Here is a 47,548-nt window from a genome sequence, read left to right as displayed (position 1 = left end):
ACTGGCAAGCAGATCGTCTGCGCAGCGATGCGCAAGCTGCTGAACATCGCCTATGGCGTCTTGAAATCGGGCCAGCCATTTGACGCAAAACTGGCCCTTGCTCACTAGGAATCAAGACGGTATCTACCCAGCGGGAGGGTCCGTGCGGGCACGGTGCGCCGATCGTCGATCAATGTAGGGTGGACCCCGCTCCATCGGTCCACCGTTTCGGCGTTGAGGTTGGCTCCGATTCACCGGCGCTTGCGGTGCTTGTCGTGGGAGCGGCTTCAGCCGCGAAAGGCTTGCAGCCCGCTGGATAGTCCCAGGTGGCTGCGGCTCCATCGCGAATGAATTCGCTCCCACGGGGTGAGCAGAGGGGTTGGGATCGGCTCCGCTCGGTGGATAAGAAGAGCGTTATCCGCCCTACGTCCCGGGAGGCTCCGTGCCGGTAAAGGGCTTGTGGATAACCCCTTTTCCACAGGCAAAAAAAAGGATGGCGGGCGCCATCCTTGAAGGATGAAGGGGCTGGGCCCCTCCTGGTGAGTCGGGTGTCGCGTCAGGCCTTCAGGGGCACCAGGCGCGGGGCGATCATGTTTTCCGGGCGGAGGATGTCGGCGAGCATGGACTCGTCCAGCAGCTTCTCCTCGCGGACCAGTTCCAGCACGCCGCGGCCGCTGACCAGCGCTTCCTTGGCGATGCGGGTGGAGTTCTCGTAGCCGATGTAGGGGTTCAGCGCGGTGATCAGGCCGATGGAGTTCTCCATCAGCGCGCGGCAGTGGGCTTCGTTGGCGGTGATGCCGACGATGCAGTGCTCGCGCAGCATGTCCATGGCGCGTTGCAGCAGGCGGATCGAGTCGAAGATCTTGTAGGCGATCAGCGGCTCCATCACGTTCAGCTGCAGCTGGCCGCCCTCGGCCGCCAGGGTCAGGGCGAGGTCGTTGCCGATCACTTCGAAGGCGACCTGGTTGACCGCCTCCGGAATCACCGGGTTGACCTTGCCGGGCATGATCGAGCTGCCCGGCTGACGGGCCGGCAGGTTGATCTCGTTGATGCCGGTGCGCGGGCCGCTGGAGAGCAGGCGCAGGTCGTTGCAGATCTTCGACAGCTTGACCGCGGTGCGCTTGAGCATGCCGGAGAAGAGCACGAAGGCACCCATGTCCGAGGTGGCCTCGATCAGGTCGGCGGCGGGTTTCAGCGGCTGGCCGCTGATGGCGGCGAGGCGCTCGACGGCCAGGTGCTGGTAGCCCGGGTCGGCGTTGATGCCGGTGCCGATGGCGGTGCCGCCCAGGTTCACTTCGGTGAGCAGTTCCGGCGCCAGGCTGCGCAGGCGGCCGAGGTCTTCGCCCAGGGTGGTGGCGAAGGCGTGGAATTCCTGGCCCAGGGTCATGGGCACGGCGTCCTGCAGCTGGGTACGGCCCATCTTGAGGATGTGCGAGAACTCGACGCCCTTGGCGGCGATGGCCTGGATCAGGCTGTCGAGGCTGGCCAGCAGCGCGTCGTGGCCGAGCAGCAGGCCCAGGCGGATGGCGGTCGGGTAGGCGTCGTTGGTGGACTGCGCCATGTTCACGTCGTTGTTCGGGTGCAGGTACTTGTACTCGCCCTTCTGCTTGCCCATCGCCTCGAGGCCGATGTTGGCGATGACCTCGTTGGCGTTCATGTTGGTGGAGGTGCCGGCACCGCCCTGGATCATGTCCACCACGAACTGGTCGTGGAAGTCGCCACGGATCAGGCGGGCGCAGGCCTCGCTGATGGCGGCGTGCTTATCGGCATCGAGGTGGCCGAGCTGCTTGTTGGCATCGGCGGCGGCCTGCTTGACCATCGCCAGGGCGATCACCAGCTTCGGGTAGTGCGACAGGGGCACACCGGAGAGACGGAAGTTCTGCACGGCGCGCAGGGTCTGGATGCCGTAGTAGGCATCGGCGGGGACTTCGAGGGTGCCGAGCAGGTCTTTTTCGACGCGGAAGGATGCAGCGGAGGACATGATGTAATACATCTCGGGAAGGACACGGCCAGTGCCGCGATGCCCAATAGACTAAGCCTCCAGCCGTTCGTCGACCAATGCTGTTATCCGCTGGGTCATGCATAAACGGCATAATGCGGCCGTGACCCGCTTCGTTCGGGAAGCGTGTGCACCAAAATCGGGCAAGGGGATCGAGATGAACCTGGAAACCAAATGGCTGGAGGACTTCGTCGCCCTGGCCGCCACCCGCAGCTTTTCCCAGGCGGCGGAGAAGCGCTTCGTCACCCAGCCGGCTTTCAGCCGGCGCATCCGCAGTCTGGAGTCGGCCCTGGGGCTGACCCTGGTGAACCGCTCGCGCACGCCCATCGAACTGACCGAGTCGGGCCAGCTGTTCCTGGTCACGGCGCGCAGCATGGTCGAGCAGATGGGCGAGGTGGTGCGCCACCTGCACCACCTGGAAGGCCAGCAGGGCGAGGTGCTGCAGTTCGCCGCGGCCCACTCCCTGGCGCTGGGCTTCTTCCCGCAGTGGATCGCGCGGCTGCGGGGCGAGGGCCTGAACATCGCCAGCCGCCTGATCGCCACCAACGTCGGCGATGCCGTGCATTCCCTGCGCGAGGGCAGTTGCGACCTGATCCTGGCCTTCTACGATCCGGATGCCTCCCTGCAGATGGACCCGGAGATCTTCCCCTCCATGCACCTGGGCAGCACCGAGATGCTGCCGGTGAGCGCCGTGGATGCCCATGGCGAGCCGCTCTACAGCCTGGAGAACGGGCAGAGCGTGCCGTTGCTGGCCTACACCGCGGGGGCCTTCCTCGGGCGCTCGGTGAACCTGCTGCTGCGCCAGCGTGCGCTGCGTTCCACCACCGTCTACGAGACGGCCATGGCCGACAGCCTGAAGAGCATGGCCTTGCAGGGCATGGGCGTGGCCTGGGTGCCGCGCCTGAGTGCCCAGGCCGAGCTGGCGCGCGGGGAGCTGGTGGTGTGCGGGGGCAGCCAGTGGCATATCCCGCTGGAGATCCGCCTGTACCGCTGCGCCCTGGTGCGCAAGGCGTCGATCCGCCTGCTGTGGCGCAAGCTGGAAGGCGGGGCGGGCAGCGAGGGCGCGACCCCGGCCTGAGCCGGGGCCGCGGGGCGGTCACATCTGCAGGACGACGCGGCCTTCGATCTGGCCGGCGCGCATGCGGTCGAGGATGGCGTTGATGTTGTCCAGGCGGTCGGTGCTGAAGGTGGAATGCACCAGGCCTTCGCCGGCGAAGTCCAGCGCCTCCTGCAGGTCGGCACGGGTGCCGACGATGGAGCCGGTGATGCTGATGGCCTTGAGCACCACGTCGAAGATCGGTGTGGGGAAGTCGCCCGGCGGCAGGCCCACCAGCGCCACGGTGCCGCCGCGACGGGCCATGCCGATGGCCTGGCCGAAGGCGCTGTTGGACACGGCGGTGACCAGCACGCCGTGGGCGCCGCCGATGTCGCGCTGGATCACCTCGGCGGGGTTCTCGTTACGGGCATTGACCGTGAGGCTGGCGCCGAGCTTGCGGGCCAGCTCCAGCTTGGTGTCGTCGACGTCGATGGCCGCCACGTGCAGGCCCATGGCGCGGGCGTACTGCACGGCCACGTGACCGAGGCCGCCGATGCCGGAGATGGCCACCCACTGGCCGGGGCGCGCGCCGGTCACCTTGAGGCCTTTATAGACAGTGACGCCCGCGCAGAGGATCGGCGCGATCTCGGCGAAGCCGACGTTCTTCGGCAGCAGCCCGACGTAGTTCGGGTCGGCCAGCACGTATTCGGCGTAGCCGCCGTTCACCGAGTAGCCGGTGTTCTGCTGCCCCTCGCAGAGGGTTTCCCAGCCGGTCAGGCAGTGTTCGCAGCAGCCGCAGGCGGTGTACAGCCAGGGCACGCCGACGCGGTCGCCTTCCTTGACGCGGGTGACCCCGGCGCCCACCGCCGCGACGTAGCCGACGCCCTCGTGCCCGGGAATGAAGGGCAGGGCGGGTTTCACCGGCCAGTCGCCCTCGGCGGCGTGCAGGTCGGTGTGGCAGACGCCCGATGCCTCGATCTTCACGAGGATCTGGCCGGGGCCGGGCAGTGGCACTTTCACCTCTTCGATACGCAGCGGTTCGCCGAAGGCGTGGACGACGGCGGCTTTCATGGTCTGGCTCATGGCATGCACCTCCTGGAAACGGAGCCTGGAGTGTGCACCCGCAGGCCGGGCTGCCCCTTGCTCCAGGGCAATTTCCGGGCGCCTTGGCGAGCCGCTGGACGGACGGTAGGCAAGGGCGGGCTTTGCGTTATACTGCGCGGCCTTCGGCCGGCAGCGCACGCCGGCCCACATCGCAGACAAGCCACGCACTATGCGTGGCTTGTTGGTTTTTCGACCCTTGATGAGGCACGACGATGAGCGCACTGGTAGGCGTGATCATGGGCTCCAAGTCCGATTGGAGCACCCTCAGCCACACCGCCGAGATGCTGGACAAGCTGGGCATCCCCTATGAAGTGAAGGTGGTCTCCGCCCACCGCACCCCGGACCTGCTGTTCCAGTACGCCGATGAAGCCGAGGCCCGTGGCATCCAGGTGATCATCGCCGGTGCCGGCGGCGCCGCCCACCTGCCGGGCATGTGCGCGGCCAAGACCCACCTGCCGGTGCTCGGCGTGCCGGTGCAGTCGTCCATGCTCTCGGGGGTCGACTCGCTGCTCTCCATCGTGCAGATGCCGGCGGGCATCCCGGTCGCCACCCTGGCCATCGGCAAGGCCGGCGCGGTCAACGCCGCCCTGCTGGCCGCCAGCATCCTCGGCCACCAGCACCCGCAGTACCACGCGGCGCTGAAGGCCTTCCGCGACGAGCAGACCCGCTCGGTGCTCGACAACCCGGACCCGCGTGAGGCCTGACAGATGAAGATCGGCGTGATCGGTGGCGGCCAGCTCGGCCGCATGATGGCCCTGGCGGGCACCCCGCTGGGCATGGACTTCGCCTTCCTCGACCCGGCCCCCGACGCCTGCGCCCAGGCGCTCGGCGAGCACATCCGCGCTGACTACGGCGACCAGGACCACCTGCGCCAGCTGGCGGACGAAGTGGACCTGGTGACCTTCGAGTTCGAGAGCGTGCCGGCCGAGACCGTGGCCTTCCTCTCCCAGTTCGTGCCGGTCTATCCCTCGGCCAATGCCCTGCGCATCGCCCGTGACCGCTGGTTCGAGAAGTCGATGTTCAAGGACCTGGGCATCCCCACGCCCGCGTTCGCCGACATCCAGTCCCAGGCGGACCTGGACGCCGCCGTGGCCGCCATCGGCCTGCCGGCGGTGATGAAGACCCGCACCCTGGGCTACGACGGCAAGGGCCAGAAGGTCCTGCGCAGCCCGGCGGACGTGGCCGGTGCCTTCGCCGAGCTGGGCAGCGTGCCCTGCATCCTCGAAGGCTTCGTGCCCTTCACCGGCGAAGTGTCCCTGGTGGCGGTGCGCGCCCGCGACGGCGAGACGCGCTTCTACCCGCTGGTGCACAACACCCACGAGAACGGCATCCTGCGCCTGTCCATCGCCAGCACCGACCACCCGCTGCAGGCCCTGGCCGAGGACTACGTCGGCCGCGTGCTGCGCGAGCTGGACTACGTCGGCGTGCTGGCCTTCGAATTCTTCGAGGTGGACGGCGGCCTGAAGGCCAACGAGATCGCCCCGCGCGTGCACAACTCCGGCCACTGGACCATCGAAGGCGCCGAGTGCAGCCAGTTCGAGAACCACCTGCGCGCCGTCGCCGGCCTGCCGTTGGGTTCCACCGCCAAGGTGGGCGAGAGCGCCATGCTCAACTTCATCGGCGACGTGCCGCCGGTGGAGAAGGTGATCGCCGTCGGCGACTGCCACCTGCACCACTACGGCAAGGCCTTCAAGGCCGGGCGCAAGGTCGGCCACGCCACCCTGCGCAGCGCCGACCTGGCGACCCTGAAGGCGCGCATCGCCGAGGTCGAGGCGCTGATCGCCGGCTGAACCCCGGTCGCTGCTTCCAGTCTGAAAAAGGGCGTGTCCACGGACACGCCCTTTTTTCATTCAGGAGTAAATGCCATGGGGCTCATCGGAACCATCTTCATCGGCCTGATCGTCGGTCTGGTCGCGCGCTTCCTCAAACCCGGCGACGACAGCATGGGCTGGATCTGGACCATCCTCCTGGGGATCGGCGGTTCCGTCGCCGCCACTTATGGGGGCCAGGCCCTGGGCATCTATCACGCCGGCGAGGGTGCCGGCTTCATCGGTGCCGTGGTCGGTGCCGTCATCCTTCTGGTGATCTACGGCGCCATCAAGAAGAGCTGAGGGAGCTGGGAACGGGCCCGGCGAGGACTCCGTTGAAAAACGTGGACGAGGCAGGCGATGCAAGGCGAAAACGGCCGTAGCGGCAATGCAGTCAGTTTTTCAACGGGCTGTTAGTCTTGGCGCCTGTTTCTCTACCTGAGTCCTGCACGATGCGCCGCGCCCTGCTTCTCTCCCTGCTGCTGTGCAGCACCCTGGCCCATGCCCGGCTGGAGCTGCCGGAAACCGACTGGCTCGAGCTGATGCCACCCGAGGACCGCAAGGCCCTGGAGGAGATGCCCGAGATCAGCCACGACACCCCGGAGGCGGATGGCACCTTCGGCAACAAGGGTGGCCTCAAGCAGCAGGACAAGGACCTGCCGGCGGTGATGTATTCGGCGAAGACCGTGGCCAGGCTCAATGGCAGGAAGATCCGCATCGGTGGCTATCCGGTGCCCCTGGAGACCGACGCCAAGGGGCGCGGCACGCTGTTCTTCCTGGTGCCCTACCCGGGCGCCTGCATCCACGTTCCGCCGCCGCCGCCGAACCAGATCGTGCTGGTGCGCTACCCCAAGGGCGTCGCCCTCGACGATATCTACACCCCGCTCTGGGTCACCGGCACGCTCAAGGTGGAGTCGGTCAGCAACGACCTGGCCGACGCCGCCTATGCGCTGGATGCGGGCGAGGTGAGGGTCGTGCAGGACGAGGATATCCAGTGAGGCGGCGTTCGGGTGGCGCGCCCCGCCACTACCGGGTCGAGGCATCAAATGTGCCGCGTTCGGCTCCGCCTGGTGGAGGTAAAAAGCGACCTCCACCCTACACAACGGTCATGTCCGAGCCTGGGTAGGGGCGACTTTAGTCGCCAAGCGCTTCGCTCCACAGGCTGACGGCCATGCCATGGCTGGCGCCGGGTTGCAGCAGCAGGGCGTCGTCCAGTACACGGGCGGTTTCGATGCAGAGCATGCGCTGCCAGGCGTCGTCGGCGAACTGGGAGAGGCGGGCGGCCTTGTCGATCCAGGGGTTCCACACCACCGCCGAGGCGGAGTCGCTGGCTTCGATCAGCACCCGGCGCTGCCAGGCCTGGTCACGGATGGCCAGACGCGCCGGGGTGCCCAGGTAGATGCGGTCGGTCTCGCCGGTGAAGCCGACATCGCCTTGCTGGATGCGGCGCTCCCAGCCTTCCAGGGTCTCGATGTAGTCGCAGCCGTCCAGGCCTTCCACATGCACCTGGTGGATATCGCCGACGGCGAAGTAGCTGTGCAGCGCCTGGGTCAGGGCCAGGGGCGCGGTGCCGCGGTTGCGGGTTTCCAGCCTCAGGTGCAGGCGCTGGTCGAGGCGGATCTCCAGGCGCAGCTCGGCGTCGCCGTTCCAGCCGGGCAGGGGCGTGCGGCGGCTGTCCCAGGACAGCACCAGGCGCGCCGCGCCCTCCAGGGCCTCGACGCTTTCCAGTTCCCAGTCGAGGCTGCGCACGCCGCCGTGGGCCGGGGCCTCGCCGTCCGCCGGGTAGTGCGCCTGCACGTCCAGGGGGTTGCGCCGCAGGTCGCCGAACCAGGGCCAGCACACCGGCACGCCACCGCGCACCGACTGGCCGCGCTTGAACGCCGCCTGCTCGCTGAGCCAGATCAGTGGCTCTTCGCCGTTGCGCTGGTAGCTCAGCACCTGGGCGCCCTGCTGGGCCACCAGCAGCTCCGCATCGGCGGTGCGCAGGCGCCAGCACGCCAGTTCGTCCATCTCGATCCGCTCGATCTGCGGAACCTTGCTTTCGCTGTTCATCCGGGGGCTCCTGGGCCTGTGGCTGCTTGCCGTCTGCATTGGGCAGGGGCGGGCCGGCGGGGTTCCCCCGAAACCGGCGAATGCGTGAGCAATATCAGGAAGAAGGGGCGTTCGCGGCTGCGGCGCCCCTCGTGGCGGCTCAGCCGCGGCGCGGCGGAACGGGGCGGGTGCGACCGCTGCCGTCGATGGCGACGAAGACGAACACCGCTTCGGTGACCTTGCGCCATTCACTGGAGAGCGGGTCGTCGCTCCAGACCTCGACCAGCATCTGGATCGAGCTGCGGCCGATCTCCAGTGCCTGGGTATAGAAGGAGAGCTGGGCGCCCACGGCCACCGGGACGAGGAACGCCATGCGGTCGATGGCGACGGTGGCGACGCGGCCGCCGGCGACCTTGCTGGCCATGGCGGTGCCGGCGAGGTCCATCTGCGAGACCAGCCAGCCGCCGTAGATGTCGCCGAAACCGTTGGTTTCGCGCGGCAGCGCGGTGATCTGCAAGGCCAGGTCGCCCTGGGGAGTCAGGTTTTCTTCTTCTTCGATCTCGATCATGCCTGGGGTGCCTCTGCCCCTGTGCTGCTCTGGATGGCTTCAATGGACGGGGAAGGGCAAGGTGCCCTGCAAAGTTCCCCCTGCGCCCGCCGACCCACTGCATGTCGCCCGCGCGCAACAGCGCGCAGTATATAGCTCGCCGCGACGGGCGACGACCGCCGGGTTCCGCTTTTGACCACCCATACGTCAGAGATTGTGTGCGCCCGGCGGCTTTTTGCTATTTTGCGGACCGGCCCGCCGCCAACGCAGCGGCGGGGCATGCCCTGCCTGCACTGACAAGAGACCTTCCATGTCCACCGTTACCGCCTCCGAGGCCCCCGCGCGGCCGTTGACCCGCAGCGACTACAAGACCCTCTCCCTGTCCGCCCTGGGCGGTGCCCTCGAGTTCTACGATTTCATCATCTTCGTGTTCTTCGCGGCGGTGGTCGGCAAGCTGTTCTTCCCCGCCGAGATGCCCGAGTGGCTGCGCCAGTTGCAGACCTTCGGCATCTTCGCGGCCGGTTACCTGGCGCGGCCCCTGGGCGGCATCGTCATGGCGCACTTCGGCGACCTGCTGGGGCGCAAGCGCATGTTCACCCTGAGCATCTTCCTCATGGCGGTGCCGACGCTGATCATGGGCCTGCTGCCCACCTACGCGCAGATCGGCATCTGGGCGCCCCTTGCCCTGCTGTTGCTGCGGGTGATCCAGGGCGCCGCCATCGGTGGCGAGGTGCCCGGTGCCTGGGTGTTCGTCGCCGAGCACGTGCCGGAGCGGAATATCGGCTACGCCTGCGGCACCCTGACGTCGGGGCTGACCTTCGGCATCCTGCTGGGCTCGCTGATGGCGACCCTGATCAACAGCATCTATACCCCGGCCGAGGTGCAGGACTGGGCCTGGCGCATCCCCTTCCTGGTGGGCGGGGTGTTCGGCCTGTTCTCCGTGTACCTGCGCCGCTGGCTGCACGAGACCCCGGTGTTCGCCGAGCTGCAGCAGCGCAAGGCGCTGGCCGAGGAAGTGCCGCTCAAGGCGGTGCTGCGCGAGCACCGTGGCGCCATCGCCATCAGCATGCTGCTGACCTGGGTGCTGTCGGCGGGCATCGTGGTCGTCATCCTCATGACCCCCACCGTGCTGCAGACCGTGTACGGCTTCGCGGCCGCCACCGCGCTCAAGGCCAACAGCCTGGCGATCGTCTGCCTGACGGTCGGCTGCATCGCCTCCGGCGCCATCGCCGATCGCTTCGGCGCGGGCCGTACCTTCCTGGTGGGCGGGCTGTTGCTGGCGGCCAGTTCCTGGACCTTCTACACCAGCCTCAAGGCGCACCCGGACTGGCTGTTCCCGCTCTACGCGCTGACCGGGCTGTTCGTCGGCACCATCGGCGCGGTGCCCTATGTGATGGTCAAGGCCTTCCCGCCGGTAGTGCGCTTCTCCGGCCTGTCGTTCTCCTACAACCTGGCCTACGCCATCTTCGGTGGGCTGACGCCGATGATCGTCTCCCTGCTGATGAAGTGGGACCCGCTGGGGCCGGCCTACTACGTGGCGGCGCTGTGCGGGCTGGCGATGGTCATTGGTCTGTACCTGATCGGCAAGAAGCGCTGATCGGCTCCATCACAGTGGGGAGCTCCGCGGTGATGGGGTTCGCGGAGCTCTACCCATCCTACGGTGCCGTGGCCGGGGAACGGGGCTGCACACCGGGCCTCACTTGACGGTCGAGGTCACCCGCCAGACCTTGTTGCCCACGTCGTCGGTCACCAGCAGGGCGCCCTGGGCGTCGAGCATCACATCCACCGGGCGGCCCTGGGCGTTGCCGTCGGCATCGAGGAAGCCGGTGAGCACGTCCACCGGCTCGCCATTGGGCTTGCCGTCCTTGAAGGGCACGAAGATCACCTTGTAGCCGCTGTGCGGCTTGCGGTTCCACGAGCCGTGCTGGCCGACGAACAGGCCGTCCTGGAAGTCCGGCAAGGCGCTGCCACGGCCGAAGGCGATGCCGAGGGAGGCGGTGTGCGGGCCCAGGGCGTAGTCGGGCACCAGGGCCTTGGCGACCTTCTCCGGGTTGGCCGGCTGCACGCGCTCGTCGACGTGCTGGCCGTAGTAGCTCCAGGGCCAGCCGTAGAAGCCGCCGTCCTTGACCGAGGTGATGTAGTCGGGCACCAGGTCGCTGCCGATCTCGTCGCGTTCGTTCACCGCCGTCCACAGCGTGCCGGTCTCGGGCTCCCAGGCCAGGCCGTTGGGGTTGCGCAGGCCGCTGGCGAACAGGCGCTTGGTGCCGCTGGCGCGGTCCACTTCCCAGATCGCCGCGCGGCCTTCTTCCATCTCCAGGCCGTTCTCGCCGACGTTGCTGTTGGAGCCGACGGTGACGTACAGCTTGCTGCCGTCGCGGCTGGCGATGACGTTCTTGGTCCAGTGGTGGTTGATGCCCGCCGGCAGGTCGGTGACCTTCTGCGGCGTGGCCTCGATGCGCGTCTGGCCTTCCTGGTAGGGCACGCGCACCAGGGCGTCGGCGTTGGCGATGTAGAAGTCCCCGCCCACCAGGGCCATGCCGAAGGGGGAGTGGAGGTTTTCCAGGAAGGGCGTCTTCAGGTCGGCCACGCCGTCGCCGTCGTTGTCGCGCAGCAGGGTGATGCGGTCGGCGCTGGGGGTGCGGGCGCCGGCCTTCTCCATGACCTTGCCGGCGATCCAGCCCTTGAGGCTGAAGCCGCCATCGGATGCCGGGGCGTTGCTCTCGGCCACCAGCACATCGCCATTGGGCAGCAGGTAGAGCCAGCGCGGGTGGTCCAGGCCCTCGGCAAAGGCCTTCACCTGCGTGCCGGCAGTGGCGGTCGGCAGGCCGCCTTCGGGCCAGCCCTTGGCCGGGGCCACGTTCACCGTGGGCAGCAGGGTCTTGTTCGGCGGCGGCAGCCGGGGGTTGGCGCCGGTGCCGTCGCTGACCTCGAGGGTGGCCTTGTCGCCGCAGGCCGTGCAGGCGGCGAGGAGGGCCGCCAGGGGCATCAGTCGTAGGGGGTGCATGGTCGTTCTCCTGGGGGTGCGGGCTCATTCAAGCAGGTTTGGACCGTCATGATGGCCATTCATCCAATTGTCATATTCGGTTCATAGAGTGTTCATACGGCCTGCAGATACTGGCCACCGATTCATCCAACCCGATCCTTTGCTAGGAGCAAGGCATGAAACTGAAGCGTTTGATGGCGGCCCTGACTTTCGTCGCCGCCGGCGTAGCGACCGCCAGCGCGGTTGCCGCTGTCGACCCGTCCATCCCGTCCTACACCAAGACCACTGGCGTATCCGGCAACCTCTCCAGCGTCGGTTCGGACACCCTGGCCAACCTGATGACCCTGTGGGCCGAAGCCTACAAGCGTGAATACCCGAACGTGAACATCCAGATCCAGGCCGCCGGTTCCTCCACCGCGCCGCCGGCTCTGACCGAAGGCACCGCCAACCTGGGCCCGATGAGCCGCAAGATGAAGGACGTCGAGCTGCAGGCCTTCGAACAGAAGTACGGCTACAAGCCGACCGCCGTCCCGGTCGCCGTCGACGCCCTGGCGATCTTCGTGCACAAGGACAACCCCATCAAAGGCCTGACCATGCAGCAGGTCGACGCCATCTTCTCCGCCAACCGCCTGTGCGGTGGCAAGAGCAACATCAAGACCTGGGGCGAGCTGGGCGTGACCGGCGACCTGGCCGAGAAGCCGATCCAGCTGTTCGGCCGCAACTCGGTATCCGGCACCTACGGCTACTTCAAGGAAGAAGCCCTGTGCAAAGGCGACTTCAAGGCCAACGTCAACGAGCAGCCGGGTTCGGCTTCCGTCGTCCAGTCCATCAGCCAGTCCCTCAACGGCATCGGCTACTCGGGCATCGGCTACAAGACTTCCAGCGTGAAGACCGTCGCCCTGGCCAAGAAGGAAGGCGGCGAGTTCGTCGAAGACAACGAGCAGAACGCCCTGAACGGCAGCTACCCGCTGTCCCGCTTCCTCTACGTCTACGTCAACAAGGCCCCGAACAAGCCTCTGGCCCCGCTGGAAGCCGAGTTCGTGAAGCTGGTGCTGTCGCAACAAGGCCAGCAGGTCGTGGTGAAGGATGGCTACATCCCGCTGCCGGCCAAGGTCGCTGAAAAAGCACTGAAGGATCTGGGCCTGTAATCCAGGACAGATGAAGGGGGCGGCCGCTTCGCAGGCCGCCCCGCAAGGACGCGACGATGGCGGGAGACCCCCGCCATGGAGGCCCGCCCCCGGCACCATGCCCAGGGTGGGCCTCGTTGCGTCACCTCGCTGTAATCTTTCTGTCATACGAAGGCTTTAGGGTGTGCCCATGAATGATCTGGCCAGTTCCCCCATGACCTCGACGAATCCCCCCGAGCGCATCGACTTCAACACGCCGGCGCTGCAGCGCAAGCGTCGCATCCGTGCGCTGAAAGACAACCTGACCCGCTGGTACGTACTGGTGGGCGGCCTGGCCGTTCTCGCGGCCATCACCCTGATCTTCTTCTACCTCGCCTACGTGGTGCTGCCCCTGTTCCAGGGCGCCGAGCTGACCGCGAAGAAGGTGCAGAGCCCCGCGTGGCTCCAGCAGGACGCCGGCAAGCCGCTGCTGCTGACCATCGAGGAGCAGAACCAGGTCGGCATGCGCATTTCCGACAAGGGCGAGGCGGTGTTCTTCGCCACCAAGGACGGCGCCGAGCTCAAGCGCACCCCGCTGCCGCTGCCCGCCGGCGCGAGCGTGGTGTCCATCGGCCAGGACCAGCCCGGCAGCCCGCTGGTGGCCCTGGGCCTCTCCAATGGCCAGGTGTTGCTGTTCAAGCACAGCTACGCGGTGACCTACCCGGACAACAAGCGGGTGATCACCCCGCAGATCGACTTCCCCTACGGCGACAAGCCCCTGGTGCTGAACCAGGACGGCGGCGCGCTGGAACACGTGGCGGTCAACCACAACGACGAGACCCTGCTGCTGGCCGGTTCCACCGGCAACCAGCTGCACGTGCAGGAGCTGGTCAGCGAAGAAAACATGCTCACCGGCGAGACCAGCGTCGAGCAGAACGCCATCGACCTGCCGCAGATGACCGAGCCGATCAAGGCCATCTACGTCGACCCGCGCCAGCAGTGGCTGTACGTGGTCAATGGCCGTGCCCAGGTGGACGTCTTCAGCCTGCACGACAAGAGCCTCAACGGTCGCTACAAACTGTTCGAGGAAGGTGATCGCGAAGTGTCCTCCAGCAACCTGCTGCTGGGTGGCATCTCCCTGATGATCGGTGACTCCAAGGGCGACGTGAGCCAGTGGTTCATGGTCCGTGGCGCCGACGGCGAAGCCCGCCTGACCCACATCCGCAGCTTCCAGCTGGGCCAGGCGCCGGTGGTGCAGATCGCCCCCGAGGAGCGTCGCAAGGGCTTCCTCGCCCTGGATGCCAGCGGCAAGCTCGGCGTCTTCCACAGCACCGCCGAGCGCACCCTGCTGATCGAACAGGTCACCGACGGTGCCGGCCTGATGGCCTTCTCGCCGCGCGCCAATCGCGTGGTGATCGAGGAGGGCGGCCAGCTGCTGCCCTTCAGCCTGCGCAACCCGCACCCGGAAGTCTCCTGGAGCGCGCTGTGGGGCAAGGTCTGGTACGAAAGCTACGACGCACCCAAGTACGTCTGGCAATCCACCGCCGCCAACACCGACTTCGAGCCCAAGCTGAGCCTGGCGCCGCTGACCTTCGGCACCCTCAAGGCCGCCTTCTACGCCATGCTGCTGGCCGCCCCGCTGGCCATCGCCGCCGCCATCTACACCGCCTACTTCATGGCGCCGAGCATGCGCCGCAAGGTCAAGCCGGTGATCGAGCTGATGGAAGCGCTGCCGACGGTGATCCTCGGCTTCTTCGCCGGCCTGTTCCTGGCGCCCTACGTCGAGGGGCACCTGCCGGGCATCTTCAGCCTGCTGCTGCTCACGCCGATCGGCATCCTGCTCGCCGGCTTCCTCTGGAGCCGCCTGCCCGAGTCGATCCGCCTGCGCGTGCCGGACGGTTTCGAAGCGGCGATCCTGATCCCCGTGGTGCTGCTGGTGGGCTGGTTCGCCCTGGGCATGAGCCCGCTGCTGGAAGCCTGGTTCTTCGGGGGCGACATGCGCCTGTGGATCAGCAATGACCTGGGCATCACCTACGACCAGCGCAACGCCCTGATCGTCGGCCTGGCCATGGGCTTCGCGGTGATCCCGAACATCTTCTCCATCGCCGAGGACGCCATCTTCAGCGTGCCGCGCAGCCTCACCTACGGCTCCCTGGCCCTGGGTGCCACGCCCTGGCAGACGCTGACCCGCGTGGTCATCCTCACCGCCAGCCCGGGCATCTTCTCCGCGCTGATGATCGGCCTTGGCCGTGCGGTGGGCGAGACCATGATCGTGCTGATGGCCACCGGCAACACCCCGGTGATGGAAGTGAACATCTTCGAAGGCATGCGCACCCTGGCGGCCAACGTCGCGGTGGAGATGCCGGAATCCGAGGTGGGCGGCTCGCATTACCGCGTGCTGTTCCTCGCGGCCCTGGTGCTGCTGATGTTCACCTTCGTCATGAACACCCTGGCAGAGCTGATCCGTCAGCGCCTGCGCAAGAAATACGCCTCGCTTTAAGGTGGAGAATTCCGTGAAACAGGTTTCCCTCAAATACTGGTTCAAAAGCGGCGCGCCAGGTGTGTGGATGAGCGGTGGCGCGGTTTCCATCGCCGTCATCATGACCATCGGCCTGCTCTCGGTGATCGCCGTGCGTGGCCTCGGCCACTTCTGGCCGGCCGACCTGATCGAAGCCCAGTACAGCGTCCCGGGCCAGGCGCCCAAGGCGCTGATCGGCGAAGCGGTGCAGATCGAGGAAGTATCCCGCGCGCGCCTCAAGGGCGCCGGCCTGCCGGTGCCCGAGGAGGGCCCCGAGTTCATGACCCGCGAGCTGGTCAAGGTGGGCAACCGCGAAGTCTACGGCAGCGACTTCACCTGGGTGGTGGGCGAATGGCTGCAGGACCAGAAGAAACCCGCCGAGCTGGTCGCCATGGAGCGCCGCGAGTGGGGCAACTTCTACGGTCGCCTGGTGAGCGTGAAGGAAAACGGCCAGGTCGTCGCCGAAGGCGAGGCCGCCATGGCCGAGCTGCAGAAGCGCCTGAAGCGCGTCGACGACCTCTACGCCCAGCTCTACAAGCTGGAGAAGAAGGACATCGGTGCCATCAACCACGGCCTCGAGCGCCTGCGCCTGGACGGCCGCAAGCTGGAGCTGGACGGCAAGCTGGACGCCGCCGCGCAGGCCGACCTGGCCGCCGCGCGTGCCGAGCTGGAGGCCCGCTACAAGGGCCTCGAAGCGCAACTGGGCGGCCTGCACGAAGCCTTCAACCGCGACAGCGTGGTGGTCCGCGAGGCCGGTGGCCAGGAGCAGGAGATCTCCCTGGGCAAGGTGGTGCACGCCTACCAGCCCAACTCGATGGGCCTGTTCCAGAAGCTCGGCTTCTACTTCGCCAAGCTGTGGGAATTCCTCGCCGACGACCCGCGTGAGGCCAACACCGAGGGCGGCATCTTCCCGGCCATCTTCGGCACCGTGATGATGACCCTGATCATGGCCGTGATCGTCACCCCCTTCGGCGTGGTGGCGGCCATCTACCTGCGCGAATACGCCAAGCAGGGCCTGCTGACCCGCATCATCCGCATCGCCGTGAACAACCTGGCCGGTGTCCCGGCCATCGTCTACGGCGTGTTCGGCCTGGGCTTCTTCGTCTATGTGCTGGGCGGCTCCATCGACCGCCTGTTCTTCCCCGAGGCCGCCCCGGCGCCGACCTTCGGCACCCCGGGCCTGCTGTGGGCCTCGCTGACCCTGGCGATCCTCGCGGTGCCGGTGGTGATCGTCGCCACCGAGGAAGGCCTGGCGCGCATCCCCCGTGCGGTGCGCGAAGGCTCCCTGGCCCTCGGCGCGACCAAGGCCGAGACCCTGTGGAAGATCGTCCTGCCGATGGCCAGCCCGGCCATGATGACCGGCCTGATCCTCGCCGTGGCCCGCGCCGCCGGCGAAGTGGCGCCGCTGATGCTGGTGGGCGTGGTGAAGCTGGCCCCGAGCCTGCCGGTGGACGGCAACTACCCGTACCTGCACCTGGACCAGAAGATCATGCACCTGGGCTTCCACATCTACGACGTCGGCTTCCAGAGCCCCAACGTCGAGGCCGCCCGCCCGCTGGTGTACGCCACCGCGCTGTTGCTGGTGCTGGTGATCGCGCTGCTGAACCTCTCGGCCGTGGCCATCCGCAACCACCTGCGCGAGAAGTACAAGGCGCTGGATAACTGAGTCAGCCCCGAGCGGCGTGCAGCACGCCGCTCCGCTTGAAAACTTAAGCTTGTAGCCTGGCGCTACGAACGGAGTGAAACCATGCAACACGAAAGCCACAGCCACGGCGTCAACATCTCCGCCCTCGGCCGCAGCAAGCAGAGCCTGAGCCTGGCCGAGGAAACCGTTGCCCTCGAAGTGCCCGGCCTGAACCTGTTCTACGGCGAGAAGCAGGCGCTGTACGACGTGCAGATGAACATCCCGAAACAGCGCGTGACCGCCTTCATCGGCCCGTCCGGCTGCGGCAAGTCCACGCTGCTGCGCTGCTTCAACCGCATGAACGACCTGGTGGACGGCTGCCGCGTCGAGGGCGAGATCCGCCTCGACGGCAACAACATCTACCGCAAGGGCGAGGAAGTGGCCGAGCTGCGCCGCCGCGTCGGCATGGTGTTCCAGAAGCCCAACCCCTTCCCCAAGAGCATCTACGAGAACGTCGTCTACGGCCTGCGCATCCAGGGCATCAACAAGAAGCGCGTGCTCGACGAAGCCGTCGAGTGGGCCCTCAAGGGCGCGGCGTTGTGGGAGGAGGTCAAGGACCGCCTGCACGAATCCGCCCTCGGCCTCTCCGGCGGCCAGCAACAGCGCCTGGTCATCGCCCGCACCATCGCGGTCGAACCCGAAGTGCTGCTGCTCGACGAACCCTGCTCGGCGCTGGACCCGATCTCCACCCTCAAGGTGGAAGAGCTGATCTACGAGCTCAAGAGCAAGTACACCATCGTCATCGTCACCCACAACATGCAGCAGGCCGCGCGCGTCTCCGACTACACGGCGTTCATGTACATGGGCAAGCTGATCGAATTCGGCGATACCGATACCCTGTTCACCAACCCGGCCAAGAAGCAGACCGAGGACTACATCACCGGTCGTTATGGCTAGTCGCGTGGGACGCGACAGCTGCAAGCCGCAAGCTTCAAGCGGCAAGTCAGCTCAGGGACACGAATCAACCGACTTGAAGCTTGCAGCTTGAAGCTTGCGGCTTTCGCGGAGCGAAAACATGATCGACAAAGACAGCCTCACGCATCACATCTCCCAGCAGTTCAACGCCGAACTGGAGGAAGTGCGCAGCCACCTCCTGGCCATGGGCGGCCTGGTTGAGAAGCAGGTCAACGACGCCGTCACCGCGCTGATCGACGCCGACTCGGGCCTGGCCCAGCAGGTGCGCGAGATCGATGACGAGATCAACCAGATGGAGCGCAACATCGACGAGGAGTGCGTGCGCATCCTCGCCCGTCGCCAGCCGGCGGCTTCCGACCTGCGCCTGATCATCAGCGTGTCCAAGTCGGTGATCGACCTGGAGCGCATCGGCGACGAAGCCTCGAAGATCGCCCGCCGCGCCATCCAGCTCTGCGAAGAGGGCGTCTCGCCGCGCGGCTACGTCGAGGTCCGCCACATCGGTGACCAGGTGCGCCGCATGGTGCAGGAGTCGCTGGACGCCTTCGCCCGTTTCGACGCCGACCTGGCCCTGTCGGTCGCCCAGTACGACAAGACCATCGACCGCGAGTACAAGACCGCCCTGCGCGAGCTGGTCACCTACATGATGGAAGACCCGCGTGCCATCAGCCGCGTGCTCAACATCATCTGGGCCCTGCGTTCCCTGGAGCGCATCGGCGACCACGCGCGCAACATCGCCGAACTGGTGATCTACCTGGTGCGCGGCACCGACGTGCGCCACATGGGCCTGGCGCGCATGCAGGAAGAAGTGAAGGGCACCGCCAACAAGGCCGGCGACACCCCCGCCAACTGATCCGCCCCGCTTCAGGACGACGCCCGGCCATGCCGGGCGTTTTCGTTTGTGGCTCCACCCCTTTCTCTGCCTCCCACCGTAGGAGCGAGCTCTGCTCGCCAAGCGCTCGCCTGTGTGGGAGCGAATTCATTCGCGATGCTTTTCATCCGCGGGCGACATCCCGCGAGCCCCGCGAATCCCCTGCTGCCCAAGGCCCCGGCGCCACCTTTCACCCAAAAGGGTGCGCGATGTCGCATTCAGCTTGGCAAAGCGCTATCAGCCGAGGCTATGCTTACGCCCGTTCTCTGAGGAGTGGTCGATGAGCAAGGTGACAGTGCTGGTAGTGGACGATGCGTCCTTCATTCGCGACCTGGTGAAGAAGGGGCTGCGCGACCATTTCCCCGGCATCCAGATCGAAGAAGCGATCAACGGGCGCAAGGCCCAGCAGATGCTGACGCGCACGCCCGTCGACCTGATCCTGTGCGATTGGGAGATGCCGGAGATGTCCGGCCTCGAGCTGCTCACCTGGTGCCGCGCCCAGGACACGCTGAAGACCACGCCCTTCGTCATGGTGACCAGCCGCGGCGACAAGGAGAACGTGGTGCAGGCCATCCAGGCCGGGGTTTCCGACTACATCGGCAAGCCCTTTTCCAACGACCAGCTGGTGACCAAGGTGAAGAAGCAGCTGGCCCGCGCCGGCAAGATGGAGGCCCTGGCCGCCGGCGCACCGCCGAAGATGCTCAGCTCCGGCGGCTTCGCCAACGACTCCCTCGCCGCCCTCACCGGCGGCAAGGCCGAGGTGGTCAAGCCCGCCGCGGCGCCCAAGGCCGCCGCCAAGCCGGCTGCGTCCACCCCCTCGGCCAAGGCTGCCGGCCAGGCGCCGGGAGGCCGTGGGCAAGCCCAGCTGCGCCTGCCCAGTGGCGTGCTGTCCTGCGTCATCAAGACCATCAGCCTCAAGGATGCCCACCTGGTGGTGAAGCGCGGCGAGCCGCTGCCCCAGGTGCTGGAGAGCGCCGTGCTCGACCTGGAGCAGGGCGAGGGCGGCGAGGTGGCGCGCCTCAATGGCTACCTGCACGCCGTCTCGGCACTCGAACCCAAGCCCGACAGCGAGTGGCTGCAGCTGACCTTCCGCTTCGTCGACCGCGATCCGCAGAAGCTCGACTACCTGTCGCGCCTGATCGCCCGTGGCTCGGCACAGAAACACTTCGTACCCGGCGCCTGAGCCAACCCCGTCACAGCCCGACGGCCGGCGCCTCGCGCGGTGCCGGCGGCGCTGCTAGGCTTGCCAGCTCGAACACCCATAACCACTAGATCCATGCAGTCATGCTAGGGCGCATCCTCCTTATCTGCGGTTCGCTGGCGGCAGCCCTGCCGGCGAGCGCGCTGACCATCTACAAGTACACCGATGCCAACGGCGTGGTGACCTACACCGACAAGGCCGTCGCCGGTGCGCAGGTGTTCGTCTTCCGTGATCGCATGGTCGAGCGCCTGGACCTCTCGGTGAAGCTGGAGACCCAGAAGCACGATGCCGGCGAAACCCTGCTGGTGCGCAACGACCTCTACGCGCCGGTGGAAGTGGAGCTGAGCCTGAGCAACGTCAGCAACGCCGTGGGCGCGCCGGAAAAGCCCATCCGCTGGGTGCTGCCGCCGCGCAGCAAGATCCGCCTCGCCACCCTGGCCCCGGCCGACGCCAGCAAGGCCATGCGCTACAAGCCGCGCCTGCGCTACGCCCTGGGCGACCCGAGGCAGCAGCCCTCGCTGTATCGCTACCCGCTGCCCTGGGTGGGCGGCCCGTTCCGCCTGACCCAGGGCGCCAACGGCCAGTACAGCCACTTCACCCCCAAGGGCCGCTACGCCCAGGACGTGGCCATGCCCGAAGGCACGCCCATCGTCGCGGCGCGGCCCGGCATGGTGGTGAAGATCGAGAACCAGCAGAGCGGGCGGGGCAACAACCCCTCCGGCAACTTCGTGCGCATCCTTCACAACGACGGCACCATGGGCGTCTACCTGCACCTGATGCGCGGCTCGGTCAGGGTCCAGGAGGGCCAGCGCGTCGCCATCGGCGAGCAGATCGGCCGCTCCGGCAACACCGGCAACAGCACCGGCCCGCACCTGCACTTCGTCATCCAGCGCAACGTCGGCCTGGCGCTCGAATCCATCCCCTTCCAGTTCGCCCAGCCGGTGGACACCCTGCCCAACTTCGCCGTGGGCGGCGACGAATAGCCCCGGCTAGCGCGCGAAGTAGCACCCCGGTGTCACCCCGAAATGGCGGCGGAACATGGCGATGAAGGCGCTGACGTTCTCATAGCCCGTCTCCAGCGCCACCCGCGTCACCGCATCGCCCGCCGCCAGGCGCTCCAGGGCCCGCAACAGGCGGGCGCGCTGGCGCCACTGGCCGAAGGCGAAGCCCGTCTCCTCGACGAAGCGCCGGGCCAGGGTCCGCGATGAGACCCCCGCCCACAGCGCCCAGGCCGCCAGGCTGCGGTTGTCCGCCAGGTCATCGGCCAGCGCCTGGCAGACCCTCAACAGCCTCGGGTCCACCGGTAGCGGCAGGCCGAGGGGCTCCTCCGGCAAGGACTGCAGCTCGTCGAGTATCACCTCGGCGATGCGCAGCCTGCGCTCATCCAGCAGCCCTTCGTCCCAACTCGAGGCCCGCAGCACCGCCTCGCGCAGCAGCCCCGAGGTGGCGATGATCCGTGGCGCCTGCGGCAGCCCCCGGCAGGCTTCGGGCCTGACGTAGACGCTCCAGCCATCGAAGGGCCCGTGGGAGCGCAGGGCGTGTTCACAACCGGGCGGCACCCACACCGCGTGGGTGGCGGGCACCACCCAATGGCTGTGGGCCGCCGCCACCGACAGCAGGCCGCGCCCGGCGCCGAGCAACTGGCCACGGGCGTGGGAATGCAGGGTGGTCCGCCGCTCGCCGGGGCCGTGTTGCCACACCGCGACCAGCAGCGGGCCCCCGTCGGCCTGGGCTAGGGAGGGTGAAACCAGGGGCTGTGACATTGGCATTTTCACGTTATCGATCGGCACGGATAAGGCAGTTTAGCCAAGTCGCCTGGTCGCAGAATGAGCCCTCATCCACAGGAGGACATCCCCATGCGCGCCGAAGACCTGCTCCCCGATCATCTCGACCACTGCGACTTCAACGGCACCCGCGTGCGCAAGGGCACGGTGGGCGCCTTCCTGATCAACGCCCGGCGCTGGTGCGACCCGGCGGCAACGGCGGAGCAGCGCCACGCCGCCGAGCGCGAGCTGCTGGCGGTCCTGCCGGCGCTCCAGGCGCTGGGGCTGTTCGAGCTGCTGCAGGTGCGCGACCCGGCCCTGCGCGCTTTGTGCGGGCAGTCATGACCTCGACACGACGGGATTGCGCGGCGGCGCGGATCGGCCTAGGATCCGCGCCTTCTTCTCCCCTCAACCGACAGCAAAAGGAGGTCCATCATGCAAACACTGATCACCCTTTGCAGGTCGCGCCTGGCTTAAACGCTTCTTCCGTCCTTCTTCGCGACGGTTCCGCACTGCCCGACCCAGACCTGCCAAATCCAAGCATTTTTCGTTTCAACCCATTTGGATTGGACCATGGGCACTTGCATTCGCAATCTGGCCGACGGCATCACCCTGATCGCCGCGGACGACACCTGGATCGAAGGAAAAGCGATCCAGCAACTTGAAACCACCGCCCGCCTGCCGGGCATGCAACGGGTGGCCGGCATGCCGGACCTGCACCCGGGACGTGGCTACCCGGTGGGCGCCGCGTTCTTCTCCAGCGGCCGCTTCTACCCGGCGCTGGTGGGCAACGACATCGGCTGCGGCATGGCCTTCTGGCGCACCGACATCCCCGTCGCCAAGCTCCACCTCGACAAGCTGGAGAAGCGCCTGGGCTCCCTCGACGCACCGCTGGACGACAACTGGCAGGAGGCGATCGCCGCCTTCGGCCTGCCGCCCTGCGGACACGAGCGCTCCCTGGGCACCATCGGCGGCGGCAACCACTTCGCCGAGCTGCAGCAGCTCGACGAAGCCTATGACGAGGAGGCCCTGGCGGGCCTGGGCATCGACCGCAAGCACCTGCTCCTGTTGGTGCACAGCGGCTCGCGCGGCCTGGGCGAAGCCATCCTGCGTGAGCAGGTGGACCGCTTCAGCCACGCCGGCCTGGAAGCCGGTAGCCTGGAGGCCGAGCACTACCTGGCCCGCCACGACGGCGCTTTGCGCTTCGCCGAGGCCAACCGGCAACTGATCGCCCGACGCATGCTGGACCGCCTGCGCGCCGACGGCGAGCAACTGCTGGACGTGAACCACAACCTCGTCTCCGCCGCGACCATCGGCGGCGTCGACGGCTGGCTGCACCGCAAGGGCGCCACGCCGGCGGACCAGGGCGTGATGGTCATCCCCGGCTCCCGGGGCGACTACAGCTACCTGGTGGCACCGGTGGCCGACGAGCGCAGCCTGCTCTCGCTGGCCCACGGCGCCGGGCGCAAATGGATGCGCAGCGAGTGCAAGGACCGCCTCGCCAAGCGCTACAGCGTCGAGCAGCTGGAACGCACCGCCCTGGGCAGCCGGGTGATCTGCGCCGACCGCGCGCTGATCTACGAGGAAGCGCCGGAAGCCTACAAGGCCATCGACTCGGTGGTCGGCGCCCTGCGCGATGCCGGGCTGGTGCAGGTGCTGGCGCGGCTCAAGCCGGTGCTGACCTACAAGACGCGCGGAGGGTGCTGCTGATGATCCTCCTGCAACTCTCGGCGGCCCAGGGGCCGGACGAATGCGCCCTGGCGGTGGCCAAGGCGCTGCAGCGGCTGCTGGACGAAGCCACGCAGCGGCAGGTGCGCGTCCAGGTACTGGAGCGGGAGGAGGGTGCGCGTCGCGGCACGCTCGCTTCCGTGCTCCTGGCCCTGGAAGGCGCGCATTCGGACGCGCTGGCCGGGCGCTGGGAAGGCTCCCTGCAATGGACCTGCCCCAGCCCCTACCGGCCCAACCACGGGCGCAAGAACTGGTTCTTCGGCGGGGCGCGGTTCGCCGCGCCACCGGCCAGCCTGGAAGGCGAGATCCGCTTCGAAGCCCTGCGCGCCTCCGGCCCCGGCGGGCAACACGTCAACACCACCGACTCGGCGGTGCGCGCCACCCACCTGGCCAGCGGCATCAGCGTCAAGGTGCAGAGCGAGCGCAGCCAGCACGCCAACAAGCGCCTGGCCATCCTCCTCATCGGCCAGCGCCTGGCGCAGCGGGCCGAAGAGGCGGACGGCGCCCTGCGTGCGGAACGTCGCCTGTTCCACCACCGGGTGGAACGGGGCAACCCGGTGCGCTGCTTTCGAGGCGAACGCTTCGAACCGGTGTGAGCCGGCTTCTACCCACCCACAAAAAACGGGGCCATTCGGCCCCGTTCTCGTTTCAGCTGGCGGTCACGCCCGTGCTTATTCCCCCGGGATGTCCTTGCGCAGCTTGACCGGGTCTTCCTTGCGCCCGCGTGCGGTGCGCATGCGGATGTTCAGCGCTTCCACGGCCAGGGAGAAGGCCATGGCGAAGTAGACGTAGCCCTTGGGCACGTGGACTTCGAACGACTCGGCGATGAGCACGGTGCCGACCACCACCAGGAAGGACAGCGCCAGCATCTTCAGGCTCGGGTGCTTGTCGATGAAGTCGCTGATGGTGCCGGCGGCGGCCATCATCACCAGCACGGCGACGATGATCGCGGCGACCATCACCGGCACATGGGAAACCATGCCCACGGCGGTGATCACCGAGTCCAGGGAGAACACGATGTCGATGATGGCGATCTGGATGATGGTGCCGATGAAGTTGCGCGCGACGCCGCCGGCCTGCGGCTGCTCGGTTTCATCCTCGCCTTCGAGGCTGTGGTACATCTCGGTGCTGCTCTTCCATAGGAGGAACAGGCCGCCGAAGAACAGGATCAGGTCGCGTCCGGAGATGCCCTGGCCGAAGATATGGAACAGGTCGGCGGTGAGCCGCATGATCCAGGTGATCGACAGCAGCAGGAGGATGCGGGTGACCATCGCCAGCGCCAGGCCGAAGAAGCGGGTGCGCGCCTGCATGTGCGGCGGCATGCGGCCCACGAGGATGGCGATCATGATGATGTTGTCGATGCCCAGGACGATCTCCAGGGCGGTCAGGGTGAAGAAGGCGACCCAGATTTCCGGGCTGGTCAGCCATTCCATGATGCGGATTCCTCGTGTGTTTCAGCGGTCAGGGGGTTGGAGCACGACGAAGCCGGAACGTGCGCAGGCGCATTTCCGGCTTCGGCGAGGGCGCGTCGCCTGCGGTTCAGTGTGTACCGAACAGCGGGAACACGCCGAGTAACAGTGCGGCGAGCAGGATACACAGACAGATCATCACCGCCCACTTCAACGTGAAGCGCTGGTGGTCGCCGAATTCGATCTTCGCCAGGCCCACCAGCAGGTAGGTGGAAGGCACCAGCGGACTGAGCAGGTGCACCGGCTGGCCTACGATGGAGGCCCGCGCCATCTCCACCGGGCTGATGCCGTAATGGGCCGCCGCCTCGGCGAGCACCGGCAACACGCCGTAATAAAAAGCGTCGTTGGACATGAAGAAGGTGAAGGGCATGCTCACCAGCGCCGTGATCACCGCCATGTAGGGCCCGAGGGAGGGCGGGATCACCGCCAGCAGGCTCTTGGACATGGCTTCCACCATGCCGGTACCGGTGAGGATGCCGGTGAAGATGCCGGCGGCGAAGATCAGCCCCACCACCGCCAGCACGTTGCCGGCATGGGCCGCGACGCGCTCCTTCTGCTGCTGCAGGCAGGGGTAGTTGATGATCATGGCAATGCTGAAGGCGATCATGAACAGCACCGGCAGCGGCAGCAGGCCGGCGATCAGCGTCACCATCAACGCGGCCGTCAGCGCCGCGTTCACCCACAGGAGTTTCGGCCGGCGCGCTTCCGGGTACTGGGAGACGCTGATCTCGTCGTGGGCGGCCGGCTCGTCCGGCAGCTGCAGCACGCCGAGGCGCGCGCGCTCGCGCTTGCCGTAGGCCCAGGCCAGGCCGAACAGGGCCAGGGAGCCGGCGATCATGGCCGGGATCATCGGCACGAAGATGTCCGACGGGTCCACGTGCAGGGCGCTGGCGGCGCGGGCGGTGGGGCCGCCCCAGGGGGTCATGTTCATGATGCCGCCGGCGAGGATGATCAGCCCCGCCATGATCAGCGGGCTCATGCCCAGGCGGCTGTAGAGCGGCAGCAGGGCGGCCACGCAGATCATGTAGGTGGTGGCGCCGTCACCGTCGAGGGAGACGATCAGCGCCAGGGCGGCGGTGCCCACCGAGACCTTCAGCGGGTCGCCCTTGACCAGGCGCAGGATGGCGCGCACGGCGGGGTCGAACAGCCCGGAGTCGATCATCAGGGCGAAGTAGAGGATGGCGAACATCAGCATCACGCCGGTGGGCGCGAGCTTGCCGATGCCCTCCAGCATCATCGGGCCGATGCCGGCCGCGAAGCCGCCGAGCAGGGCGAAGGCGATGGGGACGATGATCAGCGCGATCAGTGCGGACAGGCGCTTGGTCATGATCAGGTACATGAAGGTCATGACCATGGCGAAGCCGAGGAAGGTCAGCATGGGAATCTCCGGACGAGGGCGAGGGCGAGGGCGGGGCTGGATCAGCGCGCGGGTCGGGTACGGAGAGGGGGCGGAACGAGGCCGTGAAGGCGGCAGGAGCGGAGCATGGCAATCACCCATCTTGTTGTTGTCGGGGTTGCCGGGCGTAGCGGATGCAGCGCCCGGCGGCCGGTCTTCGCCGGCGGTGGGGCGATGCTAAGGGGCGAAGCTTTCAGCCAGCTTTCGCGGCGAACGGGCGGTGAACGTGCCGCGAAATCCGGACGGGCGGTCAGCCCGGCCCAGCCTGCAGCAGCGCCAGCACGGCCACCAGCGTGGCGCCGGAAAGCAGCGTCTGCAGGGTGATGATGCCCGCCATCAGGTGGCCGTCGCCGCCCAGCTGGCGGGTCAGCACATAGGCGGTGGGTGCCGTCGGCAGGGCGAAGAACAGCACCAGGATGCTGCTCTCCATGGCCGGCAGCCCGAGCAGGTACGCCACGGCGAAGGCCAGGGCGGGCATGGCCAGCAGGCGCACCGCGCAGTTCCAGCCCAGGGCGGGCAGCTCGCCGCCCAGCTCGCGGGGCTGCAGCGCCGCACCGACGCAGAGCAGGCCCAGGGGCAGGCTGGCCACCGCCAGCAGGTTGAGCAGCCGGTCGATGCCGCCACCCAGGCCCAGGCCGGCGAGGTTGTAGGCGGCGCCGGCGAGGCAGGCGAGGATCAGCGGGTTCCTGGCGATCGGCAGCAGCAGGCCCCTGGCGCTGACGCCGCGCTCGGCGGTGAGCGACCACACCGACAGCAGGTTCACCGTCGGCACCATCAGCGCCAGCATCAGGGCGGCGATGGCCAGGCCCTCCTTGCCGAACAGGCTGCCGATGGCCGCCAGCCCCAGGTAGGTGTTGAAGCGCAGCACGCCCTGGGTGATGGCGCCGAAGCGTGCCGCCGGCCAGCCCATCACGCGGCGGGCCAGGAGCAGGGCGACCCAGCCGACGCCCAGACCCAGCAGCACCGCCAGGGCCAGGCGCGGCAGCGCGGGGTTGTCCAGCGGCGCCGTGGCCAGGCTGCTGAACAGCAGGGCGGGGAACAGGATGAAGTAGTTCAGGCGTTCGGCGGCGGGCCAGAAGGCATCGCCGGGGAAGCCCTTCAGGCGTAGCGCGTAGCCGCCGACGATCAGGGCGAAGAGGGGCCAGAGGGCTGCCAGCAGTGTGGTCACATCGGGTTCCGGTGGTCCGGTCGGGAGGCGGCCATCTTGTGCAACGCCGCGCACATGCGCAAGCCGACCATTGGCCGAGGCGCTCTCCAGCGTCTAGGTTTTCCCACTGCACAGGAGGACGTACCCATGACCCAGGTCCATATGGGCGGCTGCCATTGCGGGCGGCTGCGCTACCGCTTCGACGCCCCGCTCACCGATATCGCCCACTGCCACTGCTCGGACTGCCGGCGCACCAGCGGCGGCATCGTCACCACCTGGATCAGCGTGCCGCTGGCGTCCTTCACCTGGACCCGTGGCGAGCCGGCGCAGTACCACTCTTCCCCCGGCTGCTCGCGCTATTTCTGCGGTGGCTGCGGCTGCCTGCTCGGCCTCTTCACCCAGCAGGCCCCCGGCACCATGGACGTGACCATCGCCACCCTGGACGACGTGGCCGAGGCCCTGCCGGACCGGCACATCTGGGTGCGCAGCCGCCTGCCCTGGCTGCACCTGGACCCGGGCCTGCCGGAAGAGCAGGAAGAAACCCTGTAGCCGGCCCATGCCGCCCCTGTGGCTAAACAACGGGGTCACGGAACAATCGGGCCGAGCGGATACAAAGCCGCCCTGGACGCCTTGCGCTTGGGGGATGTCCCTCATCGCATTCACCATCGTGGTGATGGGTATCGCTTCGCTCAACCCATCCTACGGTGTGGTCATCCGTCACGGCAGCGCCTGCGCAGGGCGGGTGAAACCCACCAAGGTTCTGTGCACGAAACGCCGGGTTGCCCCCGACCTGCGGGGCTCACGCCACGTAGGGTGGGTAGAGCGGAGCGAAACCCACGCGGATGGTTCCCGGCGCTAGTCATTCCCTATCGGCTGCGCCTTGATCGTAGGGTGGGCTTCAGCCCACCGGTGGGGTTAGCCGTGGGGAAAACCGTCAGGGCAGCTCGAGCCCGCCGGCGTCCTTGTGCAGCTGGCGCAGGTGGGCACTGAGCTGGTCGAGGTTGAGTTGCACGGCGTCCAGTTCGGCGAGGATGCGCGGGTCGATCAGGTGGCGCACTTCGCGGTCGAGGTCGTCGGTGAGGCTGCGCAGCTTCTGCTGGCGGCTGTTGCTCTCGGCCTCCAGGCGCTGCCACTCGCTGGCCTGGGGCAGGCCGTAGCCGCCTTCGAGCATGTCCGCCGGGCGGCTGAGGAAGCCGCTGTTGGCGAGGATCTGCTCCAGGGTGCCGCCGGCCCGGGAGAATTCGGCATTGCCGAGCTTCTCGCGACTGTCGAGGTAACGGCGCTTGAGTTCGTCCTGGGCCAGCAGCATCTGCTTGCGCATGGCCGCCTGCTCCAGCAGCAGCAGGGCGGCGCTGGCGCGCAGGTCGGCGTCGGCGATCCAGGGGCGGCGTTGGTCGCCGGGCAGGTCGAGCCAGGTTTCCACGTCGGCTTGCGGCAGCTTCAGGCGCTCGCGGGCAATGCTGAACATGGCCTGGTAGCGGTCGCGGAAGGAGTCGAAGCGGTAGCCCAGGCGCAGGGCTTCCTTCGGGTCGCGCAGCGGTTCCGGGTCGGCCACGCCACGCCCTTCGAGCAGGGCCAGCAAACCGTTGGGCATGATGCTGTCGAGGTCGGCCAGGCGCGGGTCGGCGGTGCCGCTGCGCAACAGTTTGAGGGTTTCCACCGCGCAGTTGTTGGAGAGGAACCAGTAGTCGCCGTCGTAGCTCCAGTGCATCTCCGCGGCGCGCTCCACCAGTTGCTCCACCTGCTCGCGGTCGAGCTTGAGCGGCACCGAGGCGAGGCTGCGCATTTCCACCTTGGTGTATTCGTCGATCACCTGGGACAGCGGTAGCACGAAGAGGCGCGAGGGGTAGGCGCCGGTGAGGCCGTCCCAGCTGGAGAGCTGCACGTCGCCGACGAAGGCGCGGTAGGACAGCACCAGGTGCTGGTCGAGGTCGAGGCGGCAGTCGGGACCGCGTGGCCGGCCGGGGGCGCAGATGACCAGGCGCAGCATGCTGTGGCCCCAGCGGCTGACCCAGTTGTCGTTGGCTTCGGCGAACAGGTAGTCCACTTCATAGACCCGCTCGGGGTCGAGGCGCCCCAGGGGTTCGCGCCCGAAGTCGCGTCCGGCGTTGAGGTAGGCCAGCTCCCCGGCGCACTCGGCCTGCTGCGCGGGGGCCCAGCCGAAGTGCTGGCGCAGGTAGCGGTACAGCGCCGGGCGGCGGCAGGCGAAGGCGGGGTCGAGAAGGAAGTACTCCATGTTCACCGCGATGAATTCGCGCGGGTTGCTCAGCTCGTAGAGATCCGGGCTGCGCGCGACCTGGTGGTTCTCCGCCTCGCGGTCACCGCGCCGGCCGACCCGTTGCGGCCAGCCGGCGAGGTCGAGCAGGCGCGGGTCGTCGCTGAGGCTGAAGCGCCGCGCCACCTGCCCCCGGCATTCGCTGCGCTGCCCCACCAGGCCGGTGCTGCCGGCAGCCAGGCCACAGCGGAACTGCAGGCTGCGCTCGGCCGGGGTGCGCCAGCGGGCGCGGTCGTAGAGGTGGGTGAGTTCATGGAGGACGGTGGCCAGCAGTTCGCGGCGCACGGTGCCGTGGGGGCGGTGGGTCTTCTCGGTGGCGGCGCTGCCATCGGCCAGGGCCGGCAGCAGGGCGCGGTTGAGGTCGAGGGCGTCGATGCGGGTGGCGCGGCCGTAGGCGTTGTCGGGCAGGTCATCGGCCCAGGCGACCTCGACGCGGCGGTCGAGGCGCTGGACGAAGCTCGGTGGCAGGGCGGCGAGGGCTTCATCCAGCAACGCTTGGCTGGCCTGGCGCTGGGGCGCGCTCAGGCCGTCACTGTTCAGGTCCAATTGCAACTCGGCCCGAACTGTTGCGCTCGCCAGCAACCCCGCCAGGCAAACCCGGCGCAGGACAGTGGACAGGCGCACGGCCAAGACGGCGGTCAGAGCGCGAGGATGGCCTGGGCCAGGGTCTCGTCGCTGGCGTCGCGGGCCTCCGGCAGGCGCTCGCGCAGGGTGTTGAAGGCGGCTTCCAGCTGGACGCCGCGGATGTCGCCTGCGCTGGCGACGAAGCTGGCGGCGTCGTCGCGGGCTTCGCGGATCACCTTCATGTCGCGGATCGAGGTGGTGGTATCGGAGGTGAAGTCGATGCTGCGGCCGAAGGCGCGGACGATGATGTTGCTGGTGGCAACCAGGGTCTGTGCCTGGACGGCGCCGGCGACGAGGGTGAGGGCGGTGGCGGCGGCAATCAGCGTGCGACGCATTGGATCTCTCCGAAGGTGAAAACTGTACGGGTCATTGGACGGAAAACCCCAGGCGCAGTTCAAACCGAGCGAAGCGGCGCAGGGGGGCGCCGGGCCCGGGGCGCGGCGGGCGCCAAGGCTAGCGGAATGCGGGGTTCACGGCCAGGGCCGGCAGGCGCGGGGAGCGCCCGCCGGGAGGGGCGTCACAGGGCGAGGATGGCCTGGGCCAGTTGCAGGTCGCTGGCCTGCAGCTGCGGCTGGAGGCTGCGGATGTGCACGAGTGCGGCTTCCAGGCGTGCGCCACGGATGTCGCCTGCGCTTGCGACGAAGCTGGCGGCGTCGTCACGGGCGGCGAGGACGAGCTTGTCGTCGCGCAGGGAAGAGGTGACGTCCGAGGTGGCATCGAAGGTGGCGCCGAGGGCACCGACGACGGCATCGGTGGTGACCACGAAGCTGGTGGCCGAGGCGCTGGTGGCCAGGGCCAGCAGTGCGGCTGCGCCGAGCAGGCGGGAGAGGGGCATGGGGATAACTCCTGTGCGGGACGAAGGGCGCTGCACGCGCAGCGCCCCGTGGCGTAGAGCCTAGCGAAGCGGCGGGAGTCGTTCCAGTGGTGGCACGGGTGGCGGCAGCGCCTAGCGCCAGAAGGGCTTGTCCAGCTCCTGGCTGCGGTCGCACTCGCTGAGCCCGATATCCGCCAGTTGCTGCGCGTTCAGCTGTGCCAGTTGATGGCGGGTGCGCATGTTGCGCTGCCATTCGGCTACGCGGGCGAACAGGCGAATGGCCAGCGGGGTGCGCTGCCGGGGGGATTCGGCGGGGGCAGGGGAAACGAAGCTGCGTTCCATGGCGGTCTTCCTTCCCGCTCCAGGGCGGGTTCGGGTTATGGGAGACCATGTTCGCGCGCCGCAGCGCTTGGCGGCAGGGACAGCGGGGCGCAATTGTATTGGGTCAGTGGCTGCATGGCGGCAACTGTATCGGCCTTATTGCGCCGGGCTGTTCCGTTCGCGTTTCGAGGCCCCGAAAAAACGAAACCCGCCGGCGATACCTCTGCGGCGGGTTCTGTCAGGTGTTGCAGTGCGGCTGGCGCCGCTTCGGGCTTAGCGCCAGAAGGGCTTGTTCAGCTCCAGTTCGCGCTGCGCCTCGCTGATGCCGGCATCGGCCAGCAGGCGGGAGTCGAGCATCGCGAGCTGATGGCGGCTGGAGATGCGACGCTGCCACATCAGCAGGGTGGAGATGACGCGCAGCGGCCAGGAGGCCTTGGCGCTGGATTCGGAGGAGCTGAGGATCAGGTCGGAACTGAGGGTACGTTCCATGGTGGCGCTTCCTTCCCGCTTGTGGCGGGGCTAGAGGGGTTTGTCTGGTGCCTATTTTCTGTCCAGAACAAACGACCCAGTAGTCACAGCTGACTGAAATTGTACGGGTGGTACTGAGCAAGCTAACTAACTGTGCCTGCGAAATTTCGATCAGCTGTATTGGTGCCCCGTTGAAACCCTCGGCGAACGACGGGAAACCGGATTTTTCACTGCCGAAGCGAACTTCGGCAGGGATTGGCAGCAGTACAGTTGGCCTTTTACCGGGAGCTGTTTTTTGACCTGTTCGTCAGCAAAAAGTCCGCTGTACCGATTCAGCTGGCGAGCATGCGCCCGGTTTCTTCCAGGTTGATGTGCCAGTCCATGGCTTCGCGCAACAGATGGGGGGTGTGCCCGCCCTTGGCGCAGGCGCGCTCGAAGTAGTCGTCCAGTGCCGCACGGTAGTCCGGGTGCACGCAGTGGTCGATGATCGCCCGGGCGCGTTCGCGCGGGGCCAGGCCGCGCAGGTCGGCCAGGCCCTGTTCGGTGACGAGGATGTCGACGTCGTGCTCGGTGTGGTCCACGTGGCTGACCATGGGCACGACGCTGGAGATGGCGCCGCCCTTGGCGATGGATTTGGTGACGAAGATGGCCAGGTGGGCGTTGCGGGCGAAGTCCCCCGAGCCGCCGATGCCGTTCATCATCCTGGTGCCGCCGACGTGGGTGGAGTTGACGTTGCCGTAGATGTCGAACTCCAGGGCGGTGTTGATGCCGATGATGCCCAGGCGCCGCACCACTTCGGGGTGGTTGGATATCTCCTGCGGGCGCAGCACGAGCTTGTCCTTGTAGCGCTCGAGGTTGCCGAAGACATCGGCGTTGCGGCGCGCGGAGAGGGTGATGGAGCTGCCGGAGGCGAAGCGCAGCTTGCCGGCGTCGATCAGGTCGAAGGTGGAGTCCTGCAGCACCTCGGAGTACATGCTGAGGTCTTCGAAGGGCGAGTCGATCAGCCCGCACATCACGGCGTTGGCGATGCTGCCGATGCCGGCCTGCAGGGGCGCCAGGCTGTTGGACAGGCGCCCGGCCTCGACCTCGCGGGCGAAGAAGCCGATCAGGTGGTCGGCGATGGCCTGGGTCTCGGTATCGGGCGGCAGCACGGTGGAGAGCGAGTCCGGCTGTTCGGTGAAGACGATGGCGGCGATCTTCTCCGGGGGGATCGGGATGGCGGTGGTGCCGATGCGGTCGTCCACGCGGGTCAGCGGGATGGGCGTGCGGGTCGGCCGGTAGGTAGGGATGTAGACGTCGTGCAGGCCTTCGAGGTTGGTGTCGTGGGCCAGGTTGATCTCGACGATCACGCACTTGGCGAAGATGGCGAAGCTGGCGGAGTTGCCCACCGAGGTGGTGGGCACGATGTGGCCCTCCTCGGTGATGGCCACGGCTTCGATCACGGCGATGTCCGGCAGCTTGAGCTGGTGGTTGCGCAGCTGTTCGACGGTTTCCGACAGGTGCTGGTCGATGAACATGACGCTGCCATCGTTGATCGCCTTGCGCAGGGTGCTGTCCACCTGGAAGGGCATGCGCCGGGCCAGCACGCCGGCTTCGGTGAGTTGCTTGTCGAGGTCGTTGCCCAGGCTCGCCCCGGTCATCAGGGTGATCTGCAGCGGCTGCTGCTTGGCGCGCTCGGCCAGCGCGCGCGGCACGGCCTTGGCCTCGCCGGCGCGGGTGAAGCCGCTCATGCCGATGGTCATGCCGTCTTCGATGAGGGATGCGGCATCGGCCGCACTCATTACCTTGCCCAGCAGAGAGGGCAGGCGTACGCGATCAGGGTGCATGGGGGAACCTCGGGCAACGGGGGAGACGAGCCGCGCAGTCTAGGGGCTCTCCGGGCCGGCGCCTTCTATACCAAGGTCGAAGAGCGCGCGCATGAATGGAGGGTACGAAAGGAGGTAGGAGCGAATTCATTCGCGATTCGGCACGGCTTGGCGATGGGTTTCGCTTCGCTCTACCCATCCTACGGTGTGGTCTCTTGCTCCCTGGGGCTCATAAAAGAAAACCCCGGCGCGTGGCCGGGGTTTTCGGTGGTGCGGGGCAGGGGTCAGTCGACCGCCTTGACCATGTCTTCGATGACCTTCTTGGCGTCGCCGAAGACCATCATGGTCTTGTCGAGGTAGAACAGTTCGTTGTCCAGGCCGGCGTAGCCGCTGGCCATCGAGCGCTTGTTGACGATCACGGTCTTGGCCTTGTAGGCCTCGAGGATCGGCATGCCGGCGATCGGCGACTTCGGATCGTTCTTCGCAGCCGGGTTGACCACGTCGTTGGCGCCGAGCACCAGGACCACGTCGGCCTGGCCGAACTCGGAGTTGATGTCTTCCATCTCGAACACCTGCTCGTACGGCACTTCGGCCTCGGCCAGCAGGACGTTCATGTGGCCCGGCATGCGGCCGGCGACCGGGTGGATCGCGTACTTCACGGTCACGCCACGGTGGGTCAGCTTCTCGGCCAGTTCCATCAGCGCGTGCTGGGCACGGGCCACCGCCAGGCCGTAGCCGGGAACGATGATGACGGTGTCGGCGTTGGTCAGCAGGAAGGCCGCGTCGTCGGAGGAGCCCGACTTCACGGGGCGCTGCTCCTTGCTGCCGGTGGCGGCGCCGGCATCCGCATCGGCACCGAAGCCGCCGAGGATGACGTTGAAGAACGAGCGGTTCATCGCCTTGCACATGATGTAGGAGAGGATCGCGCCCGAGGAGCCCACCAGCGAACCGGCGATGATCAGCATCGAGTTGTTCAGCGAGAAGCCGATGCCGGCGGCTGCCCAGCCCGAGTAGCTGTTGAGCATCGACACCACCACCGGCATGTCGGCGCCGCCGATCGGGATGATGATCAGCACGCCGATGACGAAGGACAGGGCCACCAGCAGGGCGAAGGCACGGATGTCACCGGTGAGGGTGAAGTACAGGCCCAGGCCGATGATGGCCAGGCCGACCACCAGGTTGACCAGGTGCTGGCCCTTGAACTGGACCGGTGCGCCTTGGAACAGACGGAACTTGTACTTGCCCGAGAGCTTGCCGAAGGCGATCACCGAGCCGGAGAAGGTGATGGCGCCGATGGCTGCACCGAGGAACAGCTCCAGGCGGTTACCGGCCGGGATCGCATCACCCAGGGCGGCAACGATGCCCAGGGATTGCGGCTCGATGACGGCGGCGATGGCGATGAACACGGCGGCCAGGCCGATCATGCTGTGCATGAAGGCGACCAGCTCCGGCATCTTGGTCATTTCAACGCGCTTGGCCATGATCGAGCCGGCGGTGCCGCCGACCAGCAGGCCGACGATGACGTAGCCGATGCCCTGGGTGGCCAGCTCGGCGCCCAGCTTCCAGATCAGGCCGATGGTGGTGAGCACGGCGATGGCCATGCCGATCATGCCGAACAGGTTGCCGCGACGGGACGTGGTCGGGTGCGACAGGCCTTTAAGTGCCTGGATGAAGCACACCGAGGCGACGAGGTAGAGAACAGTGATCAGGTTCATGCTCATGGTCAGTGCTTCTCCGCCGACGCCTTGGGCGCTTTCTTCTTGAACATTTCCAGCATGCGTCGGGTGACCAGGAAGCCACCGAAGACGTTGACCGCGGCCAGCGCCACGGCCAGGGTGCCCATTGCCTTGCCCAGCGGGGTGACGGTGAGGGCGGCAGCCAGCATGGCGCCGACGATCACGATCGCCGAGATGGCGTTGGTCACGGCCATCAGCGGGGTGTGCAGGGCGGGGGTGACGTTCCAGACCACGTGGTAGCCGACGTAGATCGCCAGCACGAAGATGATCAGGTTGTAGATGCCGTCAGAAATCATATCCATGTCCGCTGCCCCTTAGCCGTTGGTGCGGACGACTTGCCCGTCGCGGCACATCAGGCACGCGGCGACGATGTCGTCTTCGAGGTTGACGTGGAACTGGCCGTCCTTGTCGAGGACCAGCTTGAGGAAGTCCAGCAGGTTGCGCGCATAGAGGGCCGAAGCATCCGCCGGCACCAGGGCCGCCAGGTTGCTGTAGCCGACGATGGTGACGCCGTGCTTGACCACGACCTGCTCGGCCTCGGTCAGCGGGCAGTTGCCGCCTTGGGCCGCTGCCAGGTCGATGACCACGGAGCCCGGCTTCATTTCGGCGACGGTCGCCTCGTGCAGCAGGGTCGGTGCCTTGCGGCCCGGGATCAGTGCGGTGGTGATGACGATGTCGGCCTGCTTGGCGCGCTCGTGCACCGCCTTAGCCTGGCGCTCCATCCAGGAGGCCGGCATCGGGCGGGCGTAACCGCCAACGCCCTGGGCGCATTCGCGCTCTTCGTCGGTCTCGAAGGGAACGTCGACGAACTTGGCGCCGAGGGATTCGATCTGCTCTTTCACTGCGGGGCGCACGTCGGACGCCTCGATCACCGCACCCAGGCGTTTGGCCGTGGCGATGGCCTGCAGGCCGGCGACGCCGGCACCGAGGATGAGGATGCGCGCGGCCTTCACGGTACCGGCGGCGGTCATCAGCATCGGCATGAAGCGCGGGTAGTGATGCGCGGCCAGCAGCACGGACTTGTAGCCGGCGATGTTGGCCTGGGACGACAGCACGTCGAGGCTCTGGGCGCGGGAGGTGCGCGGCGCCGCTTCGAGGGCGAAGGCGGTGATGCCGCGGGCATTCATGCGCGCGATGGTCTCGTTGCTGAACGGGTTGAGCATGCCGACCAGCACGGCGCCGGCCTTCATGAGGGCCAGTTCGGCATCGGACGGGGCCACGACTTTCAGCACCAGGTCGGCGCCGAAGGCGGCGGCGTCGCTGCCAATGGTGGCGCCGACGGCTTCATAGGCCGCGTCGGTGATGCTGGCGCTGACGCCGGCACCGCTCTGGACGGTGACCTGATGGCCTTGGCCGATCAGTTTCTTGATGGTCTCGGGAGTCGCGGCTACCCGCGTTTCACCGGCCAGGGTTTCGAGAGGAACACCGATGTGCACGTAAATTCTCCTGCGTGATCGTTGTGATTGACCAGCGCACTACGTTGGCGCTCTGGCGGGGGCGGATCAGCACAAAACCGCTGGTGCACAGGGTGCGAACCGGCGGGCGCGGCATTTTGCAGGCGAACCGCGAGTGCTTCAAGGAGTTCTGAAGCTAAACGCGGCAGTAACTACAAGTCACCAATTGACCGGTGAAACGGCCATTTGATTCAAAGCACCGCCCGGACTGGCTGCGAAGCCTATCCGGAGGCCCTGTGGGCGGGAAATGACATCCCTGACATGAATGGCTGTCCATCAGGCCATGCCGGACCCACTGGGGAGGCCGCGACATCCTGCCGTTATTGGCGGCGCGACTGTTAGTCAGCGTTTTTTATAGTTGCCATAAGTGTCTGGAAAACGGGGCTTGTGTAGCTTTGATGAATAATTGACTACAGGGTCAAATATCACTGAAAAGCCCATTCCAGAGGGGGAAGTGCAGGAAGGACGGACGCGCCCTGTGGTGGATTGTCGCGGTTGCGCCTCAAACCAGCAGGCCGAGGCTCTTGGCGCGCATCACCGCCTGGGTGCGGCGCTTTACGCCGAGCTTGCTGTTGATCTTCTTGGTGTGGGTTTTCACCGTGTTCACCGAGATGAACAGGTAGCTGCCGATCTCCTGGTTGGAGAAGCCCTCGGCGAGCAGCTGCAGGACCGAGCGTTCGCGCTGGCTGAGCAGGTTGCTGTGGTCGCCCGCACCCGCCGCACCGCTGCGCTCGCCGGGCTGGCCGGCGGCGGGCCACTCCTGCAGCAGGCCCTGCATGCCGAGGTTGGTGGCTTGCTGGCGAGCCTCGCGCTCCAGGTTGGCGGCATCGTCCAGGCCGAGCCAGCGGGCCGCCTCGGCCAGCGCCAGGCCGACTTCGCAGGCCAGCGGCCGGTACTGGAGGAATTCGCAGCGCTGCAGCAGGGGGCGCAGCATCGCCTCGGCCTGTTCGGCGCGGCCCGCCGCCAGGTGCCCCCGGGCCAGCAGGAGCAGGTTGCGCAACGGCAGGGTGGGGTAGTCCAGCGGTGGCATCCAGGGGCTGTCGCCCTCGAAGTAGCGCTGGATGCGCAGGCCCACCGGTTCGACGCGGTCCCAGCGCTGCTGCCGGGCGAGCACGCGCATGCTCTGCAGGCTGAGCACGCCGTTGAAGGACAGGCGCCAGACCTGGCGGCAATGCATTTCCCGCTCGGCATCACGCAGGTGGGCGAAGGCCTGGTCGAACTCGCCGCGCCGCGAGCGGAGTTCGGCGAGGCCGAGGTAGCCGTGCAGGGCGAAGGGGTCGGCGCATTCCAGGGCCTGTTCCAGGCCGATGCGCAGTTCCGTCTCGGCGTCGTCGAGGCGGCCGTGGATCAGGTGCAGTTCGCCCTGGATCAGGTGCAGGCGGCCGAGCAGCAGGCCGTCCACCGCCTTGCGCTGGCCGATCAGGGCGAAGCTCTGGGTGACCAGCCCCTGGGCGCGGGCGAACTCGCCGCGCAGCAGCAGCAGGCGGGTGCGGTCGAGGTTGATCAGGGTTTCGAACAGCAGGCTGCCCTGGCGCCGGGCGATCTCCAGGGCGTCGTGCAGGCGCACCGGGGCGAGGTCGGGCTGGCCGCTGGCCATGGCGATGCGGGCGAGGGCGGAGTGGCACAGCAGGATCGGCATCCAGTCCCGCTCGGGCAGGTGCTCCAGGGCTTGCTGGCAGTGCAGCGCGGCGTCCTGCCCGGGGCGGCCGCGCAGGGCGCCGAGTACGCCGTGCAGGGCCTGCCAGTTGGCCAGCAGCTTGCGGTTGCGGCGGCCGTCGGCCTGGGGCAGGAAGCGGCCGAGCTTGTGGATGCAGTCCTCGGCTTCGTCCAGGCGCCAAGCCAGGAGCAGGGCCCAGGCGTTGAGGGTGAGCAGGCGCGGCGTGCTCTCCAGCAGCAGGGCGGGGAGTCGGCTGCGCCAGGCGAGCAGGTGGGCGAGGTGCTGCTCGCCGGTGAGCCATTCCTGGCCCAGGTGTTCGAGGTAGTTGGCGGCGACTTCCGGTTGCCCGGCGCACAGCGCTTGTTCGATGGCGTCTTCCACCTGGCCGGCGGCGATGAACACCCGGCACGCAGCCAGGTGCAGGTGGGCCGCGGCGGTCGCCGAGATGCGGTTGTGCAGGACCTTGGCCACGGCGGGCAGCACGCGGTACCAGTGGCCGTCCTCGTCCAGCGGCATGCAGAAGGCCTGGCGGGCGAGCAGGCGCGAGAACAGCTCGGCGCCGTCGCTTTCCTCCCACAGCTGGCGGCACAGTTCGGCGGAGACCTTGGGCAGGTGGACCAGCGCGAACAGGCAGCGGGCTTCCTCGTCACCCAGGCGGGCGAGCAGTTCGTGGTCGAGGTATTCCTTGAGCCAGCAATGGCTGGCGGCGGCAGCGGTGCCGGGGCCGTGCGGGTGATTGCGGCTGGACAGCTGCAGGCGGGCGCCGGCGCACCAGCCTTCGCTCTCCTGCCAGAGTTCCTCGCGCTGGGCTTCGCTGGCCTGGGGGGCGAGCTGGTCGACCAGGCGCTCCAGTTCGTCGCGGGTCAGGGCCAGGTGGGTGGCGTCCAGTTCCTGCAGTTCGCCGGCCAGCAGCAGGCGTGGCAGGTTCCAGTCCGGCCGCTGGCGGGCGCTGACCAGCAGCTGCAGGTTGGGCAGGGCGCGGGCGAGCAGTTGGTCGATGCAGGCATCGAGTTCCGCCGGGGGCTGGCTCGGGTAGTCGTCGAGCACCAGCCACAGCGGCTTGCCGCCGCCATCGAGCAGTTGCAGCAGGGCGAGCGGCGCGGGCAGGTCGGGAACCGGGCGCTGCAGGGCGCCGGCGATCTGCGCGAGCAGCTGTTCGGGGTGCAGGGGCTGGCCGGCGAGGTTGAGCCAGAGCACCTGTTCGGGGTCGCGCAGGCCCAGCAGCAATTCGCTGAACAGCACGCTCTTGCCGAAGCCGGCCGGGGCGCAGAGCAGGCGCAGGCGGCTCTGTTCGGCGAGCAGGCGTTCGGTCAGCCGGGGGCGCGGCACATGGGCCGGCGGCAGGCGCGGGATGCTGGGGTGGGGGGCGCGAACGGACGGAACGCCGGAGCTGCTGCGGGGCATGGCGGTTCTCGCGGATGTTGTTGTTATGGGATGAACCGTGGTCATTGAGACTAGACCCAAGGCAGCGGCAGGTGAAGCGCTATGGCCGCGAATGATTGTGCGCCATAACGCAGCCCCGCAATGCACGCGCCCCGGGCATGCCGGGGCGCGCTTGCAGCGGTTGGAGCCTTGGTTCGGTCAGCGGATGCCGGCGTTGCGCAGGGCGGCCGGAGTGTAGTCGGCGCCGCTGGCCTTGAAGCCGAACTCGGTGCCGTGTTTCTCCTCGTTCTTCAGGCCCAGGGCGATGTAGCGGCCGGCGATGATGTCGTACAGGGCTTCCAGGGTGTAGCCGGAGACCTGCTGGCCGTAGTGGTACTCGGCGTGGCCTTCGCCGACGCGCCACAGCTGGCCGCGACCGTCGTAGTGATCGACCAGGGCGACCTGCCAGCTGTCTTCATCGATGTACATGTGGCGCTTGGCGTAGATGTGGCGTTCGCCGGCTTTCAGCGTGGCCTCGACTTCCCAGACGCGGTGCAGCTCGTAGCGGGTCAGGTCCTGGTTGATGTGGCCGGCCTGGACGATGTCCTTGTACTTGAGGGAGGTGGAGTCGAGCTTGTAGCTGTTGTAGGGGATGTACATCTCCTTCTTGCCGATGAGCTTCCAGTCGTAGCGGTCGGGCGCGCCGGAGAACATGTCGAAGTTGTCGGCGGTGCGCATGCCGTCGGCGGCGGTGCCGGGGCCGTCGTAGGCAACCTGCGGCGCCCGGCGCACGCGACGCTGGCCGGCGTTGTAGATCCACGCCAGGCGCGGCTCCTTGACCTGGTCGATGGTCTCGTGGACCAGCAGCACGTTGCCGGCCAGGCGCGAGGGCGCGAGGACCCGCTGCTTGAAGTAGAGGAGGATGTTGGCGGCCTTGTCCTGGTCGAGGTCGCTCATGTCGCCGGGGAAGGCGACTTCGTCCTGGAACTGCACCGGGGAGAAGGAGCCGTTGGTTTGCGGGGTGACCTGCACCACCAGGCGCCGGGCGTTGCCGCCACGGTAGCGGGTGATGTGGTTCCACAGCACCTGGACGCCGTCCTTGGGAATCGGGAAGGCGTAGTAGTGGCTGGCGGCGAAGTTGGACAGGCCGTTGCCGCCGTCCACCGGCTGGGTGTTGAGGGCGCTCTGCTTGGCGGCGGCGTAGATGGCGTCCGGCGCGGCGGCGGTGCGGTGGGTGGTGTAGACCGGGATCTTGTAGGTCTCGGGGTAGCGCTTGAACATCGCCAGCTGGCCTTCGGAGAGCTTGTCCTTGTACTGCGCGGCGTTGGCGGCGGTGATGGTGAACAGCGGTTTCTCGCTGGCGAAGGGGTCGGCGAGGAAGCCGTTGGCGTCGATGGCGGCGGCGTTTTTGGGCAGGCCACCGGTCCATTCGGGGATGCTGCCGTCGGCGTTGCCGGCCTTCTCGGCGCCCAGCGGGGTGAGGCTGGTGCCGAGCTTGGCGGCTTCGTCGGGCGATACCGCGGCCATCACGGTGGCGGCCAGCAGGCTGAGGGCCAGCACACCGCCTTGCAGGATTCTTGTGGTTCTCATTGTGCGAGTCCTATGCGGTCGTTGATCAGAAGTTCAGGCCGAAACTGAGGGCGATGAAGTCGCGGTCAGTGGTGGTGTTGTAGTGGCCGCCGAAGAAGTCGGTGTAGCTGAGGCTGGCGGTGTAGGTGTTCTGGTATTCGGCGTTGAGGCCGAGGCTGATGGCTTTGCTGCCTTCGTTGAAGTTGGGGCCGTAGCCGTCGACGTCATGGGACCAGGCGAGGCTGGGGGTGAGGTTGATGCCGGCGAAGACGTTGCTGTAGTCCAGGGCGGCGCGGGCGCGGTAGCCCCAGGAGCTGCTGGTGTAGAAGCCCTTGTCGTTGCACTCGCGCTGCGCCGGGCTGGTGGCGGTGAGCGCCAGGCAGGTGGCTTGCGAGGAGAGCTGGCCGGGGCCGTAGATCGGGTCGCGGCCGTAGCGCAGCGAGCCCATGTCGTCGTCAAGGCCGCCGATGTGGTTGTAGCCGACCTCGGCCACCAGGGTCAGGCGGCTGGCGCCCATGACCTGGTCGACGAACTGGGTGGCGGTGACCTGGGCCTGGGTGACGGGCTTGCGCTCGTAGCCGTGGAGGATGGCGCCGGCGGTGTTGCTGCCGTGGCCACTCTCGAAGATCGGCGAGGAGGGGACGGCCAGGGCGGCGAAGGACAGGTCGGTGCTGTTGAGCTGCAGCGGCATGTTGGGGCGGAAGCTGAGCTCGCCGGCGACCGAGGTGCCTTCGATGTTGGTCTGGAAGCTCACGCCGTAGAGGCGGATGTCCTCGGGGTATTCGATGAAGTAGCGGGCACCCGGCGCGCCGGGGATGACCGCCAGGCTCGGGGTGGTGGTGCGGATGGTGCTGAACACCGGCCCGCGGCTGTGGTAGTTCATCGCATAGGCACCGAACTCGGTGTCGTTGAACTCCGGCACGAACCAGCGCAGGGCGACGCCGAACTGGCCGCTGTCGCGGGCGTCCTTGTCGCCGGCGCGGGGGATGTAGAGGGTGGCGCCGGTGTTGGTGGAGACGCCGGGCGGCAGGTCGGGGCCGTTGACGATAAGGCGGTCCGTGCAGCCGTCGGCGACCACGTCGGAGGTGGAGAAGAAGGTGCCGCAGTTGTCGGCCACCGTCTGGTCCCATTCCAGCTGGTAGAAGGCTTCGGCCGAGAGGCTGTCGGTCAGGCTCTGGGAGACGTAGATCATGTTGACCGGAATGAGGCCTTCCTTGATCTCCGCCCCGGGGCGGCGGAAGGCGGCGGCGTCGATGGGGTTGATGCTGTTGATCGAGTTGCCGATGAAGGTGCTCTCGCCCCAGCTCACTACCTGCTTGCCGACGCGCACGCTGCCGGGCAGGTCGCCCAGGTTGTAGTTGTGGTAGATGAAGGCGTCGAGGATCTGCGCGCCCGAGGACTTGGCGCCCTCTTTGCGGTTGTGGTCGTCGATGTCGTAGAACTCGCGGTGCTCGTCCTTCAGCTCGAAGTCGTACCAGTATTTGCCGCGGATGAAGACGCCGGTGTCGCCGTACTTCAGTTCGAGGTCATGGATGCCCTTGAAGATCTTCGAGAAGGTCTCGCCCTTCTTGAAGTTGAGGCGGCCGTCGTCGGAGGTGCGCGAGAGCGCTTCGCCACCGCTGGCGGTGGAGATGAATTCCGGGTCCGGCGCGCGGGTGCCCCAGCTCGCGCCGACCGACAGCGATGAGTCGAACTGCGCTTCTATCTCCCCGATGTTGAAGGTGACGGCGTACGAGGGGGCGGTGAATCCCAGTGCCACGGCGGCGGCCAGCGCGTGCGGCCGGAAGATTCCGCGCATTGTTCTTGTTGTCATGCGGCTCTCCAGTGAAGGATGAAGGAGGCCTCATGCTAATCAGCCGAAAGTCTGCCCATAACTGCCTGAACGGGCGATTTCACCCATCACCCGGGTGGGTGATGCCAGCGCTCGCACGGGCCTGTGCGGGGGCTTTTCAGGGCGATGGGGAGCGGGTGGGACGATACGGCCTGGCGGGCTGCTACTTTGCGTGACAGTGGCGGGCGTGTGGACTCAGTCCTGGCCGGCCTGCTGGCGGTAGAGGCGCGCGGCTTCCACCAGCCAGTCGCGGAAGGCGCCCAGGGCGGCGGATTCGACCTTGCGCTCGGGGATGATCAGGTAATAGGCCTTGTCGCTGCGGAAGCTGTGGTCCAGGGCGGCGACCAGGCTGCCGTCGGCCAGTTCGCGCTGGATGAGGAAGGGCGGGATGAGCGCGATGCCCATCTCGTGGGTGGCCGCCTGGGCGAGCATGGAGAAGAGCTCGTAGCGCGGGCCGCTCATGTCACGCGGGACGTTGAGGCCGAGGGAGCCGAACCACTGGCGCCAGGCATAGGGGCGGGTGGTCTGTTGCAGCAACGGAAGGCCGGCGATCTCGCTGGCGCTGAGGCGCTCGCGGCCACCCAGCAGGCGCGGGCTGCACACCGGCACCGAGTGTTCGTGCATGAGGAAGTGGGATTCGGTGCCCGACCAGTCGGCGTCGCCGAAGTAGAGCGCGGCATCGAAGGCGGTGTCGGCGAAGAGGAAGGGACGGGTGCGGTTGGTGAGGTTGACCGTCACTTCCGGGTGCAGGCGCTGGAAATCCGCCAGCCGGGGAACCAGCCATTGCGTGCCGAAGGTGGGCACTACGGCCAGTTCGATGGCCATCGCGCCCTGCTGGCCCATCACGGCGAGGGTGTCGCGCTCCACGGCGTCGAGTTGGGTGGCGATGCGGCGGGAGTAGGCGAGGCCGGCCTCGGTGAGCTTCACGCCACGGCGCGAGCGGCGGAACAGCTCCAGGCCGAGGAATTCCTCCAGCCCGCCGATCTGCCGGCAGATGGCGCTCTGGGTCAGGGCCAGTTCTTCGGCGGCCTTGGTGAAACTCTGGTGCCGCGCGGCGGATTCGAAGGCGATCAAGGCACTGGTGCTGGGGATCTTGCGGCGCATGCTGTACCTCTGCCTCACAATTGAGTGGCGTAAACGGCGGCTCGTGCGATTTCGGAGTGAGAAATTAGCACAAGAGGGTGCGAAATCCTCGTTTGCTCCTGGCGGCCGGCACTGTCTAGGATGAATGCATACGACAAGACGGGCGCGACCCGTTCCGCATCCACCGCTTACCGAGGATTCCTCCATGGCTGCCAAGGCTTCTTTCAACTGGATCGACCCGCTGATGCTGGACCAGCAACTGACGGAAGAGGAGCGCATGGTGCGCGACAGCGCCGAGCAGTTCGCCCAGGACAAGCTGGCTCCCCGTGTGCTGGAAGCCTTCCGCCATGAAAGGACCGACCCGGCGATCTTCCGCGAGATGGGTGAGGTCGGCCTGCTGGGCGCGACCATCCCGGCGGAGTACGGCGGCAGTGGCCTGAACTATGTGTGCTATGGGCTGATCGCCCGCGAGGTGGAGCGCATCGACTCCGGCTACCGCTCGATGATGAGCGTGCAGTCTTCCCTGGTGATGGTGCCGATCAACGAATTCGGCAGCGAGGCGCAGAAGCAGAAGTACCTGCCGAAGCTGGCCAGCGGCGAGTGGATCGGCTGCTTCGGCCTGACCGAGCCGAACCATGGTTCCGACCCGGGTTCGATGATCACCCGCGCGCGCAAGGTGGAGGGCGGCTACCGCCTGACCGGCAGCAAGATGTGGATCACCAACAGCCCGATTGCCGATGTCTTCGTGGTCTGGGGCAAGGACGATGCCGGCGATATCCGTGGCTTCGTGCTGGAGAAGGGCTGGGAAGGCCTGAGCGCGCCGGCCATCCACGGCAAGGTGGGCCTGCGGGCGTCCATCACCGGTGAGATCGTGATGGATAACGTGTTCGTCCCCGAGGAGAACATCTTCCCCGAGGTGCGTGGCCTGAAGGGGCCGTTCACCTGCTTGAACTCTGCCCGCTATGGCATTTCCTGGGGCGCCCTGGGTGCCGCCGAGTTCTGCTGGCACACCGCGCGCCAGTACGTGCTGGACCGCCACCAGTTCGGTCGTCCGCTGGCGGCCAACCAGCTGATCCAGAAGAAGCTGGCCGATATGCAGACCGAGATCACCCTGGCCCTGCAGGGTTGCCTGCGCCTGGGTCGTATGAAGGACGAGGGCACCGCCGCCGTGGAGATCACCTCCATCATGAAGCGCAACAGCTGCGGCAAGGCGCTGGACATCGCCCGCCTGGCCCGCGACATGCTCGGCGGCAACGGGATTTCCGACGAGTTCGGTATCGCCCGTCACCTGGTGAACCTGGAGGTGGTCAACACCTACGAGGGGACCCATGACGTGCACGCGCTGATCCTCGGCCGCGCGCAGACCGGTATCCAGGCGTTCTTCTGATCCGGAGTTGCCACTCCCTCTATATATAGAGGGCGTGGTGCCTGTCCTTCCTTCTCCTTTGGGTGATTCCATGGCCGGTGCCCTTTCGCATATCCGCGTGCTCGATCTTTCCCGTGTGCTGGCCGGGCCCTGGGCCGGGCAGATACTCGCCGACCTCGGCGCCGAGGTGATCAAGGTCGAGCGACCGGGGGCCGGGGACGACACCCGCTCCTGGGGCCCGCCCTATCTGAAGGACGCCGATGGCCGGGATACCAGCGAGGCCGCGTACTTCCTTTCCGCGAACCGCAACAAGCAGTCGGTGACCATCGATTTCACTCAGGAGGAGGGGCAGGCGCTGGTGCGCAAGCTGGCGGCGGAGTCGGACATCCTCATCGAGAACTTCAAGGTGGGCGGGCTGGCGGCCTATGGACTGGACTACGAATCCCTGAAGGCGATCAATCCCCGCCTTATCTATTGCTCCATCACCGGCTTCGGCCAGTTCGGGCCCTACGCCAAGCGCGCGGGCTACGACTTCATGATCCAGGGGCTGGGTGGGCTGATGAGCCTGACCGGGCGTTCGGATGCCGAGGAGGGGGCCGGTCCGGTGAAGGTGGGAGTGGCCCTGACCGATATCCTCACTGGGCTGTATTCCTCCGTCGCCATCCTCGCTGCATTGACCGCGCGCGGGACGACCGGGCGTGGGCAGCACATCGACATGGCGCTGCTGGACGTGCAGGTGGCTTGCCTGGCCAATCAGGCGATGAACTACCTCACCACGGGGAACGCGCCTCGCCGGCTGGGGAATGCGCACCCCAATATCGTGCCGTATCAGGACTTCCCCACCGCAGACGGGGATTTCATCCTCACCGTCGGCAACGATGGGCAGTTCCGCAAGTTCTGCGAGGTCGCCGGCCACCGGGAGTGGGCCGACGACCCGCGTTTTTCTTCCAACAAGGCGCGGGTGGCGAACCGGGCCGAGCTGATCCCGCTGATCCGCCAGGCCACCGTGTTCAAGACCACGGCCGAGTGGGTGGCGGCGCTGGAGGAGGTTGGCGTGCCCTGTGGGCCGATCAACGACCTGGCGGCGGTGTTCGAGGATCCCCAGGTGCTGGCCCGTGGCTTGAAGGTGGAGCTGCCGCACGCGCTGTCGGGGCTGGTGGCCCAGGTGGCGAGTCCGCTGCGGTTGTCTGACACCCCTGTCGAATACCGTCTCGCACCGCCGCGCTTGGGCGAACACACCGATGAGGTGCTCGCGCGGGTACTGGGGCTGGACGGCGGCGCTATAGCCACGCTGCGCGACAAGCAGGTTATCTGATCCCTTCTATATATAGAGGGAAAGGGGATTCCTGACCGTTTGAACAAAAGATTCAGCTTTTTTCAAAATGGGGGTTTACACCCATCCCCGCTCATGTAGAATGCGCGCCTCGCTGAAGCGGAAAGCTCCGCCGAAGCGAGTAAGTTGTTGAAACGAAAAGAAATTTTCCAAAAACAACTTGACGCGGTACTGGGGTGATGTAGAATGCGCCCCTCGCTGAAGAAGACGAAGTCAACTGAAGCGCAAGTCGTTGAGTAGAAAGAAAAAATTCTTCGAAAAACAGCTTGACAGAAAGAAAGGCTGCTGTAGAATGCGCGGCCTCGGTTGAGACGAAAGACTTGATCGAAATTGCTCTTTAACAACTTGAATCAAGCAATTCGTGTGGGTGCTTGTGATGTAAGACTGGTAGTCGACTGATTATCAGCAACACAAGTAACACTCGTGAATTCGAGAGTTTACTTGCGATTGCTGAGCCAAGTTTAGGGTTTTCTCAAAACCCAAGCAGTATTGAACTGAAGAGTTTGATCATGGCTCAGATTGAACGCTGGCGGCAGGCCTAACACATGCAAGTCGAGCGGATGAGTGG

At 67.1% G+C, this 47,548-nt stretch carries 41 protein-coding genes, 1 rRNA gene and 1 pseudogene; 21 read left to right on the top strand and 22 right to left on the bottom strand.

Annotated features, from left to right (window positions below; all coding sequences use genetic code 11):
- Nucleotides 1-108 (top strand): annotated as a pseudogene (locus tag DMX10_RS23400) (IS110 family transposase); the annotation flags it as partial.
- Nucleotides 109-535: 427 nt separating this feature from the next.
- Here the strand turns inward: DMX10_RS23400 and DMX10_RS23395 are convergent.
- Nucleotides 536-1,960 (bottom strand): aspartate ammonia-lyase, encoded by a 1,425-nt coding sequence (locus DMX10_RS23395; protein WP_111263336.1) that lies wholly within the window; start codon nt 1,958-1,960, stop codon nt 536-538.
- A gap of 175 nt (nt 1,961-2,135) precedes the next feature.
- Here DMX10_RS23395 and DMX10_RS23390 point away from each other — a divergent pair, with 175 nt between their 5' ends.
- Nucleotides 2,136-3,056, top strand: coding sequence for a LysR substrate-binding domain-containing protein (locus DMX10_RS23390; protein WP_111263331.1), 921 nt, complete (start codon nt 2,136-2,138; stop codon nt 3,054-3,056).
- Between the two features lie 18 nt (nt 3,057-3,074).
- On the opposite strand, the gene adhP is transcribed toward DMX10_RS23390, so the two are convergent.
- A complete protein-coding gene (gene adhP, locus DMX10_RS23385; RefSeq protein ID WP_111263330.1) occupies nt 3,075-4,097 on the bottom strand; it encodes an alcohol dehydrogenase AdhP in 1,023 nt (340 codons plus the stop codon).
- A gap of 233 nt (nt 4,098-4,330) precedes the next feature.
- Here adhP and purE point away from each other — a divergent pair, with 233 nt between their 5' ends.
- From purE to DMX10_RS23365, 4 genes are all read left to right on the top strand, one after another.
- Nucleotides 4,331-4,822 (top strand): 5-(carboxyamino)imidazole ribonucleotide mutase, encoded by a 492-nt coding sequence (gene purE, locus DMX10_RS23380; protein ID WP_111263329.1) that lies wholly within the window; start codon nt 4,331-4,333, stop codon nt 4,820-4,822.
- A 3-nt stretch (nt 4,823-4,825) separates the two neighbouring features.
- Nucleotides 4,826-5,908, top strand: coding sequence for a 5-(carboxyamino)imidazole ribonucleotide synthase (locus DMX10_RS23375; RefSeq protein ID WP_111263328.1), 1,083 nt, complete (start codon nt 4,826-4,828; stop codon nt 5,906-5,908).
- Between the two features lie 75 nt (nt 5,909-5,983).
- Complete coding sequence (locus DMX10_RS23370) at nt 5,984-6,229, top strand: GlsB/YeaQ/YmgE family stress response membrane protein (RefSeq protein WP_043243057.1); 246 nt, start codon at nt 5,984-5,986, stop codon at nt 6,227-6,229.
- A 149-nt stretch (nt 6,230-6,378) separates the two neighbouring features.
- Nucleotides 6,379-6,924 (top strand): DUF3299 domain-containing protein, encoded by a 546-nt coding sequence (locus DMX10_RS23365; RefSeq protein WP_111263327.1) that lies wholly within the window; start codon nt 6,379-6,381, stop codon nt 6,922-6,924.
- A gap of 136 nt (nt 6,925-7,060) precedes the next feature.
- On the opposite strand, the gene DMX10_RS23360 is transcribed toward DMX10_RS23365, so the two are convergent.
- Entirely contained in the window at nt 7,061-7,978 is a 918-nt protein-coding gene (locus DMX10_RS23360; protein ID WP_111263326.1) for a D-hexose-6-phosphate mutarotase, read from the bottom strand.
- Between the two features lie 139 nt (nt 7,979-8,117).
- A complete protein-coding gene (locus DMX10_RS23355) occupies nt 8,118-8,525 on the bottom strand; it encodes an acyl-CoA thioesterase (RefSeq protein ID WP_111263325.1) in 408 nt (135 codons plus the stop codon).
- 289 nt (nt 8,526-8,814) lie between these two features.
- Here DMX10_RS23355 and DMX10_RS23350 point away from each other — a divergent pair, with 289 nt between their 5' ends.
- Nucleotides 8,815-10,101 (top strand): MFS transporter, encoded by a 1,287-nt coding sequence (locus tag DMX10_RS23350; RefSeq protein ID WP_111263324.1) that lies wholly within the window; start codon nt 8,815-8,817, stop codon nt 10,099-10,101.
- Between the two features lie 99 nt (nt 10,102-10,200).
- On the opposite strand, the gene DMX10_RS23345 is transcribed toward DMX10_RS23350, so the two are convergent.
- On the bottom strand, nt 10,201-11,508 hold the full coding sequence (locus tag DMX10_RS23345) for a sorbosone dehydrogenase family protein (protein ID WP_111263323.1): 1,308 nt from the start codon (nt 11,506-11,508) through the stop codon (nt 10,201-10,203).
- Between the two features lie 155 nt (nt 11,509-11,663).
- Here DMX10_RS23345 and DMX10_RS23340 point away from each other — a divergent pair, with 155 nt between their 5' ends.
- The 7 genes from DMX10_RS23340 to DMX10_RS23310 all read left to right on the top strand — a co-directional run bounded on the left by DMX10_RS23340 (nt 11,664) and on the right by DMX10_RS23310 (nt 20,762).
- Nucleotides 11,664-12,635 carry a phosphate ABC transporter substrate-binding protein PstS gene (locus tag DMX10_RS23340; RefSeq protein WP_111263322.1) on the top strand — a complete coding sequence of 324 codons (972 nt, stop codon included), beginning with the start codon at nt 11,664-11,666 and terminating at the stop codon, nt 12,633-12,635.
- Between the two features lie 169 nt (nt 12,636-12,804).
- Entirely contained in the window at nt 12,805-15,093 is a 2,289-nt protein-coding gene (locus DMX10_RS23335; RefSeq protein ID WP_111263321.1) for an ABC transporter permease subunit, read from the top strand.
- A 67-nt stretch (nt 15,094-15,160) separates the two neighbouring features.
- Entirely contained in the window at nt 15,161-16,777 is a 1,617-nt protein-coding gene (gene pstA, locus DMX10_RS23330) for a phosphate ABC transporter permease PstA (protein WP_111263320.1), read from the top strand.
- Between the two features lie 81 nt (nt 16,778-16,858).
- Nucleotides 16,859-17,692, top strand: a complete 834-nt coding sequence (pstB, locus tag DMX10_RS23325) for a phosphate ABC transporter ATP-binding protein PstB (RefSeq protein WP_111263319.1) — start codon at nt 16,859-16,861, stop codon at nt 17,690-17,692.
- A 118-nt stretch (nt 17,693-17,810) separates the two neighbouring features.
- Nucleotides 17,811-18,560 carry a phosphate signaling complex protein PhoU gene (gene phoU / locus DMX10_RS23320; RefSeq protein ID WP_111263318.1) on the top strand — a complete coding sequence of 250 codons (750 nt, stop codon included), beginning with the start codon at nt 17,811-17,813 and terminating at the stop codon, nt 18,558-18,560.
- 298 nt (nt 18,561-18,858) lie between these two features.
- Nucleotides 18,859-19,761, top strand: coding sequence for a response regulator (locus tag DMX10_RS23315; protein WP_111263317.1), 903 nt, complete (start codon nt 18,859-18,861; stop codon nt 19,759-19,761).
- Nucleotides 19,762-19,862: 101 nt separating this feature from the next.
- A complete protein-coding gene (locus DMX10_RS23310) occupies nt 19,863-20,762 on the top strand; it encodes a peptidoglycan DD-metalloendopeptidase family protein (protein ID WP_111263316.1) in 900 nt (299 codons plus the stop codon).
- A gap of 6 nt (nt 20,763-20,768) precedes the next feature.
- On the opposite strand, the gene DMX10_RS23305 is transcribed toward DMX10_RS23310, so the two are convergent.
- Nucleotides 20,769-21,542, bottom strand: coding sequence for a helix-turn-helix domain-containing protein (locus DMX10_RS23305; RefSeq protein ID WP_111263315.1), 774 nt, complete (start codon nt 21,540-21,542; stop codon nt 20,769-20,771).
- Nucleotides 21,543-21,635: 93 nt separating this feature from the next.
- Here DMX10_RS23305 and DMX10_RS23300 point away from each other — a divergent pair, with 93 nt between their 5' ends.
- The 3 genes from DMX10_RS23300 to prfH all read left to right on the top strand — a co-directional run bounded on the left by DMX10_RS23300 (nt 21,636) and on the right by prfH (nt 23,866).
- Complete coding sequence (locus tag DMX10_RS23300; RefSeq protein WP_111263314.1) at nt 21,636-21,887, top strand: hypothetical protein; 252 nt, start codon at nt 21,636-21,638, stop codon at nt 21,885-21,887.
- A gap of 228 nt (nt 21,888-22,115) precedes the next feature.
- Nucleotides 22,116-23,252, top strand: a complete 1,137-nt coding sequence (locus DMX10_RS23295; protein ID WP_111263313.1) for an RNA ligase RtcB family protein — start codon at nt 22,116-22,118, stop codon at nt 23,250-23,252.
- Entirely contained in the window at nt 23,252-23,866 is a 615-nt protein-coding gene (prfH, locus tag DMX10_RS23290) for a peptide chain release factor H (RefSeq protein WP_111263335.1), read from the top strand. The genes DMX10_RS23295 and prfH overlap by 1 nt, the downstream gene beginning before the upstream one ends.
- 75 nt (nt 23,867-23,941) lie before the next feature.
- Here prfH and DMX10_RS23285 read toward each other — a convergent pair whose 3' ends face one another.
- From DMX10_RS23285 to DMX10_RS23275, 3 genes are all read right to left on the bottom strand, one after another.
- Nucleotides 23,942-24,703, bottom strand: coding sequence for a TerC family protein (locus DMX10_RS23285; protein ID WP_111263312.1), 762 nt, complete (start codon nt 24,701-24,703; stop codon nt 23,942-23,944).
- Nucleotides 24,704-24,809: 106 nt separating this feature from the next.
- On the bottom strand, nt 24,810-26,117 hold the full coding sequence (locus DMX10_RS23280) for a CitMHS family transporter (protein ID WP_111263311.1): 1,308 nt from the start codon (nt 26,115-26,117) through the stop codon (nt 24,810-24,812).
- A gap of 268 nt (nt 26,118-26,385) precedes the next feature.
- Nucleotides 26,386-27,357, bottom strand: a complete 972-nt coding sequence (locus DMX10_RS23275) for an AEC family transporter (RefSeq protein ID WP_371921723.1) — start codon at nt 27,355-27,357, stop codon at nt 26,386-26,388.
- Nucleotides 27,358-27,429: 72 nt separating this feature from the next.
- On the opposite strand from DMX10_RS23275, the gene DMX10_RS23270 reads away from it, so the two are divergent.
- Nucleotides 27,430-27,831, top strand: coding sequence for a GFA family protein (locus DMX10_RS23270; RefSeq protein WP_111263309.1), 402 nt, complete (start codon nt 27,430-27,432; stop codon nt 27,829-27,831).
- A 385-nt stretch (nt 27,832-28,216) separates the two neighbouring features.
- On the opposite strand, the gene DMX10_RS23265 is transcribed toward DMX10_RS23270, so the two are convergent.
- From DMX10_RS23265 to DMX10_RS23205, 13 genes are all read right to left on the bottom strand, one after another.
- A complete protein-coding gene (locus tag DMX10_RS23265) occupies nt 28,217-30,163 on the bottom strand; it encodes a DUF4105 domain-containing protein (RefSeq protein ID WP_111263334.1) in 1,947 nt (648 codons plus the stop codon).
- Nucleotides 30,164-30,195: 32 nt separating this feature from the next.
- A complete protein-coding gene (locus DMX10_RS23260; RefSeq protein WP_111263308.1) occupies nt 30,196-30,516 on the bottom strand; it encodes a DUF2388 domain-containing protein in 321 nt (106 codons plus the stop codon).
- Between the two features lie 182 nt (nt 30,517-30,698).
- The gene (locus tag DMX10_RS23255) at nt 30,699-31,016 is read right to left on the bottom strand and encodes a DUF2388 domain-containing protein (protein WP_111263307.1); all 318 of its coding nucleotides are present in this window, start codon (nt 31,014-31,016) and stop codon (nt 30,699-30,701) included.
- 111 nt (nt 31,017-31,127) lie between these two features.
- Complete coding sequence (locus DMX10_RS23250; RefSeq protein WP_111263306.1) at nt 31,128-31,337, bottom strand: DUF1127 domain-containing protein; 210 nt, start codon at nt 31,335-31,337, stop codon at nt 31,128-31,130.
- 252 nt (nt 31,338-31,589) lie between these two features.
- Entirely contained in the window at nt 31,590-31,805 is a 216-nt protein-coding gene (locus tag DMX10_RS23245) for a DUF1127 domain-containing protein (RefSeq protein ID WP_111263305.1), read from the bottom strand.
- A 311-nt stretch (nt 31,806-32,116) separates the two neighbouring features.
- Complete coding sequence (locus DMX10_RS23240; RefSeq protein ID WP_111263304.1) at nt 32,117-33,610, bottom strand: acetyl-CoA hydrolase/transferase family protein; 1,494 nt, start codon at nt 33,608-33,610, stop codon at nt 32,117-32,119.
- A 263-nt stretch (nt 33,611-33,873) separates the two neighbouring features.
- A complete protein-coding gene (locus tag DMX10_RS23235) occupies nt 33,874-35,310 on the bottom strand; it encodes an NAD(P)(+) transhydrogenase (Re/Si-specific) subunit beta (RefSeq protein ID WP_111263303.1) in 1,437 nt (478 codons plus the stop codon).
- Between the two features lie 2 nt (nt 35,311-35,312).
- The gene (locus DMX10_RS23230) at nt 35,313-35,627 is read right to left on the bottom strand and encodes an NAD(P) transhydrogenase subunit alpha (protein ID WP_021217425.1); all 315 of its coding nucleotides are present in this window, start codon (nt 35,625-35,627) and stop codon (nt 35,313-35,315) included.
- Nucleotides 35,628-35,639: 12 nt separating this feature from the next.
- Nucleotides 35,640-36,761 carry a Re/Si-specific NAD(P)(+) transhydrogenase subunit alpha gene (locus tag DMX10_RS23225; RefSeq protein ID WP_111263302.1) on the bottom strand — a complete coding sequence of 374 codons (1,122 nt, stop codon included), beginning with the start codon at nt 36,759-36,761 and terminating at the stop codon, nt 35,640-35,642.
- A gap of 520 nt (nt 36,762-37,281) precedes the next feature.
- Complete coding sequence (locus DMX10_RS32825; protein WP_158545621.1) at nt 37,282-39,840, bottom strand: LuxR C-terminal-related transcriptional regulator; 2,559 nt, start codon at nt 39,838-39,840, stop codon at nt 37,282-37,284.
- A 177-nt stretch (nt 39,841-40,017) separates the two neighbouring features.
- Nucleotides 40,018-41,388 (bottom strand): DUF1329 domain-containing protein, encoded by a 1,371-nt coding sequence (locus DMX10_RS23215; protein WP_111263301.1) that lies wholly within the window; start codon nt 41,386-41,388, stop codon nt 40,018-40,020.
- A gap of 25 nt (nt 41,389-41,413) precedes the next feature.
- Nucleotides 41,414-43,180: a DUF1302 domain-containing protein gene (locus DMX10_RS23210; protein ID WP_111263300.1), complete on the bottom strand. Its 1,767-nt coding sequence runs from the start codon at nt 43,178-43,180 to the stop codon at nt 41,414-41,416.
- A gap of 213 nt (nt 43,181-43,393) precedes the next feature.
- On the bottom strand, nt 43,394-44,302 hold the full coding sequence (locus DMX10_RS23205) for a LysR family transcriptional regulator (RefSeq protein ID WP_111263299.1): 909 nt from the start codon (nt 44,300-44,302) through the stop codon (nt 43,394-43,396).
- Between the two features lie 184 nt (nt 44,303-44,486).
- On the opposite strand from DMX10_RS23205, the gene DMX10_RS23200 reads away from it, so the two are divergent.
- The 3 genes from DMX10_RS23200 to DMX10_RS23190 form a co-directional block, all read left to right on the top strand.
- Nucleotides 44,487-45,668: an acyl-CoA dehydrogenase gene (locus tag DMX10_RS23200; protein WP_111263298.1), complete on the top strand. Its 1,182-nt coding sequence runs from the start codon at nt 44,487-44,489 to the stop codon at nt 45,666-45,668.
- A gap of 70 nt (nt 45,669-45,738) precedes the next feature.
- Nucleotides 45,739-46,962, top strand: a complete 1,224-nt coding sequence (locus DMX10_RS23195; protein ID WP_111263332.1) for a CaiB/BaiF CoA-transferase family protein — start codon at nt 45,739-45,741, stop codon at nt 46,960-46,962.
- A gap of 509 nt (nt 46,963-47,471) precedes the next feature.
- A 16S ribosomal RNA gene (locus tag DMX10_RS23190) occupies nt 47,472-47,548 on the top strand; the annotation flags it as partial.

Source organism: Pseudomonas sp. 57B-090624, assembly GCF_003234055.1.
Lineage (GTDB): Bacteria > Pseudomonadota > Gammaproteobacteria > Pseudomonadales > Pseudomonadaceae > Metapseudomonas > Metapseudomonas tohonis.
The sequence above is the reverse complement of the archived record's forward strand: the minus strand, read 5'-3'. Positions and strand labels throughout refer to the sequence as shown.

Bases quoted from the DNA above. Each gene is read 5' to 3' on its own strand.
- DMX10_RS23395 (WP_111263336.1), bottom strand. From the start codon at position 1,960: ATGTCCTCCGCTGCATCCTTCCGCGTCGAAAAAGACCTGCTCGGCACC.
- DMX10_RS23390 (WP_111263331.1), top strand. From the start codon at position 2,136: ATGAACCTGGAAACCAAATGGCTGGAGGACTTCGTCGCCCTGGCCGCC.
- adhP (WP_111263330.1), bottom strand. From the start codon at position 4,097: ATGAGCCAGACCATGAAAGCCGCCGTCGTCCACGCCTTCGGCGAACCG.
- purE (WP_111263329.1), top strand. From the start codon at position 4,331: ATGAGCGCACTGGTAGGCGTGATCATGGGCTCCAAGTCCGATTGGAGC.
- DMX10_RS23375 (WP_111263328.1), top strand. From the start codon at position 4,826: ATGAAGATCGGCGTGATCGGTGGCGGCCAGCTCGGCCGCATGATGGCC.
- DMX10_RS23370 (WP_043243057.1), top strand. From the start codon at position 5,984: ATGGGGCTCATCGGAACCATCTTCATCGGCCTGATCGTCGGTCTGGTC.
- DMX10_RS23365 (WP_111263327.1), top strand. From the start codon at position 6,379: ATGCGCCGCGCCCTGCTTCTCTCCCTGCTGCTGTGCAGCACCCTGGCC.
- DMX10_RS23360 (WP_111263326.1), bottom strand. From the start codon at position 7,978: ATGAACAGCGAAAGCAAGGTTCCGCAGATCGAGCGGATCGAGATGGAC.
- DMX10_RS23355 (WP_111263325.1), bottom strand. From the start codon at position 8,525: ATGATCGAGATCGAAGAAGAAGAAAACCTGACTCCCCAGGGCGACCTG.
- DMX10_RS23350 (WP_111263324.1), top strand. From the start codon at position 8,815: ATGTCCACCGTTACCGCCTCCGAGGCCCCCGCGCGGCCGTTGACCCGC.
- DMX10_RS23345 (WP_111263323.1), bottom strand. From the start codon at position 11,508: ATGCACCCCCTACGACTGATGCCCCTGGCGGCCCTCCTCGCCGCCTGC.
- DMX10_RS23340 (WP_111263322.1), top strand. From the start codon at position 11,664: ATGAAACTGAAGCGTTTGATGGCGGCCCTGACTTTCGTCGCCGCCGGC.
- DMX10_RS23335 (WP_111263321.1), top strand. From the start codon at position 12,805: ATGAATGATCTGGCCAGTTCCCCCATGACCTCGACGAATCCCCCCGAG.
- pstA (WP_111263320.1), top strand. From the start codon at position 15,161: ATGAGCGGTGGCGCGGTTTCCATCGCCGTCATCATGACCATCGGCCTG.
- pstB (WP_111263319.1), top strand. From the start codon at position 16,859: ATGCAACACGAAAGCCACAGCCACGGCGTCAACATCTCCGCCCTCGGC.
- phoU (WP_111263318.1), top strand. From the start codon at position 17,811: ATGATCGACAAAGACAGCCTCACGCATCACATCTCCCAGCAGTTCAAC.
- DMX10_RS23315 (WP_111263317.1), top strand. From the start codon at position 18,859: ATGAGCAAGGTGACAGTGCTGGTAGTGGACGATGCGTCCTTCATTCGC.
- DMX10_RS23310 (WP_111263316.1), top strand. From the start codon at position 19,863: ATGCTAGGGCGCATCCTCCTTATCTGCGGTTCGCTGGCGGCAGCCCTG.
- DMX10_RS23305 (WP_111263315.1), bottom strand. From the start codon at position 21,542: ATGTCACAGCCCCTGGTTTCACCCTCCCTAGCCCAGGCCGACGGGGGC.
- DMX10_RS23300 (WP_111263314.1), top strand. From the start codon at position 21,636: ATGCGCGCCGAAGACCTGCTCCCCGATCATCTCGACCACTGCGACTTC.
- DMX10_RS23295 (WP_111263313.1), top strand. From the start codon at position 22,116: ATGGGCACTTGCATTCGCAATCTGGCCGACGGCATCACCCTGATCGCC.
- prfH (WP_111263335.1), top strand. From the start codon at position 23,252: ATGATCCTCCTGCAACTCTCGGCGGCCCAGGGGCCGGACGAATGCGCC.
- DMX10_RS23285 (WP_111263312.1), bottom strand. From the start codon at position 24,703: ATGGAATGGCTGACCAGCCCGGAAATCTGGGTCGCCTTCTTCACCCTG.
- DMX10_RS23280 (WP_111263311.1), bottom strand. From the start codon at position 26,117: ATGCTGACCTTCCTCGGCTTCGCCATGGTCATGACCTTCATGTACCTG.
- DMX10_RS23270 (WP_111263309.1), top strand. From the start codon at position 27,430: ATGACCCAGGTCCATATGGGCGGCTGCCATTGCGGGCGGCTGCGCTAC.
- DMX10_RS23260 (WP_111263308.1), bottom strand. From the start codon at position 30,516: ATGCGTCGCACGCTGATTGCCGCCGCCACCGCCCTCACCCTCGTCGCC.
- DMX10_RS23255 (WP_111263307.1), bottom strand. From the start codon at position 31,016: ATGCCCCTCTCCCGCCTGCTCGGCGCAGCCGCACTGCTGGCCCTGGCC.
- DMX10_RS23250 (WP_111263306.1), bottom strand. From the start codon at position 31,337: ATGGAACGCAGCTTCGTTTCCCCTGCCCCCGCCGAATCCCCCCGGCAG.
- DMX10_RS23245 (WP_111263305.1), bottom strand. From the start codon at position 31,805: ATGGAACGTACCCTCAGTTCCGACCTGATCCTCAGCTCCTCCGAATCC.
- DMX10_RS23240 (WP_111263304.1), bottom strand. From the start codon at position 33,610: ATGCACCCTGATCGCGTACGCCTGCCCTCTCTGCTGGGCAAGGTAATG.
- DMX10_RS23235 (WP_111263303.1), bottom strand. From the start codon at position 35,310: ATGAGCATGAACCTGATCACTGTTCTCTACCTCGTCGCCTCGGTGTGC.
- DMX10_RS23230 (WP_021217425.1), bottom strand. From the start codon at position 35,627: ATGGATATGATTTCTGACGGCATCTACAACCTGATCATCTTCGTGCTG.
- DMX10_RS32825 (WP_158545621.1), bottom strand. From the start codon at position 39,840: ATGCCCCGCAGCAGCTCCGGCGTTCCGTCCGTTCGCGCCCCCCACCCC.
- DMX10_RS23215 (WP_111263301.1), bottom strand. From the start codon at position 41,388: ATGAGAACCACAAGAATCCTGCAAGGCGGTGTGCTGGCCCTCAGCCTG.
- DMX10_RS23210 (WP_111263300.1), bottom strand. From the start codon at position 43,180: ATGACAACAAGAACAATGCGCGGAATCTTCCGGCCGCACGCGCTGGCC.
- DMX10_RS23205 (WP_111263299.1), bottom strand. From the start codon at position 44,302: ATGCGCCGCAAGATCCCCAGCACCAGTGCCTTGATCGCCTTCGAATCC.
- DMX10_RS23200 (WP_111263298.1), top strand. From the start codon at position 44,487: ATGGCTGCCAAGGCTTCTTTCAACTGGATCGACCCGCTGATGCTGGAC.
- DMX10_RS23195 (WP_111263332.1), top strand. From the start codon at position 45,739: ATGGCCGGTGCCCTTTCGCATATCCGCGTGCTCGATCTTTCCCGTGTG.